A 56,575-nucleotide genomic window follows, 5' to 3' on the forward strand; every position below is an offset into this window, starting at 1 on the left:
GGACGCGGCGCGCCAGGGCCTGCCGCTGCTCGGGGTGGTGAGTTTCCATGGTGCCCTGACCACCAACACCCCGGCCACCCCGGGCAGCGTCAAGACGAAAATCCTCGTCGAGCACGGCGCCCTCGACAGCATGGTCACCGCCGATAACGTCAGCGCCTTCAAGGCCGAAATGGACAAGGCCGGCGCCGACTACCAGTTCGTCAACCTCGAGGGCGCCAAGCACAGCTTCAGTAATCCGGATGCCGACCGCATGAGCCATGGCGAACATGGCGGGCTGGATATCGGCTACAGCAAGGCCGCCGATGAACGCTCATGGGCGGACATGCAGGCGTTCTTCAAAAAGCTGTTCGACTGATTCCGCCACGGCCGCCCCGTGCCTCACTTCCCGGGGCGGCATCAGGTGACGTTAGCCAGGCTACCCTCCGGCGTTGCAACCCGGCAAAATGCCTGGCATGAATCTCATTCACGCCCTCCCCGCCTGCTGCACGCCACTCGATAACTTGTGGCCGCTGCCCGACGCCCTGCCGGACACGGTCCTGCTCGGCACCCATTTCGATGCGTCGCGGCTGGTCAGCAGCGACTTCCAGCTCAGCGCTATCGAGCCGCCCGCCAGCATTCAACGCTCGGTGGCCAAGCGCCAGGCCGAGTTTCTCGCCGGTCGTTTTTGCGCCCGCGCTGCGCTGCAGCGCCTGGACGGCCTGGATTGCATTCCGCCGATCGGCGAGGACCGGGCACCGGTCTGGCCGACGCACATCTGCGGCTCGATCACCCACAGCACCGGGCGAGCCGCGGCGATTGTCGCGCGCAAGGAACATTGGCGCGGGCTGGGCATGGACCTGGAAAACCTGCTCGACATCGAGCGCGCGGAACGCCTGGCGGGAGAAATCCTCATCCCTGCCGAGCTGCAACGCATGGCCAAGGCCCCGCGCGAGCAACTGGCGCTTTGGGTGACGCTGACCTTTTCAGTCAAGGAAAGCCTGTTCAAGGCGCTGTACCCGATCGTCCGCCAGCGCTTCTATTTCGAACACGCCGAAGTGCTGGAATGGACCACCAGCGGCCAGGTCCGCCTGCGCCTGCTGGCCGACCTGTCCAGCGAATGGTGCAGCGGCAGCGAACTGGACGCGCAATTCGTGCTGCAGGACGGGCAACTGCTGAGCGTGGTCAGCATCCGCGCTTGATGTTCGGCCGAGCCGGTTCGCCAACCCTCAACCTTTATCCTGATGCCGTGGCCAGCTCAGGCTGAAACAGGCGCCGCCGAGGGTCTTGCTGCGGCTGATCAAGGCGCGGCCGTCATGCCAGTGGATGATCCGTCGCACGATCGACAAACCCAGGCCGTGGCCGCCCGAGGCGCGGGTGCGGCTGTCATCCAGGCGCAGGAACGGCGTGAAGATCCGTTCCCAGGCGCTTTCCGGAACCCCCGGGCCATCGTCCTCGACATCGATTCGGCAACGCATTTGCCCCACCTGGTAACTGACCAGCACCTGCGATTCGGCATGGCGCATGGCGTTGCTCACCAGGTTCTGCAATGCCCGATGCAGATAACGCGGCTCGGCCTCGACCCAGGCGCCATCGCAATCCGCGGCGGACAGGCACAGGCCACGCTGCACGGTGACCTGCGCGCGCAACGGCGCCAGCTCGCCGATCACCTGGGTAACCAGGGCGTCCAGATCGATGCGCTGGAAGTTCAGCGCCGGCGAACCCTGCTCCAGCCGCGCATAAGTAAGCATTTCATCCACCAGCCGGTCGAGGTCCTGGATGTCGTTGTCCATGCCCTCCATGTATTTGTCCCGGGCCTGGGGCGTCGTCGCCGAGCCAATCATTTCCAGGCCAAAGCGCAGACGCGCCACCGGCGTGCGCAACTCGTGGGACACCGCGCGCACCAGTTCGCGCTGGATCGCCAGCAAGCGTTGCAAGTGCTCGGCCATGCCATTGAAAGCCGCCGCCAAGCGTCCCACGGAATCGGCGCCACCGGCCGGCACACGCGCTTCCAGGCTGCCCTTGGCAATGCGCGTCGCCGCCGATTCCAGGCCACGCAAACGTCGCTCCAGCTGGCGAACCAATAAATAGACGATCAGGCCGATCAGGCTCAGGCCCAGCACCGCAATCAACACCAGCCACTGCGGCGGATAGGGATTCATCTGGTACAACGGGCCGATTTCCAGCACCCAGGGCGTGCCCACCATGCCCGCGAATACGCGGATCGAGTCGCCGCCCTTGCCCAGCGCCATCACCGTGTCGCCCTCGGCAACCCGACGGCGCTGGTCCTCGTCCATGTCCGCCTTGTCCTGGGTGACCAGGTGCATATCGAAGCCAAACCCCTTGTCCCTTTTCAGCGCTGCCAGGCGCTCCGGCTGCTCGGCCACCGGAAAGCGCACCAGCTCATCGGCCAGCAGGTAAATAGTCGCCCGGGCCAATTGCTCGCTGATCTGCTGCACCTCGCCGGTCAGCAACAGCTGTTCCGGCTCGCTGACCAGCCGGTAAACCCGCGCCGCGTAAGGCCCGGTCTGCTCCACCAGGGCCTGGCCGCGCAACACGCGGTTGCGCTGCCCGAGGTCCAGGCCGGTCTGGGTGAACGTCTGCAGGGTCAGGGGAATGCCCAACAGCCGCTCCCACACCGCCAGGGCGCGGCGCCGCTCGATTTCGCTCATGGGCTTGAGGTTGTCGGCCATCAGCGAGAATGTGCCGTGGGCCAGGCGCTCGCGGTATTGCTCGCTGCGCGCCTGGTTGAGCAGGTGCAGCGCCAGCACGCCCAACAGCGCCACCAGGATCAAGGCAGCGCACATGCCGCCGTAGATGCGCAGGAATATGGAGTTCACGGCGACAGGTCGGCAGCGGCTTCGGGAACGAACAGGTAGCCCTTGCTGCGGATGGTCTTGATCAGCCGCGGATGCTCCGGGTCGTCGCCGATTTTCGGACGGATCCGTGAAATGCGCACATCGATGGAGCGGTCCTGGCCGTCGTAGCCGATACCGCGCAGCGCGGTGAAGATTTCCTCGCGGGACAGAATGCGCCCGGCGTTGGCCACCAGCAGCCAGAGCAGGTCGAACTCGGCACTGGTCAACTCGATACCGGCCTCGTGCAGCCAGGCCTCACGCAAGGCGCTGTCCACCACCAGCGGGCCGAATTGCAGGCGCCGGGCTTTTTCCGGCGCGGCGTTTTCAACGGGCTCGCTGCGCCGCAGCAGCGCCTGGATCCTGGCCAGCAACAGGCGCGGACGGACTGGCTTGCACACATAATCGTCGGCGCCGGTGTCCAGCCCCAGCACCTGGTCCATGTCGTCGGTGCGCGCGGTCAGCATCAGGATCGGCCCGTCGTAGCGATCGCGGACCTTGCGGCAAATGCTCAGGCCGTCCTCACCGGGCAACATCAGGTCGAGGATCACCAGGTCGGGTTGTTCGGCAATGATCCGCGCCGCGGCCAGGGCGCCATTGCCCTCGATGGCGACACGCAGTCCGTTGCTCTGCAGGTATTCACAGGTCAACTCGGCCAGTCGCTGATCGTCCTCGACGATCAATATCTGCCACGCTTCTTGCTCCACGGTGACCTCTGCTTGCCAGATACGGGTTCAATGGATCTGCCCGTCTTTTTGTAATGTGAGATGAATAAAATGCCGCAAAGAAGGCCCGATTGTAGCAACGGCGGAGGCCGTGAACACAAGGCGTTGAATCCGCTCGGTAAAGGCGTTTTTTTGTGATAGGGTTCGCGCCCGCAAAAATCCGCTCCGAGCGGTTTTGCGAGGTGAAAAACAGTGACAGACGGTACGATCCAGCCCTGCTGCGGCCTGCGTGAGGTTTACCCGCTTCATACACAATTTACGCACAACCTTATCCACAGGCTGTACGTTGCAATCACCCCTGAAAACGCATTATCTTGTAGCCCGGCCGCAAAAAAACCCTATATCTAGGGTTTCAGGTCAAAAAACCAAACACAAATCAGACAAGAAACTCAAGCGCTTTTCTTGCACTCGTTTGGTGGAACCAATCAGATTTTCAGAAGCCAAACCGCGCGTGCGGATGGCTGCGGTTTTCCCGCCCATGGCAAGGAAAACGGTACGGGTGTTGCAGTACATGACTGTCACCCACAGGAATACGGTAACGAGCCATTGGCCCGCTACCTATGACTTCGGCATGGAAGCGGCGCCAACAGCCCCCCTTCCTGAACTGTCCCGAAGTCGTTATGCCCGGCGTGCGCCGGTTGTAGTGCTTCAGGACGGAACGGTGGGCACCCAAAGGGTGCCCAAACAAACATAGAGAACGTGGAGACACCCATGCAAACCGACACAACTCGCGAGAACCCGCAGGCCAAAGCGCCGCAGGCTGCCGATTCCAATCTGGATCTGTCTGCCACCGCGCCTGGCCAATTGCGAGTGATCAAGCGTAACGGCACTGTCGTTCCTTACACCGATGACAAAATCACCGTCGCCATCACCAAAGCGTTTCTCGCAGTTGAAGGCGGCACCGCTGCCGCTTCGTCGCGGATCCACGACACCGTCGCTCGCCTGACCGAGCAGGTCACCGCCACATTCAAGCGTCGCATGCCTTCGGGCGGCACCATCCACATCGAAGAGATCCAGGACCAGGTCGAGCTGGCCCTGATGCGCGCCGGCGAGCAGAAAGTTGCCCGCGACTACGTGATCTACCGTGACTCGCGCGCCAAGGAGCGCGCCACCCGCACTCCGAGCGAAGAGCCGGTGCAGGCTCACCCGTCGATCCGTATCACTCGCGCCGACGGCAGCTTCGCGCCACTGGACATGGGCCGCCTGAACACCATCGTCACCGAAGCCTGCGAAGGCCTGGAAGAAGTCGACGGCGACCTGATCCAGCGCGAAACCCTGAAGAACCTCTACGACGGCGTAGCGCTCAAAGACGTCAACACCGCCCTGGTGATGACCGCGCGCACCCTGGTAGAGCGCGAGCCGAACTACTCGTTCGTGACCGCCCGCCTGCTGATGGACACCCTGCGCGCCGAAGGCCTGAGCTTCCTGGAAGTGGCCGAGAGCGCCACCCACCACGAGATGGCCGACCTGTACGCCAAGGCTCTGCCGGCCTACGTCGCCAAAGGTATCGAGTTCGAACTGCTGAACCCTGTGCTGGCTGAATTCGACCTGGAAAAACTCGGCAAGGCGATCAACCACGAGCGCGACCAGCAGTTCACCTACCTGGGCCTGCAGACCCTGTACGACCGCTACTTCATCCACAAGGACGGCGTGCGCTTCGAACTGCCACAGGTCTTCTTCATGCGCGTGGCCATGGGCCTGGCGATCGAAGAAAAACAACGCGAAGACCGCGCCATCGAGTTCTACAACCTGTTGTCGTCCTTCGACTACATGGCTTCGACCCCGACCCTGTTCAACGCCGGTACCCTGCGTCCACAGCTGTCGAGCTGCTACCTGACCACCGTGCCGGACGACCTGTCGGGCATCTACGGCGCCATCCACGACAACGCCATGCTGTCGAAATTCGCTGGCGGCCTGGGCAACGACTGGACTCCGGTACGTGCATTGGGTTCGTACATCAAGGGCACCAACGGCAAGTCCCAGGGCGTCGTGCCATTCCTGAAAGTAGTGAACGACACCGCCGTAGCCGTGAACCAGGGTGGCAAGCGCAAAGGCGCTGTGTGTGCCTACCTGGAAACCTGGCACATGGACATCGAAGAGTTCATCGAGCTGCGTAAGAACACCGGTGACGATCGCCGTCGTACCCACGACATGAACACCGCCAACTGGATTCCCGACCTGTTCATGAAGCGCGTCTTCGACGACGGCAAGTGGACCCTGTTCTCGCCATCGGAAGTGCCGGACCTGCACGACCTGACCGGCAAGGCCTTCGAAGAGCGCTACGAGTACTACGAAGCCCTGTGCGAATACGGCAAGATCAAGCTGTTCAAGACCATCCAGGCCAAAGACCTGTGGCGCAAGATGCTGTCCATGCTGTTCGAAACCGGCCACCCTTGGCTGACCTTCAAGGACCCATGCAACCTGCGCAGCCCGCAGCAGCACGTGGGCGTGGTCCACAGCTCGAACCTGTGCACCGAGATCACCTTGAACACCAACAAGGACGAGATCGCCGTTTGCAACCTGGGCTCGATCAACCTGCCGAACCACATCGTCGACGGCAAGCTGGACACCGCCAAGCTGCAACGCACCGTGAACACCGCCGTGCGCATGCTCGATAACGTGATCGACATCAACTACTACTCGGTGCCACAGGCGAAGAACTCCAACTTCAAGCACCGCCCAGTGGGCCTGGGCATCATGGGCTTCCAGGACGCGCTGTACCTGCAGCACATCCCTTACGGTTCCGACGCCGCCGTCGACTTCGCCGACAAGTCCATGGAAGCGGTCAGCTTCTACGCGATCCAGGCTTCCTGCGACCTGGCCGACGAGCGTGGCGCCTACGAGACGTTCCAGGGCTCGCTGTGGTCCAAAGGCATCCTGCCGCTGGATTCGCAACAGATCCTGATCGAAGCCCGTGGCCAGAAGTACATCGATGTCGACCTGAACGAAACCCTGGACTGGGCACCGGTGCGCGCCCGTGTACAGAAAGGTATTCGTAACTCCAACATCATGGCCATCGCACCGACCGCAACCATCGCCAACATCACCGGTGTGTCGCAGTCGATCGAACCGACCTACCAGAACCTGTATGTGAAATCGAACCTGTCGGGCGAATTCACCGTGATCAACCCGTACCTGGTTCGCGACCTCAAGGCTCGCGGCCTGTGGGACTCGGTGATGATCAACGACCTGAAGTACTACGACGGTTCCGTGCAGCAGATCGAGCGCATCCCGCAGGAGCTCAAGGAGCTCTACGCGACTGCCTTCGAAGTGGAAACCAAGTGGATTGTCGACGCTGCCAGCCGTCGCCAGAAGTGGATCGACCAGGCTCAGTCGCTGAACCTCTACATCGCCGGCGCTTCGGGCAAGAAGCTCGACGTGACCTACCGCATGGCTTGGTACCGTGGCCTGAAAACCACTTACTACCTCCGTGCCCTGGCCGCGACCAGCACCGAGAAGTCGACCATCAACACCGGCAAGCTGAACGCTGTTTCCAGCGGCGGCAACCACGGTGACGACTCGGTCCTGGCCGCTCCGGCAGGTCCTGCTCCAGTGCCGAAGGCTTGCGCCATCGACGAGCCGGATTGCGAAGCTTGCCAATAAGCTGAGCCGACAGGCGCCACCCGGCGCCTATCCGACCCCCCCGACAGGCCCCCGGCCTGCCGGGGGTTTTCTTTTGCCCGGAAAAAAGCCGCCGCCTCCCTCCTCCGCGGCTGCTACCGGAGCGTCTTGACTCATCGCGAGCAAGCTTCGCTCCTACAGAAGCAGATTGCGCTGGATGAATCTTGCGGGCACAAAAAAGCCCCTGCGACGAGGGGCTTTTTTTCGAGCGCTGTCAGCCAGCCATTATCAGGTCATCTGAATAATGGTCTGCATGATGGTGCTCTGGGTAGAGATGGTCTTGGCGTTCGCCTGGTAGTTGCTCTGGGCCTTGATCAGGTCCACCAGTTCGCTGGTCAGGTTGACGTTCGACTCTTCCAGGGAGTTGGACACCACCGAACCCAGGGTGCCGGTTTGCGGAGCGTCGTAGCCCGGCACGCCCGAGGCGTAGGTTTCTCTCCAGCTGGTGCCGCCTACCGGCTGCAGGCCTTGTTCGTTGGTGAAGCTGGCCAGGGAGATCTGGCCGATGGCCTTGTTCTGGCTGTTGCTGAAGTTGGCGAACAGGGTACCGGTGCCGTCGATGGTCAGGTTGGTGATCTGGCCAGTGGCGTAGCCGTCCTGCACCGGCAGCGAACGCGCGGTATCGGCGTTGAACTGGGTGGTGCTGGTCATGGAGATGGTCACGCCGCCGGCATTGGCGCTGGCACCGTTGGCCTTCCACACACCATTGGTCACAGTGCCGGGCACCCAGCCCGCGAGGGTCAGGTTGTTGCCCGGATTAGGCGTGGTGGCAGGCGGAGTGATGACCGAAACCAGTTTGCCGGAGGCGTCGAAAGTCATGGTCGAGGCCACTGGAGCCGTAGCGCCGGTGGTGGTCGGAGCGGAGCCATCAAGGTTGCGACCATCGACCAGGGTGTAGGTCTTCCAGGTGTTGGCACCGGTTTTCACCATGTACTGGTCCAGCTTGTGCTCGTTGCCCTGGCTGTCATAGATCGGCGTACTGAACTGCTTGGTGTAGGTTTCCACCTTGGTCGGATCGAAGGCGAAACCTGTCACGCTCTGGTCAATGACCGGCGCGGTGGAATTCAGGTTGATGGTCGAGGAAACCGAGCCGGTGGCCTTGGGCGACAGGTTCGAGGTGTCGATGCGCAGGTCGGTCAACACGCCGTTGATGATCTTGCCGTTGCCATCGACCGCATAACCTTGCAGGCGGGCAGTGCCGTCGGTATTGGTGATGTAGCCGTCCTTGTCGGTCTTGAAGGTACCGGCACGGGTGTAGGTCAGCGAGCCGTTGTCGCTCAGCACGAAGAAACCCGAACCCTGGATACCCATGTCCAACACATTGCCGGTGTTGTTCACGTCACCCTGGCCGAACTGCTGGGAAACGTTGGCCAGGCGCACGCCATTGCCCACGGTCTTGCTGCCGGTGCCCAGCTTGGTGGCCGAATAGACGTCGGCGAATTCGGCACGGGACGATTTGAAGCCGGTGGTCGCCACGTTGGCGATGTTGTTGCCGGTCACGTCCAGTTGCTTGTTGGCAGCATAGAGACCGCTAAGGCCGATATTGAAAGACATATTCCACTCCTTGTGCCGCGTTAGTCGGCTCTAGATACCAATGGTTTGAACTTTGGAGAGCGCCACGGCGCTACTCTGCCCCGCGAGGTTCAACATCAACTCACCGCCGGTCTGGCTGATGGTGACGCTGTTGACCGTCGCCGGCAGGTAGGTGACCAGGGCAGTCGCCTTACCGTCGATCGTTGTGCTGGCCTTGAAGGTGTAGTTACCCGGATCGGCCTTGGTACCGTCAGTCTTGGTACCGTCCCAGACGAAGCTGGTGTTGCCGGCTTTCTGGCTTCCCAGATCGAGGGTCTTGACCGTCTTGCCATCCTTGTCGGTGATGGTCACGGTGAGGCCGCTCACACTGGCGGGAACCGTCACCGAGCCGGTCATGCTCTTGGTGGTGTCGACCTGCGTGGTGCCGGTCTGCACGATCACCGAACGCCCGACCAGCGAGGAAGCCTGCAAGGCTTGCGAAGACTTGTAGTTGCCCGCGATCGCCGTGACCGAATCGTTCAGCGTGGTGATGCCTTCCAGGCTGCTGAACTGCGCCAGCTGGGCAACGAACTCGCTGTTGTCCTGCGGATCCAGCGGGTTCTGGTTTTTCAGCTGGGTCACCAGCAGCTTCAGGAACGCATCCTTGCCCAGGGCGTTCTTACCAGTGGTACTGTTGGTTGCCGCCGCCAGGCCATCGTTGCTGGTGGTCGTGGTTTTCTTCGAGGAGTTCGCAAGGATCTCCTTGAGCGTCAGGCCACTGGTGGTATCGGTAACACTCATCTGAGTCGCCCCTTATCACTGACCGAGGGTCAGGACCTTCTGCATCATGGTTTTGGCGGTGTTCATCATTTCTGCGTTGGTCTGGAACGAACGGCTGGCGGAAATCATGTCGGCCATTTCTTCCACCACGTTGACGTTGGGGTAGTAGACATATCCCTTGCCGTCGGCTGCCGGATGGTTAGGCTCGTAGCGCGCCTCGAGGTTGCTCTGGTCCTCGACCACACCCAGCACCTGGACGCCCTGGCCGGCCGCGTCCTGGTTCTGGAACAGCGACTGGCTGCCGCCGCTTTGCGCGCCCTGGAACATGGTGGCGAACACCGGGTGGCGCGCGCGGTAGGTCTGGTCGATGCTCGAAGAGACCGTCTCGGCGTTGGCGATGTTACTGGCGACGGTGTTCAGGCGAGTGGTCTGGGCACTCATGCCACTACCGGCAATATTGAAAACACTGGCGAGGGACATGGATTACTCTCCGCGCAGGGCTGACACCAGCCCTTTGAATTTGCTGTTGAGCAGCGTGAAGCTGGCCTGGAAGTTCACCGAGTTCTCGGCGTAGTTCGACTGTTCCAGTTGGGCATCCACGGTGTTCTGGTCGATCGATGGTTGCATCGGCGTGCGGTACAGCAACGACTCGTCGCCGTTGCCCAGGCCTTCGGCCTCGATGTGCCGGCTGTTGGTCATGTTCAGGGCAAAGGTGCCGTTCTTGGCTTTCTCGTTCTGCTCGGCGAGCACGGCAGAGAAGTCCAGATCCCGAGCCTTGTAGTTCGGGGTATCGGCGTTGGCGATGTTGTTGGCCAGCACCTCGGCACGCTTGGCGCGAAAGCCAAGAGCCTGTTCATGAATGCCAAGCGCTTTATCGAAGCTGATGCTCATGTCGGAAACCTTCGACCAGATTTTTCGTAAGCAGGACATAGCAAGCTGCGTGCCAAGTGGTCAAAGCCCGTAAATCAAGGCTTTGCGGGGCAGCGGCAAGGCGGCAATGCCAGAAAAGCGGCAAGGCATTTCCGCGAAACGTCAGCAAAGCGGCAATGCGCCGCTTGCCGCCCACTCCCGCTGACGAAATCGCAGGCACAAAAAAAGAGGCCCGCAGGCCTCTTTTTCGACAACACCAACTTTACTTCGCCTGGTAGATGATCCCAGGGCTGCATTGCACCATCTGGTAGTGGTCCGGCAATCCGTTGAGCGCCTCGGAAGCCCCGAGAAACAGGTAACCACCCGGCTTCAAGGTGCTGTGGATACGCATCAGGATGTCCTTCTTCACTTCGGCGGAGAAGTAGATCAGCACGTTGCGGCAGAACACGATGTCGAACTTGCCCAGGCTGGCATAGCTGTCCAGCAGGTTGAACGAGCGAAACTCGACACGGCTCTTGATCGGCGCCTTGACCACCCAGCGCCCCGGCCCCTTGGGGTCGAAATAGCGCTGCAGGCGGTCGGCCGACAATCCGCGGCCGATCGCCAGGCTGTCGTACTCGCCGGTCTTGCAGTTGTTCAGCATGGTGCCGGACAGGTCGGTGGCAACGATCTGCACCCCCATCTTCAACTGCCCCAGGTTGGCCTTCTCGAACTCGTCGATCGACATGGACAGCGAATAAGGTTCCTGCCCCGAGGAACAGGCCGCCGACCAGATACGCAAGCGCTGGTTGGGACTGGCCTTGATCGCCTCCGGCAAGACCTTGTTCTTCAACACCTCAAATGGATAGGTATCGCGAAACCACAGGGTTTCGTTGGTCGTCATGGCATCGACCACCATCTCCCGCAAACCGCTGCGCGGCTGGCCCTGGATGCGCTGAACCAACTCCCCGAGGGACTTGATACCTTGCTGCTCCATCAGTTTGTTGAGACGGCTCGACACCAGATATTGCTTGTTCTCGCCCAGCAAGATCCCACAGGCTTTTTCCAGGAATACCCGGAACTGTTCGAAATCCAAATTACCCGTAGACAATGATGCCGCCTCTTAAATCGTGTGACCGCCAGGGATGGATATCCCTAGCTGTTATCTGCTGCTTTGATCCGGTCGACAACCCGGGATGCCAGGTCATCAGGACGAAACTTGGCAAGGAAGTCATCGGCACCGACCTTCTTCACCATCGCCTGATTGAATACACCTGACAACGAAGTATGCAGGATGATGTGCAGCTTTTGCATGCGTGGATCGTTGCGTATTTCGGCCGTGAGGGTGTAGCCGTCCATCTCCGGCATCTCGATGTCGGAGATCATCATTAGAAACTCTTCTTCAGGTTTCTTGCCCTCGTCGACCAGCTTGCGCAGGTAATCCAGCGCCTGCCGGCCGTCGTTCAAGGCCACCACTTCGACCCCCACGGTCTGCAGGCAACGCGTGACCTGCTTGCGCGCCACCGACGAGTCGTCGACCGTCAGCACCCGCAGGGAAACAGCCTTGTGCTGAGTCTCGACATCCACCACGCCCACCGAAATGGTCTCGGGCGTCGGGGCCACCTCGGCCAGCACCTTCTCCACATCGATGATTTCCACCAACTGATTGTCAACCCGCGTCACCGCCGTCAGGTAGTGATCGCGCCCCGTCCCCTTGGGTGGCGGATGGATCTCCTCCCAGTTCATGTTGACGATGCGCTCGACCGACCGCACCAGGAACCCTTGGGTCTTGGTGTTGTACTCAGTGATGATGACAAAGGGGTTGCTCAGATCCTGCAACCCGCCCGAACCGGTGGCCATTGCCAGGTCCAGGATCGGGATGGTCGCCCCTCGAATATTCGCGACACCGCACACCACAGGATTGGATTTGGGCATCAACGTCAGTTTGGGGCATTGCAGCACCTCCCGAACCTTGAACACGTTGATCCCATAAAGCTGCTGCCCGTCGAGACGGAACAACAACAGCTCAAGGCGATTCTGCCCTACCAATTGCGTGCGCTGGTTCACCGAATCCATTACACCAGCCATGCCCAGACTCCCCAAAGCTCAAGATCCGACGCGCGCTCATTGCTAAACGGCACGGCGCTTGCTTTTTAACTGTTATGAACGCCAAAACGACATTTTCCCGACGCCTGACATCAAATTACCGCAGATTGCTGTACGGGCTGTCGGCGTTGTTTTTTTTAAACCCTGGGCATCCTGCCGTTGCTGACCCGGTAACCCTGCCTGATCTACTTATCGGCGTCACTCAGGGGTTTCTTGAATTCACCGTAGAAGACTATCTGGCAACCAGTCAAACGCCGGGGCGCTACGAGATCCAGGTCAATCAGCTCGACCCGCGCCTGCGCATGCCGCACTGCGACAAGGAATTGACAGCGACCCTGGAAAGCCCGGCACAACCGCTGGGACGCGTGACCGTCCGCGTGCGCTGCGACGGCGCTTCGCCCTGGACCGTGTTCGTGCCTGCCCAGGTCAAGCTGTTCCGCGAAGTGGTGACCACTACCCGGCCACTCAAGCGCGCCGGCATCATCAGCCCCGAGGACGTGATGCTGCGCGAACGTGATATCGGCCAGATCAACCAGGGCTACCTGACCTCGGTGGACCAGGCCATCGGGCAGAAACTTGTCCGACCAATGGTCGCCGACCAACTCATCACCCTGGTTCACCTGGAACAGGCAGAAGTGGTGCGCAAAGGCGATCAGGTGGTGATCTCCGCCCGCAGCGGCACACTGAACGTCAAGATGCCCGGCGAAGCCCTGTCCAATGGCGGCATGAGCGAGCAGATACGGGTCAAGAACCTCAATTCACAACGGGTCATCAAAGCGCGGATCACCGCGCCGGGACAGGTGGAAGTCGCTATGTAGACGACTGGCGCTGTGCCTTGTTGCCCCCTAAACTGTGGCCCATGCAGGGCAACAGCGGCGCGCGTGGGCTTATCGATATTCGAGCCTAAAGTTTTCCGGGGTATTGCCGAAAACAAGTCAAGCGTCCAAATACCCAGAGGTTTTTTTACCATGGTCATCGATTTCAGCCGTTTAAACAGCTCTCCCTCACTCGCCGGCAGCACGCGCACCAGCGCCAGCAAGGAAACCGGCGACGCCGACAAGTCCGCGCCGCTGAACGCTCCGGCCGAACAGGCCAGCACCAGCGGGGAGTCGGTACACCTCAGCAATGAGGCTCAACAGTTGCAGAAGATCACTGACAAGCTGCGCGACCAGCCTGCGGTCGACAACGCCCGCGTGGCCGAGTTGAAGCAAGCGATTGCCGATGGCAGCTATAAAGTCGACAGCAACCGTGTAGCCAGCAAACTGCTCAATTTCGAAGCCCAGCGCTAGCCAAGAGGCCTGCGCCAGTTTTTTGGACGCTTAAAACCCAAGGCCATACATGCACGACACTAATTTGCTGCAACTGATCACTGACGACTTTGCTCCAGCTCAACAACTGCTGGAATTGTTGCGCACCGAATCCCTCGCCCTGCACGGTCGCGACATGCCGCTGCTGGAAGAGATTCTGGCGCAGAAGCAAGCGCTGATCATTTTGCTCGAGCAGCATGGCCGCAAACGCAGCGAAATCCTTGCCAGCCTGAATCTTCCTGCCAGCCGGGCCGGCCTGGAACAACTGGCCAGCCATTCTTCGATTGGCGAGCAGTTGCTGGCCCAGAGTGACGCACTGACCCAGATGCTTGCCGATTGCCAGGCGGCGAACGAACTCAACGGTCGCTCGATCCAGGTTCAACAGGCCACCACCGCCAATCAACTGAAAATCCTCACCGGTGGCGAGCCTCCAGCCCTCTATGATGCCCGTGGCTCTACCGCCAAGCTGGCCAAGCCTCGCCCGCTTAGCCAGGCTTGACCGCAGGGATGAGCGCGCCCTATCAAGTCGCGGAACATGCTGGCAAAATGCCAGACCCTGCGAGTAGTCGTATTTTGTCTGGAGATTGATGAACCGTGTTCAATGCCGTAAACGCAGAAGATGCGCCGCAGCCACCCAAGGTGCTCACCACCCCCTTGGAAATCAGCTCCACGCTGCGCTTGCTGCAAGACAGCCATGACCCGCTGATCATCACTTTCCACGAACGCAGCCAGCGCTTTCAGAGCTATCTGGTCGAGATCGATCGTGACAGCGACATGATCGCCCTGGACGAAATGATCCCCTGCGATGGCGAACGCTTCATGCTCGCCGGCGAACCTTTTCGTGTCGAAGGCTTTCACGATGGCGTGCGCATCGCCTGGGAAAGCAATGGCATCCCGACCATCGACGACGCCAACGGCGGACGCTGCTACCGCGGCACCCTGCCCGACGAAGTGGTCTATCACCAGCGCCGCAACGCCTTTCGCGCAGCCCTGAAGCTGGCCCAACTGGTCGACATCGAGTTGGCAGGCGAAAAACTCAAGGCGCCGAGCGCCGGCAAATTGCTGGACATCTCCGCCACCGGCTGCAAGCTGCGCTTCGATGGCGATATCTCCGGTCGCCTGCAACTGGGCCAGGTCTACGAGCGCTTTGTCGCCGCCCTGCCCTTCGGCAGCATGACCGCGCCAGTGGAACTGCGTTACCTGCATTACGAAGAGAAGATCGACACCACCTTCGCCGGCGTGCGCTTCCATAACATGAGCGGCCTGGTCCAGCGCCAGGTCGAGCGATTCGTCTATCAGTTGCAACGCGAAGCCCGGCGCTTCGACAAAGACGACCTCTGACATTCGAGCGTCGATAAAAAACGGGCAGTCCCTTGCGGCGACTGCCCGTTTTTTTGTTTCTAGGGCCTGGCCCCACTGAATTGATCAAGCCCTGAATCATCCGGCTCCGGCCGCGACTCCTCAGCATCGACCTCATCCTCGCCAGGCGTCTCGAGCGGATGCTCGGGCTCCGGCGTGCTGGTCTGCTGCATCTGGTCCTGCACCACCTGCTCGTCGACCCGAGGGTCGAGCGCAGCCACCAATGGCGAACTGGACATGCTGTCCGGCATCGCCACGTGATGCAGCGGCGCATCATCGACCTGATGCAGGTTGGTCACGGCTTTCGGCCGTATGCGCCAAACCAGTACCACGGCGAAGAAACTGAAAAACGCATACAGCATCTGGCTGCCGAACAACTTCATCAGCACCCCCGCCACCAACGGCCCGACACTCGCCCCCACGCCGTAGGTCACCAGCAGCATCGCGGTCAACGAGACCCGCCGATCGCCTTCGACATGGTCGTTGGAAAACGCCACCGCCAACGGATACAGGCAGAACTGCACCAGCGAACACAGGAACCCCAGGACGAACAACATCTCCAGCGGCACCTGCGGCATGATTGCCAACGGCAAGGCCACGACTGCCAGGAAGCAGGCAAAACAGCGAATCAACAAGGCCCGGTCGTAGCGGTCGGACAGCCACCCCAACGGCCACTGCACCACCAGACCAGCAAAAATGCAGCTCCCCATGAACAAGCCGACCTGCTCGGTAGTCAGGCCCTGCTGGGATGCATACAGCGGCGCCAGGCCATAGAACGAGCCGACGATCAGCCCCGACCCGAGCACCGTGCTCAGCGACTGCGGAACGCGTTTGATAAAGAAGCGCGGCTCCATGGGCGCGGGATGCAAGGGCGCCGGGTGAATTCGCCGGGTCATGGCCACCGGCACCAGGCACAAGGCAAAACACAGGGCCACCAGCATCAGCAGCTCAAGCCCGAGGGCCGGGTGCATGACCAGAATCAACTGCCCCAGGACCAGGCCCAGGTACGAGGCAATCATGTAGCCGCTGAACACCAGCCCGCGCTGCTTGGCGTCGGCCTGCTCGTTGAGCCAGCTTTCGATGACCATGTACTGGCACATCATGCCCAGGCCGACGATCATCCGCAGCACCAGCCAGGCCGGCAACCAGTCCACCAGGCCATGGCCCAGCACCGCCGCGCCGACGATCCCGGCACACGTTGCATAGGCGCGGATATGACCGACCCGGGCGATCAGGCGGTGGCCGATTTTCCCGCCCAGCACCAGGCCGAAATAGTTGGCCGCCATCAAGGCACCCACCCATAACCCGTCGACATTATCGGCGGCCAGGCGCAACGCCAGATAGGTACTGAGCAAGCCCGAGCCGATCAACATCATCAGCGAGGCGAAATAAAGCGCTCGAAAGGATTTCCAGATTTGGCGCATCGGCGTTCCGAGCGGCTCCTTGAATGAGTGCCGGGCCACCTGAACGATAGCCCGACTGCGACGGTTCGGTTAAGCCTGGGCCGCTAAGACACGCCGCTCCCAGGGAGTTATTTCATCAAAGAAACTGGTCAACTCCATGGTCTTCGAAGCGACATAACCTTCGATGAACTCATTGCCGAACAATTCCTTGGCCAACTGGCTACGCTTCAGACGCTCGAGAGCGGCATGCAAGGTACAAGGCAACGATAAACTGTCCGGCACGGCAAATTCACCCTGAATCGCCGGCGCCGGTTCCAACTCGTTCTCGATGCCGTGCAAACCTGCCGCCAGGCTCGCGGCAATCGCCAGATACGGGTTGGCATCGGCGCCTGGCAAGCGGTTCTCGACCCGTCGCGCCACCGGCGAGCTGGCCGGGATACGCAAACCTGCCGCCCGATTGTCATGGGACCAGCAGGCATTGTTCGGCGAAGCGTAAGGATGACACAGGCGCTGGTAGGAATTGACGTTCGGTGCAAACAGCGCGGTGAAGTCAGCCATGCCTGCCTGCAGCCCGCCAATGAAATGGCGGAACATCGCGGTCGGTTCGCCGGCTTCGTCGCTGAACACGTTTCGCCCCGTGGCCGACTCGACCAGGCTTTGGTGAATATGCATCGAACTGCCCGGCGTATGGGCCAGCGGCTTGGCCATGCACACCACGGTCAGGCCATGCTTGAGCGCCACTTCCTTGAGCAGGTGCTTGAACAGGAATGTCTGGTCGGCCAGCAACAGTGGATCGCCATGCAGCAGATTGATCTCGAACTGGCTGACGCCCATTTCATGCATGAAGGTATCGCGCGGCAGGCCCAATGCCGCCATGCAGGCGTAGACCTCACTGAAAAACGGCCGCAAGCCGTTGTTGGAACTGACGCTGAATGCCGAATGCCCGTCTTCGCGACGACCGTCCAGGCCAAGGGGCGGCTGGAAGGGTTGGGTCGGATCGGTATTGGGAGCAAACACGAAGAACTCCAGCTCGGTCGCCACCACGGGCGCCAGGCCGCGAGCGGCGTAGCGCGCAATGACCTGTTTGAGCTGGCCGCGGGTGGACAGGCGCGAGCTTTCGCCGCTCAATTCATCCGCATCGCAAATCGCCAGGGCCCGCGGTTGCGAGCTCCAGGGCAGGCGATGAATTTGCTGTGGGTCGGCATTGAGCGCCAGGTCGCCGTCGTCACTGCCGTAGAAACGCGCGGGCGGATAGCCCCCCATGATGCATTGCAGCAGCACCCCGCGGGCCATCTGCAGACGCCGCCCTTCGAGGAAACCCTCGGCGGTCATCACTTTGCCTCGTGGCACGCCGTTCAGATCCGGAGTGACACATTCAATCTCGTCAATGCCCGTCAATCGCTGTGCGAGTGAACTGCGGCCATCGGTTGTCATGACTCAATCCTTGTTGTTGTACGAGCCGAGAACGGCGACCCGTACAAAATAGGCTCCGGCTGTTCGGAATATCAAGCAGCCTCGAACAAAAAGCCCGCGGATTGGACACACAGTCAGAACTACGGCGAAGCGCCTGCCAGGCCGGCAAGCGCTGCAACACCGACCTCAAGGCAGGTAGAGACTGAACACACCGCCACCCAGGGGGCCGCCATTGCCGATCTCGGTGCGCCCACGCACACCGTTGCGCTGATGCAGCGCGGCAATGCGTCCGGCGAAGTACAGCCCCAGGCCGGTGCTGCCGCTGCTGTGATTGATGCCTTGAACGTAGTCGGCCTGGTTGTCGATCATCTGCTGCGGATAACCCTCGCCATCGTCGTTGATGGTCAGCACCGTTTGCCCGCCTTCATCGTGCACGCTGATGAGCAATGCATGGCGCGCATAACGAATGGCGTTGTTGATGCAGTTGGCCAGGACCGACGCGACCAGTTCCCGATCGAAAAACCCCAGGGGGGTCAAAGGGTCGACTTCATAGGTCGCGGCGATGCCACGGCTGACGAACACATCCTGATGGCTGGCCAATTGTGCTTCGATGAAATCATCCAGTTCGTGGTAGCCCGGCTGCACCGGCAACTGGTTGACCCCCAGTTTGTAGAGCCCCAGCAGCTGTACCAGCATACCGTTGAGGTGGGCGAATTCGAATTCCATCACCCCCTGCTCCGGCGTGCCCTGCTGCGCCTGCGGCAGTCTTGCCAGCCACTGGGCATGGGCCTGCATGAGCAGGGTCAAGGAGTTCTTCATGTCGTGCACGGTAGAGGCGATCACCGTGGAAAAGTCGAGAGCCTGTTCGTGGGTATTCATTCGCCAAACGCCTTGCTTCGCAGCTTCTGATAACGCGGATAACGCGCGTCGGTATCGGGCATCAAGCCGACCATTTTCAGGCAGGTGCGGCACTCTTCCAGCAGTGCCGTGTCCTGGGTGATGTCGGTGCCGTGCAATAGCGACTGCGCCATGTTCAGGGCAATACTGATGTTTTTCGGTTGCATGGCCAGGGCCCGACGGAACAGGTCCCGGGCTTCGCCCAGCGCGCCAGCCTTGTAACTGCGCACACCCTGGCGGTTCATGTCGGCCGCGGCGTTGGCGGAGTTGAGGATCGCCGGGTCATCGGTGAGCTTGGCAATGCCTTCCATCACCTTCGGATCGTCGCCGTAGATTTCCGCACAGTTTTTCAGCATCGACGCGCCGGCATTGGTCTGCCCCAGCATCTGCAACTGCTTGGCTACCAGCAACGCAGCCTCCGGGCTCATGAACTGCTCCATCCCATCCAGGCGCAGCATCGCCTGCTCGGTGAGTTTTTCCGCCGTTTCAGCATCGTTGAGCAACAGGCTGGTGGCCTTCATCAGCCGCGCGCGAATCTGCAGCCCCGGGTCGCTGGGGTTTTCCTTGGCCACCGCACTCAGGGTGCTGTTGATTTCCAGGCGCGCGCGGGTATCCAGGCCCTTTTCGCTGCCTTTGCTGATCAACGCATGCGCCAGGCCAAGGTTGCTTTCCGGGTCCTTGAAACGCGATTGCGCGCCTTGCGATACCGCCTGGCGATAGGCCCTGGAAGCGGTGTCGAAGTCTTCGTTGGTCATCGCCAGCTTGCCCAGCAGCGCCTGTCGGCGCACGGCCAGCGGCGACAGGCGCACCGCCTCCTCCAGCACACTCTGGGCGCGCTTGGAGTCGCCTTCGGCAACCAGCACATCGGCCATGCCATCGTAGAGCGCCGGCATCATCGGGAAGACCTTCAAGGCCTTTTCATAGGTGGCCTTGGCCTGGGTCACCTGACCTCGCTTGAACTGCAGGCGCCCCAGGCCGACATAGGCCCACGGCAACGGGCGATCCGCCAGAATGCTTTCGTACAGCCGCTCCAACGCCTCGTTCTGATTCATGTCACGCAGGGCATCGGCCCGGTAGCGCAGGCACAACGGCGAATAGCGCGGGTCCTGCTTGCACAGGGCGATGCAGGCGTTGAGCACTTCCACCGGCTTGCCGCGATCGAGCGCCTGCAGGATCGGCTTGAGCAGCGATTTGCGCTGCTGCAATCGCTCCAGCCGCTGAGCCAGGCTGGAACGGTTGAAAGGCTTGGTCAGATAGGCGTCCGGCTCATGCTCGAGGGCGCTGAGCACCATCGACTGGCTGGTCTCGGCGGTGACCATGAGAAATACGCTTTCGTGGCTGATCAGCTTGTCGGTCATCAGGTCTTCGAGCACCTGCTGGCCGTTTTTCTTGCCGTCACCCAAGTGGTAGTCCTGCAGGATGAAGTCATAGCGCTTTTGCGCGCACATGCGCAGCGCCTGCTCGCCTGTATCGGCAGTGTCTACGTCCTTGACGCCCAACTCACGCAGCATGGACCGGACGGAACTGCGGAAATCCGAGAAATCATCGACGATCAAAAAGCTTTTTTGGTGGTACGCCAGCATCGAAGATTCCAGACCCATAAAAAAATGAAGCCCGCGGCATCGGCAGGACAAGCCCAAGGTCATGCCTTGCTGCACACGGACAACGATAATGGCCACAGGCCATCAATGCATTCTACATCAACCCGCGATAACGCCCGCCTGCTCGCGCCGGGCACTTGGTCGATGGCCCAGTCATTTGACCTGCAACAACATTCCAGGGGTTATCGGCCGAATCTGACGTTCCCTTATAGATAGTTGCCAAAACCATTCGATATCCTTGCTCGCGCCGCCCGCCAGCCCCGGAGACGGCAAAATCCATCGGAATTCAGCTGTGCGGCATCAACTTTAAGCCAGCCACGCCGATACCTTGCAGACAGACAGCAACAGTCAAAACGAGCGCAACATGCAAACCTGTATCCAAAACCTCATCGACCAGGGCGCCCATATTTTTGGCGAGATACTGGACGTTGACCGCACGCAGGCGCTGTACCGCGAAATGATCGCCGCACGGGCCTTCGGTGCCGGGTTGTTCATGGACGAGGCTGAATACCTGGCCCAGGAAAACCACCTCAACGCCAACCCGAACAAGACCTTCAACTTCCTCAATGCCTTCGAGCCGCAGCTGCAATTCATCGAGCAGGATCCGCACCTCGGCGCGATCCTCGACGAAGTGCTCGGCGCCGATTATGAGGTGGTGATCAAGAAAGCGGTGTGCGGGGTACCGGACTCATGGCTGCCGGACTGGGTGCGGGAAAGAATCCGCGATGTGAACGTGGCGAACCTGGGGCCGTATATCAAAAAGCCCTTTCGCGACATCACCTACTTTCGCGGGATCGATTTTCACCAGGACATCATCGACTGGCCCCAGGGCCGGGTGGAACTCGACCCTTCGACCTTTTTGACCTTGTATGTGTACCTGCACGACGTCACCGAAAACGACTCGCCCCTGCACCTGATGCCTGGCACTCACCGTTTTGGCGCCACGCTGTTCCCTCACCGGCTGGAACACCAGGCGCACGATCTGTGGACTTACGCCGACGATAACGGGCAGCAGATGACCTGCCGGGATTACCGGCTGACAGGCGGGCCGGGTTACGTCGGGCTCTGGCACAACTGCACCTTGCATGGCACGCAACCGGTCGCCAACGAATCGGAACAGTTCCGCCTGTCGCTGCGCTACTTGCTGGGCAAGTCCCGCAGCCACACCGGCAAGACCGCGATCGACACCATCAACGCAGCGATCCAGGGCGAGCTGCAACCGGCAATGACCCGGCGCGACCTGAACGCCAAGGGCATCGCCCAGATCAAGGGCAACATCATCAATAACAACGGCTAGGCGTCACCGCTTGTAGTGAACAGGCGAACCCTCTGAGTGACGATCCAGCGGTAGCACCAGCAAGACGAGGTCTATGTGGCGACAGGTTTTGGACAGAAAGCGCGGGTGCTGATATTCGGTACCGGCGCCGGCGGTATCAATTTCTACAAGTACAACCGCCGCCGCTACCGGGTGATCGGCTTCGTCGATAACAACCAGCAGAAGCACGGCCAGCGCCTGTTCGGAAAGTTGATCCATGCGCCGCAACAATTGAGTGCGCTGGCTTTCGACAAGATCATCATCGCCAGCGACTATTACCGCGAGATCTACCCGCAGCTCACCGACAACCTGGCCATCAACGAGCAACAGATCGAAGTCTTCCACGGCGCGCTGATCAACTCGCAACTCCCATGGCTCCAGCGTATGGGTAAACGCCTGGAGCACCTGGGCTATGAACGCATGTGCAAGCAGCCTGGGCTGATCAGCGATCTGTTGTATCGGCTGTTTTTTCGCCGCCAGGACACTCGGCGCCTGGCCTTGCGCTGGCTGGATGAAAGCGACGAGCACAAGGTCCATGTATTTCGCCCGAGCCAGCAAGGCAGCAGCCAGCCACCCCGGTTCATCCATCAATCGAGCCCGGCGATTTCCCTGGAATTACCTGAGATCGCCCTGTACCACTTCCGTCAGGGGCAAGTCTGTTCGGTCTCCCGCTCGGTGATACTGCCAGGCGAGCAACTGGTGCTGGAGCGAGTGCCCACGGCAAAGTCCCTGGATGCCGACTATAGTGCTGCGCACCTGCTCTACCACGGCCAGCGCCTGGGCCTGGTCAGGACCGGCAAACCTGTGGAGCTGGAAAAGGGCCTGCTGATCAGCGGCTGTAATGAACAGAACTATTACCACTGGACGGTAGAAGTGCTGTCGCAATTGCAATTCGTGGCCGAGCTGCCACCGCGCTATGCGGACTATCCACTGCTGATTTCCAAGAGCAGCCAGAACATCCCTTCGATCAAGGCCTTGATCGAGGCGATCGGCGTCGACCGTCCGCTGGTGCTCCTGGACAACATCACCAGCTATCAGGTGGCCGATCTGCTGTTGATCAGCGCGCCCAACAATATGATTCCGAACTTCAAGGGCGTGGCGCAGAACAGTGCCCACAGCGGCTTCGCCCGCCCGGAGTCGATCCATTTCCTGCGTGAAAAAGCCCTGCGCCTGGCCCGGGACATTCCCACCAGCGAACTGCCAAAAAGAGTATTCCTGGCCCGCAAGGGTTTTCTCAGGCATTACAACCAGGCCGAGATCCTCGAGCTGCTGGAACCTTATGGCTTTACTTGCGTGTACATGGAAGAACAGGACATCAGCCATCAGGTGGCGATCATGGCCAATGCCGAAGTGATAGTCGGCCCGACCGGCGCAGCCTGGACCAATCTGATCTTTGCCTCGCAAAACGCCCGCGCGTTGTGCTGGATGGCCGAGGAATACGCGCAGCTGTCGTGCTTTTCCAACCTGGCGGCGATCGTCGGCGTAGAGATGGATTACATCGCTTACCGGGTCGGCTCGACCGACTCCAGAGAGCTGTACTACCGCAATTATCGGGTCGACGCGAAGAGCGTTGAAAACTGGCTGCAACAGCATCTGTCGAAACGGCTCGAGGGGGAAACCCGATGAAGATTCATATTCTGCCGCTCCAGACTCACGGCGATGATCGCGGCTCGCTGATCGCCCTGGAAGAAGGGAAAAACATCCCCTTTCCGGTCAAGCGGGTGTACTACATGTTCAATACCGGCGAAGGGGTTCGTCGCGGCTACCACGCCCATAAGACGCTCAAGCAGGTGGCGATCGCCGTACGCGGTTCGTGCCGCTTTCTGCTCGATGACGGCCAGGAAAAAATCGACATCACGCTGGACAACCCTTGCCAGGGCCTGCTGATCGAATCGTTTATCTGGCGCGAAATGTATGACTTTTCTCCAGACTGCGTGCTGATGGTCCTGGCCGATCAACTCTACGAAGAAGGCGATTATGTCCGGGACTATGCCCAGTTTCTGGATATGGTCGGGCAATGATTCTGATGATGAATATTCCGTTCCTGGATTTGAAAGGCATCAACCACGAATATGCCGAGCAGCTCAAAGCCGCTTGCAACCGGGTGATCGATTCCGGCTGGTACCTGATAGGGCGCGAACTAGAGCAGTTCGAGGCGGCCTTTGCCGATTACTGTGGCAGCCAGCACGCAATCGGCGTCGCCAATGGCCTGGATGCCCTGACCCTGGTCCTGCGCGCCTGGAAAGAACAAGGCAGGCTGCGGGCCGGCGATGAAGTGATAGTGCAGAGCAACACCTTTATCGCGACCATCTCGGCCATTCTGGAAAACGATCTGGCGCCGATCCTGGTGGATGTGGACCCAAGCACCCACAACCTGGAAATCGAGGCCGTCGAAAAGGCGATTTCGCAAAGAACCCGCGTGATCCTGCCGGTGCATCTTTACGGGCAACTGTCGCCGATGCCGCAAATCATGGCGTTGGCGCGCAAGCATGGCCTGCTGGTGCTGGAAGATGCCGCCCAGGCCCATGGCGCCGAACTGGCCGGACGCAAGGCCGGCAGCTGGGGCGATGCCGCGGCGTTCAGCTTCTATCCTGGCAAGAATCTCGGCGCCCTGGGCGACGGGGGGGCCGTCACCACCAACGACGCCGAACTGGCGGCCCTGGTCCGGGCACTGGGCAACTATGGTTCGCGCATCAAGTACCAGCACGACTATCAGGGGGTGAACAGCCGCCTCGATGAAATCCAGGCCGCCATGCTGGGAGTGAAGCTCGCCCACCTGGACAACGATACGGCTCGTCGACGCAGCATCGCCGACTACTACAACGAACACATCCAACACCCCGGAATCAGCCTGCCTTCGGTCACGACAGCCGGCGCCCATGTATGGCACCTGTATGTCATTACCTGCCCCTGGCGCGATCAACTGAAGGCGTATCTGGCCGAGCGCGGTATTCAGTGCCTGGTCCACTATCCGCTGGCGATCACCGAGCAGCAGGCCTACCGCGACCTGGCCAAGACCTCCCAGGCATCCCGGGCGCCGCTGCATGATTCGGTCCTGTCATTGCCGATCTACCCGACGCTGAGCCTGGAACAACAGCGCTACATTGTCACCGCCATCAACCAGTTCAGCGCGCCGCACTGACCGGCCGGTTGCGAGGTGCCTAGCAAGCGCCTCGCAACCGGGCAAATTGTTCGTCGGTCACATAATCGGCAAGTGCCCGGCCCGTATAGTCCGCAGCATCCGGATTCGCGCCCTTGCGTAGCAACAACTGAAAGGTTTTACGACAACGCCCAGCCAGGTAGGCGTCCTTGGCATACATCAAGGGCGTGGTGCCTTTGTTATTAGTTCGCTCCGGGTCGGCACCTTGTTGCAACAGCCAGTCCACCACCTCATAGGCACCTGCATAACTGGCGACGATCAGCGGCGTCCAGCCCTGCGAGTTGGCATCGTTGTAACCGGCAATGTTGGCCTGCAATGCCTGCACCGCCTGCAAATCGCCCCGCTCGCAAGCCTTGAGCATCTCCGGCAATCGATCAAAGTTCAGCCGGACGTCGTAATCGATGGTGCAGAGCTCGACATAGTCCTCGGTTGCGTTGATCAGGGTCCCGGCCTTGAATTGGGAACGCCCGGGCAGGATCGTCGCCGAAACCACCGGCTTTCCATCCCACTGCAGGAACTGATATTCACGAAAGGCGAACGCCCGGACTTTGTTGCGCAGTGACCACGCCGTCGACAGCAGATCGATTTTCAACGCGCCATAGTCAATGGCATTTTTTGAGAAATAACTCGCGTCCACCGCACTCTGCGGCTCTGCTCTGACCTCACCATCGACCAACCTGGCAAACCACTGATCCAGCAACTGGCCGGCATGCCGATTAAAGGCGAAATAGAGATCGCGACAGGTCCACCAGGAGGCAATCGGGAATACCTGCTGCGCAACGATATCCCCGGTGTCGATACCCGGGTCGATCAAATGCAAAGTCACCCCTGCCTCGGCCCGGGATTCCAGCAACGGCCAGACCGAGGTAAACATGCCCTTGTATTCCGGCAGCCTCGAGAAGTGGATATTGAACACCCGACTGATGGAGAAGCGCTGAGGAACGACGATCCGGTCGAACTCCAGGGAGATGAACGCCACGGACGCGATTTCGTAAGCCGTCTCCAGGCTGATTTCGCGTACCCCATATTTCAGCGCCGCCGCCCGCAACGAGCGTTGCCAACCGTCGACACCCGTATCGTTACGGTTGCAGACCACCGCAATTTCATCAGGCGAAAATTGCTGCAGAGCCCGCTCCAGGCCAAACACCGAAATATTGTTTTTTCCTGCAATGACAATCATGGGTGACTCCACAGCATCGAGAACTGCGTGTACCAAACGTAGCCGTTACAACGAAATAGGGACGAGAACCACGTTTGGCTTGAAAGCCCGGATATAGATGGTGTCCCAGGGCAGGTTCGAACTGCCAACCTTCCCCTTAGGAGGGGGATGCTCTATCCAATTGAGCTACTGGGACAAATTGATCACCGCGCAGACTGCTGCGGCGTAAAGGACGGCGTGCATGTTAACGGCCTACCCTGCTTTTGTCATGTTGTGAGCAGGGCTTTTTAACCGGTGGCCGCCCTTAGTCATCAGGCAACTTGCCAGAACCGTCGTGCAAATTGCATCACTGCAAAAAGCCAGCATTGCAGAATGCAATCCAAAGCCACCTTAAAACCACATTAAATCATTGTTTTTAAAGGGTTTAATGTGGTTTAGACTCTTGGCATGCGGGCTGCTTCCTCTCCATGCAAGAACAATGGAGATCAAGCCCCATGAACAGCATCCTTCTTTTATCGAATGCTATCGCCATTGCCGTACTGCTGCTTTTCCACTTTCAGCCCGATGTCGGCGTTGAGCAGAACAACCAGCACCAGACTATGCAGCATCAAGCCCCGCAACTGGCTGTAATGAGCAGCGCGTCGCAGCGACCCATCGCAGCGCAGGCCAGCAATGGCCAGGAAGCCGTTGTTCTACCTGCTCATCCAAGCCCCGAAAGCTGGGTGTTTTAAATATGACCCTATCAGGAGCCTGTTAATGTCCCGACTTGCCAAAGGCCTTCTCATCCTGGCGGTACTCAGTGCCACACTGGGTTGCTTCAGCACTGAAAATACCTTGGGTGACGCGCCCTTGATTGCTTGTGGCGTTTTTTCCGGTTTGTTCCTGCTAGCACTGGCGGTGGGGCGCAAAATCAAATTCGATCCTGTGCTGCGCTGATCCCCTGTTCTCTCAATAGCTTAAGAAATCGCTCAAGCGTGCCGGAGAGTTCACCCGAGTTGTCCAGTAGAAAGACGGACTCTCCCTGCACAGGTCCGTGGTCAGCAGAAAAAAGAGCACTCCTTTTAAGCCTCGCCTCAATCTGCGCAGCGCTTTCGCGACCACGCCTCGTCAATCTTTGCCGCAGCACCTCGACATCCACCGTCAATAAAACGGCCACCAGCTGCGGATAACGCTGACGAGCCTGATCGAGGTAAGCCCTGGAGCCATTGATCAGGACATTGCGTCCGCTGTCCAACCATTCGTCGATTTGCACCGGAATTCCGTAAGCCAGGCCATTGGCCCGCCAGCACAGGGCAAAGGCACCCTGCTGTTCCATGTGCTCGAATTCGTCAGCGCTGACCCCTTGCGCATCCTCCCCCAGGGATTCCGCGGAACGGGTGATGACCCGCCGCACCACATCGCAGCCGAGCTTCGCCAAAGGCCGGCGCGCAGCCTCGATCAGGCTGTCTTTCCCCGACCCGGAAGGCCCCATCAAATAAATCAGTCTGCCTGGCATTGCAAAGACTCCATGGCTCGCAGCCTAGTAAATCGGCAATTTGCCACTATTCTGTACAAGGAGGGAACAATGATCGAAACCGCATACAAGCCCATCTGGCGGCGCACAAGCGCAATGCTACGGACAACAGGACGCGGGCAGATAAGCGGACCTGGCAATCTTTTCAAACCAGTCCGCATTTCTGATAATTGGTGCTGGCATAACGCCTTTACCCAGTTCAATATTTGTCACAGAATTGACGCCAAGGATCTGGCTAACTTGAGGCATGATGCGGGCCTCTTAACAATTCAGGTTGAACATTTGGCAGCAACGCTTGTCCTAACTGACATCCCGCGGCCAATTCCGAGAACCGCTCCCCTGAACTAACCGGTTAAATATATGCGCCCATTGAAACAGGCAATTTATTCCAGCCGTACGGCTGACAAGTTCGTCGTACGTCTACCAGACGGGATGCGTGAACGCATTGCCGAGGTGGCTCGCAATCATCACCGCAGCATGAACTCCGAAATCATCGCGCGCCTGGAGCAGAGTCTTATTCAGGAAGGCGCCTTGGGTGAAGAGCTGAGCATGCGCCTGGACAGCCCAGAGCTCTCCTTGCATGAACGCGAACTGCTTCAACGTTTCCGTCAACTTTCCCACCGCCAGCAGAACGCCCTCGTTTCGCTGATCGCCCATGACGCCGAAATGGCCGCAGACGCATCCTGATTCAACCTTGAAAGCTGAAGCCAGCCTTGTGCTGGCTTTTTTTTAGCCGAAATTTGTTGCCTCGAGAGCTACAAAAGCACCGAAGCACGAATCGCCAGGCAAGGAAGAAAAACGATACAGCCCCATTAAAGGGGCTGTATGCAGGATCAAAGCAGGAAGATGGTGGCCAACCCGAGGAAGATAAAGAAGCCGCCGCTGTCGGTCATGGCTGTGATCATGACGCTGGCCCCCATGGCCGGGTCGCGCCCCAGGCGCGCCAGTGTCATTGGAATCAGCACCCCCATCAACGCCGCCAGCAATAGATTGAGCGTCATTGCCGCTGTCATCACCACACCCAACGACCAGCTGCCATAAAGCAGATAGGCGACTACACCGATGACGCCGCCCCACACCAGGCCGTTAATCAAGGCCACCGCCAACTCCTTGCGCATCAGGCGCGAGGTATTGCCTGTGCTGACCTGGTCCAGCGCCATGGCGCGAACGATCATGGTGATGGTCTGGTTACCAGAATTGCCGCCAATGCCTGCCACGATCGGCATCAGCGCCGCCAAAGCCACCAGCTTTTCAATGGAGCCTTCAAACAGGCCGATCACTCGCGAAGCGACAAATGCGGTGATCAAGTTGATTGCCAGCCAGGCCCAGCGGTTGCGCAGGGAACGCCAGACCGAAGCAAAAATATCTTCCTCTTCACGCAGACCGGCCATGTTGAGGACTTCGGTCTCGCTCTCTTCACGAATCAGGTCGACCATTTCGTCGATGGTCAGACGGCCGATCAATTTGCCGTTCTTGTCGACCACCGGCGCCGAAATCAAGTCGTAACGCTCGAACGCTTGCGCAGCATCGTAGGCATCTTCGTCCGGATGAAAACTTACCGGGTCGCTGGCCATGACCTCCGAAACCTGTTTCTCCGGATCATTCACCAGCAACCGCTTGATGGGCAGCACACCCTTGAGCACGCCGTCGTAGTCGACGACGAACAGCTTGTCGGTATGGCCTGGCAATTCCTTGAGGCGACGCAGATAACGCAAAACCACTTCCAGACTGACATCCTCGCGGATAGTCACCATCTCGAAGTCCATCAAGGCACCGACCTGCTCCTCGTCATAAGACAAGGCGGAGCGAACGCGCTCACGCTGCTGGCCGTCCAAAGCTTCCATCAGTTCATGGACAACGTCTCGCGGCAGCTCGGGAGCCAGGTCAGCCAGTTCGTCAGCGTCCATCTCCTTGGCAGCGGCCAGGAGCTCATGATCGTCCATGTCGGCGATCAGGGTTTCACGTACGGAATCGGATACTTCGAGCAGGATGTCGCCATCACGCTCAGCCTTGACCAACTGCCAGACAGTCAGACGCTCGTCGAGCGGCAAGGCTTCAAGGATGTAGGCAACGTCGGCAGAGTGCAGATCGTCGAGTTTGCGCTGCAACTCGACGAGGTTCTGGCGATGGACCAGGTTCTCGACCCGGTCTTGATGATGACCTTCCTGACGGTGAGTCAGGTCTTCGACCACCCGCTGGCGCTGCAGTAGCTCAACAACTTGAGCGAGGCGATCCTGCAGGCTGTCTTGTGTTTTCTTTACTTCTACTTCGGTCATAGGCGAACTCCACTCCCAGCAGAGGAGCACGCCGGAAGGATCAATCAGTCAATTCATGATTGTAAAAACGGGATACTGAGTAACTACTGGGTAAGTCCATGGAGGTATTCCACAAGCCCCGGCGGGGCTGACGGGCGCAATCATACACCGCTTGACGGCTTTAAACGTTAAAAAATCATGGCAAGAACAAGCGCTTGCAGCGCAAAGCTGAAGAACCGCTGAATCTATAAAGCTGCGACGCACCATCCGAAAAGGAAAACACACCGCAGACGAAAAAAGTGCGCCCGCAGCCCTGCCCTGTTTCCGACTCCGCAGCAGCCAGAACTTCACAAGACAACATCAAAAACAGGCACACGCCAATTACGACGACAGAATGAACACGACGTTCAAAAGATGGTGGGAATCAAACAAGAAGGGAGGAAAACCGGAACGGTAGAAAGCAAAAAGCCCGCAATGAATGCGGGCTTCTTGGTATATGGTGCACTCGACAGGATTCGAACCTGTGACCGCTCGGTTCGTAGCCGAGTACTCTATCCAGCTGAGCTACGAGTGCATTTTGTGTTTTTAGACCAGACCACAACTGGTTGAAGCCAAGTTATCTGCATGACTGCAAACAACTCTTAAATGGTGCACTCGACAGGATTCGAACCTGTGACCGCTCGGTTCGTAGCCGAGTACTCTATCCAGCTGAGCTACGAGTGCATTTGTTGCCGCGCATTATAGACCGTTAAATCTTTTTGTAAAGCACTTTTTCTAGTAATTTCAACAACTTACAGAAGAAGCCAGATTACAACGAACTAAGCAAATAATGGCGGAGAACGGGGGATTCGAACCCCCGACACCCTTTTGAGGTGTACTCCCTTAGCAGGGGAGCGCCTTCGGCCACTCGGCCAGCTCTCCGCAACACGGGGCGTATATTAACCAGCTTTCTCCCCGTTTGCAAACAAAAAAAACGATAAAAATTAATGGCTTGGTTCTTCGTCCTTCTCTTTCTTTATCCGCAGGTAAATTTCTTCCCGGTGCACCGCAACCTCTTTAGGGGCGTTGACACCGATACGCACTTGATTTCCTTTGACGCCGAGCACGGTCACGGTGATTTCGCCATCACCAATAATCAGGCTTTCTGCGCACCGACGAGTCAGAATCAGCATACCTTTCTCCTCACGCATTTCATTTCAGGGGACAACAGTCTGCAAAAAAAAGGGTATCGACCTACAACCAGGACGGCCGTAGCCCTACACGCCTAAGTATTGACTAGCGCGAGCAAAAGAACAGTTTTCTGTCACGCAGATCAAAAAAACAAAGGGCGCGGTAAACCGCGCCCTTCGGGCAACGCATCACTCGCCCTGTCGGGCCGGAGCGTCCAGTTCGAAAGCTGTGTGCAGAGCGCGCACAGCCAGTTCCAGGTACTTCTCTTCGATTACCACGGAAACCTTGATTTCCGAGGTCGAAATCATCTGGATGTTGATGCTTTCCTTGGCCAGTGCTTCGAACATGCGGCTGGCAACGCCCGCATGGGAGCGCATGCCGACGCCTACGATCGAGACCTTGGCGATCTTGGTATCGCCCACCACTTCCCGTGCACCGATTTCACGGGCAGTGTTTTCCAGCACTTGCTGGGCTGCCAGGTAATCGTTGCGATGCACGGTGAAGGTGAAGTCGGTGGTGTTATCGTGCGAAACGTTCTGCACGATCATGTCGACTTCAATGTTCGCGGCGCTGATCGGACCGAGAATCTTGAAGGCCACGCCGGGAGTGTCTGGCACGCCACGGATGGTCAGCTTGGCTTCATCGCGGTTAAAAGCGATGCCGGAAATGATCGGCTGTTCCATGGATTCCTCTTCATCAATAGTAATGAGGGTACCCGGACCCTCCTTGAAGCTGTGCAGTACGCGCAGCGGGACGTTGTACTTGCCGGCGAACTCGACCGCGCGGATCTGCAGCACCTTGGAACCCAGGCTGGCCATTTCCAGCATTTCTTCGAAGGTGATCTTGTCCAGGCGCTGGGCCACGGGCACCACGCGCGGATCGGTGGTGTAGACGCCGTCGACATCGGTGTAGATCTGGCATTCGTCAGCCTTCAGGGCTGCCGCCAGTGCCACGCCAGTAGTGTCGGAACCGCCACGACCGAGGGTCGTGATGTTGCCGTGCTCGTCGACGCCCTGGAAACCCGCGACCACGACCACGCGACCGGCCTTCAGGTCACCGCGAATTTTCTGATCGTCAATCTGCAATATGCGCGCTTTATTGTGCGCGCTATCGGTCAGAATCCGCACCTGGTTGCCGGTATAGGACACCGCTGGCACGCCGCGCTTGATCAGCGCCATGGCCAGCAGTGCGATCGTCACCTGCTCACCGGTGGAAACAATCACGTCCAGTTCGCGAGGAACCGGTTGACCGTCGCCGCTGATTTGCTTGGCAAGGTCGATCAGACGGTTGGTTTCGCCGCTCATGGCCGACAGTACAACCACCAGGTCGTCACCGGCTTCGCGGAATTTTTTCACCTTGTCGGCGACCTGTTCGATTCTTTCGACAGAACCGACCGAGGTACCTCCAAATTTCTGTACGATCAAAGCCATTTCTAAGCCGCCTCAGCCCGTAAAGGGGCGCCCATTAATCAATCAAACTGCGCAGCTCCAAAGCCCGCCACTAGACGACGGGCTCGGCTTGGAACCTTAAATCCCCTGCTCGACGAACGGAACGGTCAGGGCCAGCGCGGCATCCAGCGCAGCGGCATCGACACCACCGCCCTGCGCCATGTCCGGACGACCACCACCCTTCCCGCCCACTGCCGCAGCGGCTTGTTTCATCAAATCACCGGCTTTGAGTTGGCCAGTCAGGTCTTTGGTTACGCCCGCAACCAGTACGACCTTTTCCTCATGGACACTGCCGAGCAGGATCACTGCGCGACCGAGTTTGTTTTTCAACTGATCGACCAACGCCAGCAGCGCCTTGGCGTCCTGACCGTCCAGGCGCGCCGCCAGCACTTTCGCGCCTTTGACATCCAGCGCCTGCGCCGACAGGTCGTCGCCAGCGGCACTGGCCGCCTTGGCCTGCAATTGCTCGATTTGCTTCTCCAGCAGACGGTTGCGCTCCAGCACGGCCGACAGCTTGTCGATCAGATTGTCACGGCTGCCCCTGACCAGGGTGGCCGCTTCCTTGAGTTGCTCTTCCGCAGCGTTCAGGTACGCCAGTGCCGCGGCACCGGTGACCGCTTCAATACGACGTACACCCGAGGCCACGCCGCCTTCGCTGATGATTTTCAGCAGGCCGATATCGCCGGTGCGGTTGGCGTGGATACCGCCACACAGCTCGACGGAGAAATCGCCGCCCATGCTCAGTACCCGCACGCTGTCGCCATACTTCTCACCGAACAGCGCCATGGCGCCCTTCTGCTTGGCGGTATCGATATCGGTTTCTTCGGTTTCCACCGCAGTGTTCTTGCGGATCTCGGCGTTGACGATGTCTTCCAGGGCCTTGATCTGCTCAGGCTTGATCGCTTCGAAGTGGCTGAAGTCGAAACGCAGGCGCTGACTGTCGACCAGCGAGCCCTTCTGCTGCACATGCTCGCCCAGTACCTGGCGCAGAGCGGCGTGCAGCAAGTGGGTGGCCGAGTGGTTCAGCGAAGTGGCATGACGCACTTCGGCATCCACCTGGGTTTGCACTGGCGCACCAATGGTCAGGCTACCGCTGGCCAATACACCGTGATGCAGGAAGGCACCGCCGGTCTTGGTGGTATCGCGTACATCGAAACGCGCATTGCCGGCCTGCAGGTAACCGCAGTCGCCGATCTGGCCGCCCGACTCAGCGTAGAAAGGCGTCTGGTCGAGCACGACCACACCTTCTTCGCCTTCGCTGAGCACGTCGACCGATTGCCCTTCCTTATAAAGAGCGACCACCTTGGCCGAACCGCTGGTGGCGTGATAACCGGTGAATTCGGTGGCCACATCGACCTTGACCAGGCTGTTGTAATCCATGCCGAAGGAACTCGCGGAACGGGCACGTACGCGCTGGGCTTCCATCTCGCGCTCGAAACCTTCCTCGTCGAGAGTCAGTTCGCGCTCGCGGGCGATGTCGCCAGTCAGGTCCATCGGGAAACCGTAGGTGTCATACAGCTTGAACACGACGTCGCCCGGCACCACGGTGCCCTTGAGTTCAGCCAGGTCCTGCTCGAGGATCTTCAGGCCCTGCTCCAGGGTCTTGGCGAACTGTTCTTCTTCAGCTTTCAGTACGCGCTCGATGTGCGCCTGCTGGGACTTCAGTTCCGGGAAGGCTTCGCCCATCTCGGCGACCAGTGCCGCGACGATCTGATAGAAGAAGCTGCCCTTGGCGCCCAGCTTGTTGCCGTGACGGCAAGCGCGGCGAATGATGCGGCGCAGTACATAACCGCGGCCTTCGTTGGAAGGCAGCACGCCGTCGGCGACCAGGAAACCGCAGGAGCGGATATGGTCGGCCACGACTTTCAGCGACGCCTGTGCATCGTTGGTGCAACCGATGGCCTTGGCCGCTGCGTTCAGCAAGCTCTGGAACAGGTCGATTTCATAGTTCGAATGAACGTGCTGCAGTACCGCACTGATTCGCTCCAGGCCCATGCCGGTGTCCACCGACGGCGCTGGCAGCGGGTGCAACACGCCATCGGCGGTACGGTTGAACTGCATGAACACGTTGTTCCAGATCTCGATGTAACGGTCGCCGTCTTCTTCCGGGGAGCCCGGTGGGCCGCCCCAGATATCGGCGCCGTGATCATAGAAAATCTCGGTGCAAGGACCGCACGGGCCGGTATCGCCCATGGTCCAGAAGTTATCGGAGGCGTATGGCGCGCCCTTGTTGTCGCCGATACGGACCATGCGCTCGGCCGGAACCCCGACTTCCTTGGTCCAGATGTCATAGGCCTCGTCATCGGTGGCGTAGACGGTGACCCAGAGTTTTTCTTTCGGCAGGTTCAGCCACTTGTCGGACGTCAGGAAGGTCCAGGCGAAGGTGATGGCATCACGCTTGAAGTAATCGCCGAAGCTGAAGTTACCCAGCATTTCGAAGAAGGTGTGGTGACGGGCGGTATAACCGACGTTTTCCAGGTCGTTGTGCTTGCCGCCGGCGCGCACGCATTTCTGGCTGCTTACGGCGCGGGTATAGGCGCGCTTTTCCTGGCCCAGGAAGCAGTCCTTGAATTGGTTCATCCCCGCGTTGGTGAACAGCAGGGTTGGGTCGTTGCCCGGAATCAAAGAGCTGGAGGCTACACGGGTGTGGCCTTGCTCTTCGAAGAAGCGAAGGAAGGCTTCACGGATTTCTGCGCTTTTCATTAGGTTCTTCCACGGAGACTGCGGCCAAAGGCCTGTGCGAAACGTCATCAGACGAAACGACGGCAAAGGGCCGCATTATATCGGCCCTGAGCTTGGGGTACAGCGTGTTTATACGATAGAGACGGTCAATTGGACGGCTAACACTCTCAGTTGCGGGAAAAATCGATAAAAGTCTCGACGACCTGCTCGATTCGCGCACGGCTGACATCCATGTGGGTGACCATCCGCAGCCGCGACGCGGCGCTCAGCCTGATCCCGCGCTCAGCGGCGAAGGCCTTGAGGGCCTCTGCCCGGTCGCCCATCGAAACATAGACCATGTTGGTCTGCACCGGCTCGACCTCATAGCCCGCTTTGCGCAGCCCCTCGGCCAGCCACTGGGCATTGGCATGGTCGTCGGCCAGGCGCGCTACGTGATGATCGAGTGCGTACAGGCCCGCCGCGGCCAGAATCCCGGCTTGACGCATGCCGCCACCGACCATCTTGCGCAGGCGACGGGCCTTGCCGATCACCTGCGCCGAACCGCACAGCACCGAACCCACCGGCGCGCCCAGGCCCTTGGACAGGCACACCGAGACCGAGTCGAAGTGCTGGGTGATCTGCCGCGCATCGACACCCAGCTTGACCGCCGCGTTGTACAACCGCGCGCCGTCCAGGTGCAGGGCCAGGCCATGCTCGCGGCTAAAGGCCCGCGCCTGCGCCAGATAGGTCAAGGGCAGCACCTTGCCCTGCATGGTGTTTTCCAGCGCCAGCAGGCGGGTACGGGCAAAGTGAAAATCATCCGGTTTGATCGCCGCTGCCACCTGCCCCAGGTCCAGCGAACCGTCGGCCTGGACCTCCAACGGCTGCGGCTGGATCGAACCCAGCACCGCCGCACCGCCGCCTTCGTACTTATAGGTATGCGCCTGCTGGCCGACGATGTATTCGTCGCCACGCCCACAATGAGCCATCAAGCCCAGGAGATTGCTCATGGTGCCGGTTGGCACGAACAGCGCCTCGGCAAACCCGAGACGTTGCGCCAGTTCGGCTTCCAGACGATTGACCGTCGGATCTTCACCATAGACATCATCGCCCGTGGCCGCCGTGGCCATTGCTTCCAGCATGCCCGTCGTGGGCTGGGTAACGGTGTCACTACGAAGATCGATAACGCTCATGGATCAGGCCTCGGCAATAGGACGCGCACGTCGCTGCGGATAAGGGGAAATTCCTTCGAACCGAATTACTACGGGCGCCGCCGGGATTTATCAAGGCTCGCTCGAGAAAAGCTCGTCGACGCACATTAAAAAACCGATGTTTATCATCCAAAAGCCCCAATGCGCCGCCGAAAAATATGTGTTACAAACTCACCGCCGCCGCAAAATCCGGTGGCAACGTTCTCAGGGCGGGGTGTAATTCCCCACCGGCGGTAATTGCGCGCAATGCGCATAGCCCGCGAGCGCTTGGCGACAGGCGCCGCTTCGGCGGTGAATGGCGGCAAGGTCAGCAGACCCGGTGTGATCCCGGGGCCGACGGTCATAGTCCGGATGAAGAGAGAACGGGATTGGCACCAAAGGGCCGTCCGCAGACCGCCGCACGAATGCCTGTGCGCCTGGCCTGCACGTACCCTTAAATCCCTTTCGATTCATAACGCCCTGTTTTTCACACAAACAGGAGTCAGAACAGATGCAACCCACCGCAATCGATAGCAAAAGCAAACAGCATCACGGCGAACGCGTGGCGTTTATCCAGGCCTGCTGGCACAAGGAAATCGTCGACCAGAGCCGCAAAGGTTTCGTCAGCGAAATGCTCGCCCAGGGTTACCAGGAAAGCGATATCGACTTCTTCGAAGTCGGCGGCGCCTTTGAAATTCCACTGCACGCCAAGCTGCTGGCCAAGTCCGGTCGTTATGCCGGCATCGTTGCCGCAGGCCTGGTAGTGGACGGCGGCATCTACCGCCACGAATTCGTCGCCCAGTCGGTGATCAGCGGGCTGATGCAGGTCCAGCTGGAAACCGAAGTGCCGGTGTTCTCGGTGGTCCTGACTCCGCACCACTTCCATGCCGGCGAAGAACACCAGAAGTTCTTCTTCGAGCATTTCGTGCATAAAGGCCAGGAAGCCGCGAAAACCTGCGCCGACACCCTGCACAAGACTCGCGCCCTGCATCGCCATGAGCAGCGGGTAGCGGTTTAAGCGACAGACGCTGAAAGCAAAATCGCGAGCCCGTTCGTTCCTCTCGGATCGAGCTGGCTCGCGATGTTTTTTGTAGCCGCTGCCGCAGGCTGCGATAAGGCCCGCAGGGCCTTCCAATCAACCTCAAAAGCAGCGCCCGCTAGGCGGTTGATCTCAGCCTTCGGCAGTGGCTACAGATTGCCGTGTCAGGCCAGGCCGTCAGCCGTGGTCGGCACGATCAGGATCCCGGCACGCAGGCCGTTCTTCACCTTGGGGTTGGGGAAGATGATCCGCGCCCCCGGCTCCTCGACTATCCAGCGGGTCTGGGCGATGTCGTCGGCCAGCAGGTAACCCACTTCCAGCTCGGAGAAGTTCTCGATGTCCGCCGGCAGGTGCAGGTGGAAGGTATCGCTGTGCTTGATGATTTCCCGAGCGACGCTGAACAACTGCAAGCCATCCAGCCCCTCGTCCGCCACCGGTGGCTCGCAGCCTTCGATGATCTGCTTGAGGCGGGTTTCCAGACGCTCGACATTCACTCCCTCGTTCTGCCCGAACGGCCTGGCCTTGCCCAGCTCCAGGGTGAAGGACTCGGCGTCCAGCTTGTCGTAGGTGTAGGAGCTGAACACGATGGACGGCTTGTTCTGCAAAAGCACCGCCTCCATGCCCGCAGCGCGCAGGCGCGCCAGTTCGCGACGCGAGTGCTGGCGACCTTCCTTCCACGGATACAGGGCAAACTGCTCGATCTTCGAACCGCGGATCGCGGTGTGCAGGTCGTAGTGCAGGCGGGTGCGCTCCGGCAAGCTGAAAAAGCTTGCGGCCAGGCGCTCCAGCTCACAGGCGCGCAAGGCTTCGTTGCCGCTGCCTTGTTCGTGCCGGCCGTTGAACAGCCGGTTGATGTCCTGCTCGACGAACCGCTCGCCACGGCGCATGGCCTCGGGGTTGCCGAACAGGAAGAGAATGCGTGCACACGGTTTGAGGTCGCCGCGGGCGATGTCATGCAACAGACGGTCGAGCAACTCGATCGGTGCCGTCTCGTTGCCGTGGATGCCGGCCGACAGCAGCAGGTCCATGCCATTGTCGCGCGCCTGGGGTGGCCGGACCTCCAGCGCACCTTCGCTTAGCCAGCGCATCCGCACGCCGTCGACAGTCAGTTGAGTCTTCTCCGCCGGTTCACGACCGGCGAGGGTCAGTTCAAGCAGTTTGCCGAGGGCGAGCATAGAACGTAATTCCTTAATGGTCGTGCTGGCAGTCTGGGCCGTGCACGTGATCGTCGTCACCAGCGTCGGCCGGTTCCATTTCCAGTTGCAGACTTACCAGATTAGTCGCCAATGGACGCAGCAGCAGGTTGGCGTATTCCTCGTCGCCTTCCTCGACGTCCACGCCGATCAGCAGCTGGCCGCGGCCATCCTGCTGGATCCACAGTTCCTTGCCTTGCCACATCACGGCAACGCGGGTGCAGGAAGTTTCCAGTTGAGTGCCGTCGGTATCTTCAAGGATCAGCTTCAGGGTATCGCTCATTTATTACGCTCTCATCTGGAGATAAAGCGGCGCCTGGATCCACAGAAACAGGCGCGGGCTTTTAATTGATCTGGAATGGATAAACCGCGCCCAGTTTAAGGATTTGCGTCAGTTCATCCAGTGCCGTCCGGCACTCAAGCAGCAATTGCGGGTCCGCCAGATCGTTTTCGCTCAGGCGGTCGCGGTAGTGCTTGTCGACCCATTGGGTCAGCGTGTCGTACAACGGCGCGGTCATGATAACCCCTGGGTTGACCGCCGCCAGTTCAGTCTGGTTGAGCGCGACCCGTAGCCGCAGGCACGCCGGGCCACCGCCGTTCTGCATGCTCTGCTTGAGGTCGAAGACTTTCACTTCGCGGATCAGGCCGCCGGAGCTGGTCAGGCTTTGCAGGTACTGCCAGACACGCTCGTTGCCACGGCACTCTTCCGGCACGATCAGCAGCATCGAGCCGTCGGCACGGGACAGCAACTGGCTGTTGAACAGGTAGGAACGCACCGCGTCTTCCACCGTGACCTGCGAGCGCGGCACGCAGATCGACTGGAAGTTGCCGCCACACTTGCCCAGCTTGGCCTGCAGCTCGGCGAGCATCTTGTCGGTCTCGAGGAATGCATCTTCGTGGTAGAACAGCACTTCGCCGTTACCCACCGCGATCACGTCGTTGTGGAACACGCCCTGGTCGATCACCGACGGGTTCTGCTGGGCATACACCACCCCGTCCTCGCTCAGGCCGTGCAGCCGGGCAACCGCTTGCGAGGCTTCCAGGGTCTGGCGCGCCGGGTACTTCTGCGGTGCCGGGTAGCGGGTATCGAAGGCACTGCGACCGAAGACGAAGAACTCGACGCCGGCCTGGCCGTAGTCACGGCAGAAACGGGTGTGGTTGGCCGCGCCTTCATCGCCGAATTGCGCCACCGCCGGCAATGCCGCGTGATGGGCGAAGTGCTTCTGGTCGGCGAACATCGCCCCCAGTACGCGGCTGGTGGTCGGGTGCTCGATGCTGCGGTGATATTTGCAGTTCAGGTTGGCGGCGGTGAAATGCACGCGACCGTCAGCGGTGTCGGCGCTCGGGCTGACCGTGGCGGCGTTGGCCACCCACATGCTCGACGCCGAGCAACTGGCGACCAGCAGCGGCATCGCATCCTTAGCGGCGCGCTCGATGACCTGTGCATCGCTGCCGGCAAACCCCAGCCGACGCAGGGCGGCCACATCCGGGCGCTCCTGTGGCGCCAGCACGCCTTGCTGGAAACCCATTTCCATCAGCGCTTTCATTTTCGCCAGGCCCTGCAGCGCGGCTTCCTTGGGGTTGGAACACTGCTGGCTGTTGCTCTGGGACGCGACGTTGCCGTAGGACAGGCCGCCGTAGTTATGGGTAGGCCCCACTAGACCGTCGAAATTGACTTCATAGGATTTCATCAGCGAGGCTCCACGAAAATCTGTTGTTATAGGCTTCGGTATCAGTACATGTCTTGAGGTCGTCGGCGCCCGCTTTGCGGGACGATCGCGACCTGCGGCAGTGGCTACAGGGTTACCAAAACCACCGACGCCCCGCCGCTCTCTGTAGCCATTGCCACAGGCTGCGAAAAGGTCCGCAGGACCTTCCGCCAATCTGCGGCGCAACCCATCACGCCAGGCGTACGCCCGGCGTCAGCGTGCTCGGCAAGGTCAGGCTCGCGGTTTCCAGCGAGGCCACCGGGTACGCGCAGTAATCCGCCGCGTAATAGGCACTGGCGCGATGGTTGCCCGAGGCGCCCACGCCGCCGAACGGCGCGCTGCTAGCGGCACCGGTCAGTTGCTTGTTCCAGTTGACGATACCGGCCCGGCTTTCCAGCCAGAACTGCTGGTAACGCTCCTCGGAGTCCGACAGCAGGCCTGCCGCCAGGCCGTATTGGGTGTCGTTGGCCTCGGCGATCGCCGCTGCGAAATCAACGTAGCGAATCACTTGCAGCAAGGGGCCGAACAGCTCTTCGTCCGGGCGCTCGGCCACGGCGGTCACGTCGAGAATGCCTGGGGTCAGCAGCGCGGCCTGGGCCTGCGGCTGAGTCATTTCCAGCAGCGCCACGGCGCCATTGGCCAACAGGTTTTCCTGGGCCTGCATCAGCGCACGGGCCGCCCCCAGGGAAATCACCGAGCCCATGAAAGGTGCCGGCTGCTGGTCGAACGCACCGACCTCGAGGGTCGAGCTGACCGCTACCAGGCGCTCGAGCAACTGATCGCCCCAGGTGCCTTGCGGCACCAGCAGGCGACGGGCGCAGGTGCAACGCTGGCCGGCGGAAATAAAGGCCGACTGGATAATGGTGTAGACCGCCGCGTCCAGGTCCGCGACCTGGTCCACCACCAGCGGATTGTTACCGCCCATCTCCAGCGCGAGGATCTTGTCCGGACGGCCGGCGAACTGCTGGTGCAGATGGTTGCCGGTACGGCTGGAGCCGGTGAAGAACAGGCCATCGATACCCGGGTTGGCGGCCAGGGCGATACCGGTTTCCCGCGCGCCTTGCAGCAGGTTCAACACGCCCGCCGGCAGGCCGGCTTCGATCCAGCACTTGACGGTCAGCTCGGCGACTTTCGGGGTCAGCTCGCTAGGCTTGAACAGCACGCTGTTCCCCGCCAACAGGGCAGGAACGATATGCCCGTTAGGCAGATGGCCAGGGAAATTGTACGGGCCGAACACCGCCACTACGCCGTGGGGCTTGTGGCGCAGTACCGCGGTGGCGTCGCCCAGCGGGCCGCTCTTCTCGCCGGTACGCTCACGGTAGCTCTGCACCGAAATCGCGATCTTGTTGACCATGCTGGTCACTTCGGTGGCGGCTTCCCACAGCGGCTTGCCGGTTTCCTCGCCGATGCAGCGGGCCAGTTCGTCGGCATGGTTTTTCAAGCTTGCGGCAAAGGCTTCCAATACCGCAATCCGCTCTTCCAGCGAACGCTTGGCCCAGGCCGGGAATGCCTGGCGTGCGGCCTGCACCGCGCTTTCCACCTGGGCGGCGCTGGCGCCGTTGCCCGACCACAGCACTTGCTGGGTCACCGGATTCAAGGATTCCAAGGCTTCGCCCTGGCCTGGCAGCCATTGGCCTGCGATGTACAGCGTGTTCATTATTTCGACTCCCGGGAAGCAGACAGCGCAACGGCACGGACCTGATCGCCCGCATTGAGTTGCAGGCGTTTGGCGGTCAGCGCATCGACCACCAGGGTGCCCGCCGCGAAACGCGCGGGTGCGGCGGTGATCCGGCAGTCCTCGCGCTTGCGGTTGTGTATCAGGAAAGGCGTGGCGTCGTCGCCTGGCGTGCCGATGGCCAGCACCAGCGCCTGGCTGTCGCGCACCGCGCGGATCTTGGCGGTTTCGCACTCCACCGCCGGGCCGGCGTCGAAGATGTCGACGTAACCCTGGTAGCTGAAGCCCTCGCTCTTGAGCATGGCCAGCGCCGGCTCGGTATCGGTGTGCACCTTGCCGATCACGTTGCGCGCGCCTTCGGAAAGGAAGCAGGTGTACAGCGGGAATTTCGGCATCAGCTCGGCAATAAATGCCTTGTTGCCCACGCCGGTCAGGTAGTCGGCCTGGCTGAATTCCATCTTGAAGAAGTGTCGGCCCAGGCTTTCCCAGAAGGGCGAGCGCCCGGCCTCATCGGACATGCCGCGCATCTCGGCGATGATCTTGTTGCCGAACAGCTGCGGGAACTCGGCGATGAACAGCATGCGCGCCTTGGCCAGCATGCGGCCATTAAGGCCAGTGCGGTAATCGGCGTGCAGGAACAGCGAGCACAGCTCGGAATTGCCGGTCAGGTCGTTGGCCAGGAACAGCGTCGGAATCTCGCGGTAGATGTTCAGCTCCTGGGAGGCGCTGACGGTCAGGCCGACCCGGAAGTTGTACCAGGGCTCGCGCAGGCCGACTGCGCCGGCAATCGCGGAAATCCCCACCACGCGGCCATTGTCGTCCTCGAGCACGAACAGGTAATCCGCGTCGCCCCGCTCGGCTTCGCCACGGAAGGTCTTTTCCGCCCAGCCCACGCGGTGTTTCAGGCGCTCTTCGTTGGCCGGCAAGGTGGTAAGGCCGGTGCCGGTGCTGCGGGCCAGGTCGATCAGAGCGGGTAAATCGCTGCTGCGTACGGGACGAACGATCATGCTATCTCCTCAGACGGGCGCCGCTGACGGCCCCCGCGAAACTCGCTGCTTTCCAGGATTCTTCCGGCATTTGCCGCAGCCGTTAAACCGCCACCAGGCGCACGCTGGCACCTTCGCCGACGCCCAGGGCTTCGGCCGCTTGCAGATCCAGGGTCACTGGCTTGCCGGGCGCGTAGTCCAGCTCCAGCATCACCGCGCGGTAATCCTGCAACTGCGCATTGGCGACCAGGTACTGGCGTCCGCCGCCCTTGGCAACCTCGCCGATTTTCACCGGCACCACGCGGCTCTGGGCGATCGAGCGGATCCCCGAGACCCGGGCATGCAGGGTCGGGCCACCGTCGAAGATGTCGATGTAATGGTCGGTTTCGAAGCCTTCGCGCATCAGGATGTCGAAGGTGATCTGCGCCCGCGGGTGCACCTGGCCCATGGCTTCCTGCGCGGCATCCGGCAGCAGCGGCACATAGATCGGGTAATGCGGCATCAGCTCGGCGAGGAAGGTGCGGCTTTTCAGCCCGCACAGACGCTCGGCGGCGGCGTAGTTGAGGTCGAAGAAGTTGCGACCGATGGCGTCCCAGAACGGCGAGTCGCCATTCTCGTCGCTGTAGCCGACGATCTCGGTCACCACCGAATCGGCGAAGCGCTCCGGATGGCTGGCGACGAACAGCAGGCGGCCGCGAGAGTTGAGCTCCGACCACGGCGAACCCACCAGCTCCGGGACCACATAGAAGCTGGTCAGCAGGCTGTTGCCGGTCAGGTCGTGACACTGGGAAAGCACGTGGATCTTGTTGTGGATCTTCAGCTCGCGGGAGGCGTGCACGAAGGTCTCGTTACGGAAGCTGTAGAACGGCTCGGAATAACCGGCCGAAGCGACGATGGCCGAGCAACCGACCAGCTTGCCGGTCTCGGTGTCCTCAAGGACGAAGAAGTAGCTCTCCTCGCCATTGAAGCTGACCTCGGCGGCGAACGAAGCTTCGCTCGCGGCGATCTTGTCGCTCAGGCGTTCCACGTCATCCGGCAAGGAAGTGACACCAATCGGACTGTCCGCAGCCAGACGCTGTACCTCGCCCAGATCAGCCATTTGCGCGGGGCGCATCACCAGCATGGTGTCACTCCTTACTCGAAACAGGCCGGCCAGGAGGCCGACTCAGGGGAAAAAATGCCGGGACAGCCCGGCACCGAAAATTGGGCTCGACGCCTGCCCTGCAGGCAAGCGCCGAGAAGTACCGCAGCCCGAATCAGGCCTGGGTCAGCTTGGCGACCGCACGCTCGAAGCGCTGCAGGCCTTCTTCGATGTCCGCGTCTTCGACCACCAGGCTCGGGGCGAAACGCACCACGTCCGGGCCGGCCTGCAGGATCATCAGGTTTTCTTTCTCGGCGGCGTTGAACACGTCCTTGGCCTTGCCTTTCCAGGCATCGCTAAGCACGCAACCGAGCAGCAGGCCCAGGCCACGCACTTCGGTGAACAGGCCGTACTTCTCGCCGATCTGCAGCAGGCGGGTCTTGAAGCGATCGTGCTTGGCCTTCACGCCGTTCAGCACTTCGGGCGTGTTGATCACGTCGATCACCGCACCGGCTACCGCGCACGCCAGCGGGTTGCCGCCGTAGGTGGTGCCGTGGGTGCCGACCACCAGGTGCTTGGCCAGCGCTTCGGTGGTCAGCATCGCGGCGATCGGGAAACCGCCGCCCAGGCTCTTGGCGCTGGTCAGGATGTCCGGGGTCACGCCGTAGTGCATATAGGCGAACAGCTCGCCGCTGCGGCCCATGCCGGTCTGCACTTCGTCGAACACCAGCAGCGCGTTGTGCGCGTCGCACAGCTCGCGGGCGCCTTGCAGGTAAGCCTGCTCGGCTGGCAACACGCCGCCTTCGCCCTGGATCGGCTCCAGTACCACCGCGCAGGTCTTGTCCGAAATCGCCGCTTTCAATGCAGCCAGGTCGTTGTAGGGAACGTGGGTGATGCCGGTGATTTTAGGACCGAAGCCGTCGGAATACTTCGACTGGCCGCCCACGTTCACGGTGAACAGGGTGCGACCGTGGAAGCTGTTGAGGGCCGCGATGATTTCGTATTTTTCGCTGCCAAAACGGTCGAAAGCGACGCGACGGGCCAGCTTGAAGGCGGCCTCGTTGGCTTCTGCACCGGAGTTGCAGAAGAACGCGCGCTCGGCAAAGGTGGCGTCGACCAGCTTGTGGGCCAGGCGCAGGGCCGGCTCATTGGTGAAGACGTTGGATACGTGCCACAGCTTGCCGGCTTGCTCGGTCAGCGCGGCGACCAGCGCCGGGTGGGCATGGCCCAGCACGTTGACCGCGATCCCGCCGGCAAAGTCGATCAGCTCTCGGCCCGACTGATCCCAGACTCGGGAACCCGCGCCACGCACAGGAATGAAAGCCGCAGGTGCATAGTTGGGAACCATGACCTGATCGAAATCGGCGCGTTGCACCGGAGCTTGCTCAACGGACATCGGAGTCTCCTGAAGAGGAACGCCTGCCTGAAACTGGCTAGCGATGGGGGGATTGTAAGGACAGTTTTCTGCCCGGCCTTGTCGCCAAGCGACAACTTCTTATAGCGCCAACCCTGGTTTTACGCGGGTTTACGGCAATGCGACAAATTGCGTCGCAAAGGCGCAGTTTAAACTGCTAGAGGCTTTAACGGCAGGATTGTCCAACGATTTGCGCCACACATTACGACGCCATCGCGAGCAAGCTTCGCTCCTACAGAAGAATGCATTCCGTGTAGGAGCGAAGCTTGCTCGCGATAGCAATTTGACAGGTAAAACGAAGAGGTGGATCAACCGCGTTCGGAAGGCACCGAAGACAGTTCGAACGGGCTGCTGCTACGTCGCTGGTTGCGGTCTTCCCGCGGCGTGGCGCCGAAGAAGTTGCGGTAGGCGCTGGAGAAATGCGGCCCCGAGGAGAAACCGCAGGACAGGCCGATCTGGATGATCGACTTGCTGGTCTGCATCAGCATCTGCCGCGCCTTGTTCAGGCGCAGCTCCAGGTAATACTGGCTCGGCACGCGATTGAGGTATTGCTTGAAGATCCGTTCCAGCTGGCGGCGCGAGACGCAGACATGCTGGGCGATTTCATCAGTGGTCAGCGGCTCTTCGATGTTGGCTTCCATCAGCAACACCGCCTGGGTGAGCTTTGGATGGCTGGAACCGAGGCGGTTTTGCAGCGGAATGCGCTGACGCTCCCCGCCTTCGCGAATACGCTCGACCACCAGCTCTTCCGAGACCGCGCCGGCCAGTTCCGCGCCATGGTCGCGCGCCAGCACCGCCAGCAACAGGTCCAGCACCGACATGCCGCCGCAGGCCGTCAGGCGGTCGCGGTCCCAATCGAACAGATGGCTGGTGGCGATGACCTTGGGGAAGCGCTCGGCAAAATCGTCCTGCCAGCGCCAGTGCACCGCCGCCCGATAACCGTCGAGAAACCCCAGCTGCGCCAGGGGATACACGCCGGCGGACAAGCCACCGATCACACATCCGGCGCGCACCAGTTGCTTGAGCGCGCTGCTTAGGGCCGGCGCCAGGGTGGCGGGCGGCTCATCGGCCAGCAGGAACAGTTTCTGGCAGCCTTCGAGCTTGCCCGACCAGGGTTCGCCCGGCAGTTGCCAGGCGCCTTCGGCCGGAGCCTCGGCCTGCAGGAAGGCCAGTTCGTAGACCACTTCCGGATGCACGCGCTGAGCAACACGCAAGGCCTCCTCGGCCAGCGCCAGCGTCAAGGCTTTAGTGCTGGGCCAAATCAGGAAACCAATTCGATGGGCAGTCATGGCGGGCAATCCGAAACGAAAACAGTGTTAGAGGCCAAAGGCGGCTGCAACCAAATTAGACCATCTGGCACGCGGTGCGCAGCATGACCTAATTTGGTGCATTACGGGAGTGATTTACTTCAGGCTGCCCGAGAGGAATTGTTGCAAACGTTCCGATTGCGGATTGACCAGCACTTCACGCGGGTTGCCGCTCTCTTCCACCAGGCCCTTGTGCAGGAAAATCAGCTGGTTCGACACTTCACGGGCAAAGCCCATTTCGTGGGTCACCACCACCATGGTCCGGCCTTCCTGGGCCAAGGCCTGCATCACTTTCAACACGTCGCCCACCAGCTCGGGGTCGAGCGCCGAAGTCGGCTCGTCGAACAGCATGACCTCAGGCTCCATCGCCAGCGCACGGGCGATCGCCACGCGCTGCTGCTCACCACCGGACATGTGGCCCGGGTAGGCATCCTTGCGATGCGCCACGCCGACCTTGGCCAGGTAGTGCTCGGCCTTTTCCCGGGCCTCGGCCTTGGGTACACCGAGCACGTGCACCGGCGCTTCCATGATGTTTTCGATGGCGGTCATGTGCGACCACAGGTTGAAGTGCTGGAACACCATCGACAGGCGCGAACGCATGCGCTGCAGCTGTTTTGGATCGGCCGCCTTCAGGGCGCCGTCCTTGTTCGCCACCAGCTTCAACTCTTCGTTGTTCAGCAGGATCTTGCCGGCGTGCGGCTGCTCCAGCAGATTGATGCAACGCAGGAAGGTGGATTTGCCGGAGCCACTGGAGCCGATGATGCTGATCACATCGCCAGCCGCCGCTTTCAGGGACACGCCCTTGAGCACTTCGTGACTGCCATAGCGTTTATGCAGGTCTTGGACTTCAAGTTTGTACATGCTGTCGGTTCTCACAAAAGCAGTCAGTCGTTGAGCAAGCGCCCGTGCCGCAGCGCTTCGCGCCCCGCCACCTTGGCCAGCCAGAAACCGGGTTGGGCGTAACGCAGCCGCTCAACGGCGAACAACACGCCGCTGGTGCCAGCACACAAGGTGCTGACCCGATCGGATAAGGGATCAATCACTTCGAAAATCGGCTCGCCCTTCTCCACCCAGCTACCGGCCGGACGCAGAAAACTCACCACGCCGGGATGCGGCGCAAACAACAATTCAGTGCCTTCGAAAGGCATGGCCTCGCACGCTTCGTGCTGCGGCGCCGGCCACTGGCCCGCGATCAGCCCCTGCTCGGCGAGGAACGCCAGGATACCTTCGGCGTGGGCCTCGGCTTGCGGGCGACCGGTGTCAGCCTGACCGCCCAGCTCGATGGTCGTCGCCAGACAGGCCAGCGGAATCTGCGCCTGCGGGAACTGGCGCGACAGGCGCAACCAGGGCAGCGAACAGGCTTCATCGAACGAACTGCCGCCGGAGTCTTCCGCCAGCAGGCCGACACGTACATTCAGATGGGCCGCCAGCGAACGCCACTGCGGCCAATGCTGCGGCAAGGCGTACATATGCAGCGCCGCTTCCGCATCGCAGTGCAGGTCCAGCACCACATCCGCAGTGCAGGCATGGCTCAGGAGAATGCGCTGCATGCCTTGCAGCTGGCTCGACGGTGCCGGCAGTTCCGCCAGCACAGCGCTCATGGCCTGGCGAATCACCTGGATATTGGCGTGCGGGTCATCTCCCAGGCAGCCTTCCAGGCGGGCCGCGACCGGCGCGCTCAGCTCGACGAAATCGCGATTGAAGTTCTTGCCGCTGCCCGCCTCGAAGCGCCCCTGGTGATTGCCTTGCAACAGCTGCCCCAAACCCATCGGGTTGGCTACCGGCACCAGTTCGATCACGCCATTCAGCGCGCCCTGGGCCTCCAGCTCGGCCAGGCGCTTTTTCAGCTCCCAGGCGGTGCGCATCCCCGGCAGCTCGTCCGCATGCAGGCTGGCCTGGATATAGGCCTTGCGTTCGCCGCGCCCGAAACGGAACACCGAGATTTGCCGCTCGCTGCCCAGGTGGCTCCATGGCAATACGTGGTCAATGCGTTCCATATCAGTGCTTCCGCGGCGCCAGGTAGCGCAGCCAGCGGCCTTCGGCCAGCTTGAACAAGCGCACCAGGATAAAGGTCAGGCACAGGTAGAACACGCCGGCGGTGATGTAGGCCTCGAACGGCAGGTAGTACTGCGCGTTGACCGTACGGGCCGCACCGGTGATGTCGATCAGGGTCACGATGGAGGCCAGGCTGGTGGTCTGCAGCATCATGATCACTTCATTGCTGTATTGCGGCAGCGCCCGGCGCAGGGCCGACGGCAGCAGGATGCGGGCATACATCTTGTAGCGCGACATGCCCATGGCCTTGGCCGCCTCGATCTCGCCGTTCGGCGTGGCCTTGAGGCTGCCGGCGATGATTTCCGCGGTGTAGGCACTGGTGTTGATGGCAAATGCCAGGCAGGCACAGAAGGTCGCACTGGACAGCCAAGGCCAGAGGAAGCTTTGGCGCACCGCATCGAACTGGGCCAGGCCGTAGTAAATCAGGAACAGCTGCACCAGCATCGGCGTGCCGCGGATCACATAGGTATAGAGCCAGGCACTGAGGTTGACGATCGGCTGCTTGGACACCCGCATCAGCCCCAGGGGCAGCGCCACCAGCAGACCGAAGAACAGCGACAGGGCCAAAAGCTTCAGGGTGGTCAGCAAGCCACTGAAATACAGTGGCAAGGCCTCATAGATGACGTTGTAGTCGAAGATCATAGATCAGCCGCCCTTACGCCTACCGAGTAGCGCTTCTCAAGGTGACGCAATGCCAGCAACGAGACACTGGTGATCACCAGGTACATCGCCGCCACTGCGAGGAAGAAGGTGAAAGGCTCGCGGGTGGCATCCGCCGCCTGCTTGGCCTTGAACATCATGTCTTGCAGGCCCACCACCGAAATCAGCGCGGTAGCCTTGGTCAGTACCAGCCAGTTGTTGGTGAAGCCGGGGATCGCCAGGCGGATCATCTGCGGCACCAGCACCCGGAAGAACACCTGGAAGCTGTTCATGCCGTAGGCCATGCCTGCCTCGGCCTGACCCTTGGGGATCGCCATGAAGGCCCCGCGAAAGGTTTCTGACAGGTAGGCACCAAAGATGAAACCCAGGGTGCCGATACCGGCGGCCAGCGGGTTCAGGTCGATGTAGTCGTCGTAACCCAACATGGGCGCAACCCGGTTGAGCAGGTCCTGACCGCCGTAGAAGATCAGCAGGATCAGCACCAGGTCGGGAATCCCGCGGATCACCGTGGAATACAGATCGCCCAGCCATGCCAGCCAGCGCACCGGCGAGAGGCGCAACGCGACTCCGACCAGACCCAGAACGATGGCCAGGGCCATGGACGACAAGGCAAGCTGAAGCGTCAGCCAAGCGCCATCGAGGATGACAGCCCCGTAGCCTTTCAACATGATTCAGGTCCTCGAAAATTGGGATGAAAAAATGGCGCAAACTTCAGAGATTCTGCTGCTTGCGCCATCTCGGACTTGCTGACTTGACGATTACTGACCGTAAATGTCGAAGTCGAAGTACTTGTCCTGGATTTGCTTGTATTTGCCGTTCTCGCGAATGGCCGCGATCGCACCGGTGATTTTGTCTTTCAGTGCATCGCCCTTGCGCACGGCGATACCCACGCCGTCACCGAAGTACTTGGTATCGGTGAAAGCCGGACCGACGAACGCGAAGCCTTTGCCGGCGTCGGTTTTCAGGAAGCCGTCGTTCAACAGGGTAGCGTCCGCCACGGTACCGTCGAGGCGACCGGCCGCCACGTCCAGATAGATTTCGTTCTGCGAGCCGTATGGCTTGATCTCGGCACCCAGCGGAGCCAGCACTTCACGGGCGAAACGCTCGTGGATCGAACCGCGCTGCACGCCAATGTTCTTGCCCTTGAGCTCGGTCAGGCCATCGCTGACCTGGGTGCCCGCCTTCATGACCAGGCGCGCCGGAGTGTTGTAGTACTTGCCGGTGAAGTCCACGGACTTCTTGCGATCATCGGTGATCGACATCGACGACAGGATCGCATCGATCTTGCGCACCTTGAGTGCCGGGATCAGGCCGTCGAACTCTTGCTCGACCCACACGCACTTGACCTTCATTTCTTCGCACAGGGCGTTGCCGATGTCGTAGTCGAAACCAACGATGCTGCCATCCGGAGCCTTGGAGGCGAATGGGGGGTAAGCCGCTTCGATACCAATTTTCAGAGGCTTTTCATCGGCGAATGTCGGCAGGGAAAGTACGGAGGACAGTGCCAGGGCGCCAAGAAGCACGAGTTTCTTCATCTTAGGACTCCATCGGTAAAGGGCGAAAACGGCAGAGTGAGCGACAGCCCAATATGCGAATGGGTGGAACCTGATAGCGGTGCTGCGTCCTTGAGGACCCGGCCATGAACCCCAGACGGGCTCCCCGGCAGGCAACGACGAGCGAGTGATCGGCATTCTAACGACAGGCCCGAAGCCGATATTTCCTCAATGCGACAACAAATTACAGAAGCACCGAGAAACCAGGTCGAGCACATTGACAGCTCTTCAGATTTATGCAAGAGCAAAAGACGGTGAACCAATCTACGCTGCAAATTGCGGGCCTATTATTCGCAAAGCCTTCTATTCCGGCAAGCGCAGCGTTATGACTTATTTTTTACCGGCCCCGCAAAGGCCCTGAAACAGCGCTTGGCGTTTCTCATTGCCCCGAATCCGGGCAACGGGTTACACATTCCCTTCCGCCGGTAACATTCAGATACGCCCGATGGACATACCGATATTTATTCAATCGAAAAGCCACTGCCTGTAGCCGCTGCCGCAGGCTGCGATAAGGCCCGAAGGGCCTTTCAGGGCCTTCAAGAGCGCGTCTCCTGCGGAGCCGATCGCAGCCTGCGGCAGCGGCTACAGAAGCCCCCCGATAGCGCCCACAAAAAAGCCCCGCCCGGCACAAGGCCGGGCGGGGCTTTCATCGATGCAGGTCGGCCTTAAGCGGCGCTCATGGTCTTGTGGGTATCGACCAGATGCTGCACCACGCTCGGGTCAGCCAGGGTCGAGATATCCCCCAGGCTGTCGTATTCCGCCGTGGCGATCTTGCGCAGGATACGGCGCATGATCTTCCCGGAACGGGTCTTCGGCAGCCCTGGCGCCCACTGGATCACATCCGGCGAGGCGATCGGCCCGATTTCCTTGCGCACCCAGTTCTTCAATTCCAGGCGCAACGCCTCGCTCGGCTCTTCGCCACCGTTGAGGGTGACGTAGACATAGATGCCCTGCCCCTTGATGTCATGAGGCACACCGACCACCGCCGCTTCGGCGACTTTCGGGTGAGCAACCATGGCGCTTTCGATCTCGGCGGTCCCCATGCGGTGGCCGGAGACGTTGAGCACGTCGTCCACACGCCCGGTGATCCACCAGTAGCCATCTTCATCGCGCCGGGCGCCGTCGCCGGTGAAGTACATGCCACGGAAGGTCTTGAAGTAGGTATCGACGAAACGATCGTGATCGCCATACAAGGTGCGGGCCTGGCCTGGCCACGAATCGAGAATCACCAGGTTGCCCTCGGCAGGCCCCTCGATGATATTGCCCAGGTTATCCACCAGCGCCGGCACCACGCCGAAGAACGGACGTGCCGCCGAGCCCGGCTTGAGGGCGTGGGCGCCCGGCAGCGGACTCATCAGGGTCGCGCCGGTTTCGGTCTGCCACCAGGTATCGACGATCGGGCAACGGGAATGACCGACATTCTTGTAGTACCAATCCCAGGCTTCCGGGTTGATCGGCTCACCCACCGAACCGAGCAGGCGCAGGCTGCTGCCATCGGCGCCTTCGCAGGCGGCGGTGCCCGAGGCCATCATGGCGCGGATCGCGGTCGGCGCGGTGTAGAGGATATTGACCTTGTGCTTGTCGACGATCTTCGCCACGCGGGTCACGTCCGGGTAGTTCGGCACGCCTTCGAACAGCACGGTGGTCGCGCCATTGGCCAGCGGGCCATAGACAATATAAGTGTGGCCGGTGACCCAGCCGACGTCGGCGGTGCACCAGTAGATTTCCCCCGGACGGTAATCGAACACGCGCTCGTGAGTCAGGGCCGCATACAGCAGGTAACCGCCGGTGGTGTGCTGCACGCCCTTGGGCTTGCCGGTGGAACCGGAGGTATAAAGGATGAACAGCGCCTCCTCGGCACCCATTTCCTTTGGCGCGCAGACGGTACCGGCGACCTTCATCAGGTCTTCGTACCAGATGTCGCGATGCTGGTTCCATTTGATCTGGCCATTGGTGCGCTTGCACACGATGACCTTCTGGATGCTGCTGGTCTCCGGGTTGGTCAGCGCATCGTCGACATTGGCCTTGAGCGGAATCTTCTTGCCCGCGCGGATGCCTTCGTCGGCGGTGATCACCACCTTGGACCGGCAGTCGATGATCCGGCCGGCCAGCGCTTCTGGCGAGAAGCCGCCGAACACCACCGAGTGAATCGCGCCGATGCGGGTACAAGCCAGCATGGCGACCACGGCTTCGGGAATCATCGGCATATAGATAGTCACCACGTCGCCGCGGTGTACGTCCTGGCCCCGCAGGGCGTTGGCGAACTTGCAGACTTGTTCGTGCAGTTCACGGTAAGTGATGTTGCGGCTTTCGGAAGGATCGTCGCCTTCCCAGATAATCGCGATCTGATCGCCGCGCTCGGCCAGGTGGCGATCCAGGCAGTTATAGGAAACGTTGAGGGTGCCGTCGGCAAACCATTTGATATCGACATGGTGATCGTCGAAGGAGGTCTGCTTCACCGTGGTGAAAGGCTTGATCCAGTCGAGGCGCTTGGCTTGCTCGCGCCAGAAGCCATCCGGGTTGACGACCGACTGCTGGTACATGGCCTTGTAGGTCGCCTCGTCAGTCAGCGTGTTGGCCGCAACCTCGGGACGAACGGGATACAGAGAAGCCGCACTCATCTTTCTTACCTCGGTGACATAGTTGTTGTTGTATGACCCCGTTGTAGCCGGGGCGGGCCTATAGAACCATTCGACGATGGTAGTAACAACCCCCTGCCAATTGCCCAGGAAAAGGCTCCAGCACGTCTATTGCGGTACTTGCAGCAAAGTCTGCGGCCAGTAAAAGCCGGCCGCTGCATGGTGCAGGGTCGTTTTCAGCGCGATTGTTACAAAAACCGTCAATAGTGTTTATCAAAAGCACGCCTGTATAGCGCCTACCCAGGCGCCTAGAATCGACTTCGCCAACAAGGCAACGCGATTAACCAAGTTACAGCCCCCACGAAGGCAGTTAATCCAAACTTCCACTCAAGTTCCACACGCAGCCCCATAAAGGCTGCGTGACCCCACACGACCTTAGAAAGGTGAAGTCAACATGAAAGCTTTATTAGTTCTGGCCCTCAGCAGTCTTTGCGCTACAGCAATGGCCGACGAGATCCCGACTGATGTCGCAAGCCAGCAGCCGCCGGTAGAGGAATACACTTACTCGTCCGATCTGGACATCGCCAAAGTTATATCCATGAGCGAAGTTCCGAATGTATGCGAAGTTGTACCGGCGCGCATGGAATATGAAGATTCAAAAGGCTTGCGGCATATTCTTCAATATAGCGTCATGGGTAACGGCTGTTCTAACGGCTGATACACAGGTTATTTCTTGAAGTTAAAACCAATGCCGGCCGCAAGAAATCTTTCTTGCGGCAAAGATGGCCGGAACACATGGCTGAATTCAGGTTTGTTACAAGCCCCCCATGCAGGGCGACCAGACCTTTTCTATTTTTGCCTTTGCGGCCCTGCAGGAAGCGTTTTGCAATCGCCCCAAAGGGGTTGACGAAGGGTAGAAACGTCTTCTTCCACGTCAAAAACCGAACTCGCACCGCAACCCCGAAGAGTAGTGTTTCAAAGATCAAAAATTGACCATTCGACACAAGATATAGTGGCAAAAGCATTTTTCTGCTGATTTTTTGAGCAGAAAACCCAACCGACAATTTGCGGCATCGATTGAACACAATCCTGTCTACGAAAACTCGCCACCTCCCCTGCAGGCCATGGTTCACGGGGCTTGCAGCGTATCGCGCAACAATCTCGGCGCCACCGGCCACCTCGAACCGCTAAAAACACGCCAAACCGGGTGAAAAAAAATCTTCTCAGGCCAAAGCCTTGTAAACCCTCGCTCCGCCGCGATCACGCCCCTCGCCGACCCAATCGTGAGCCACTTCGTCGCACCCAAGCGACAAAAAAGTCCCTATAATGCGGCCTTAAAACGGGCCTGCAATATTCCCTTACAGGGATAAACAGCCAGTCCGAAGCCAGCGCAGAACACGACTTGCTCCTCTGCGCCATCGTCGCCTCGGAACTCCCGTACATATTTTTGTTTATTGCCTGCGTTAGCTGCTGCAACAAACGATTCCTTAAGATCCAACGCGGCCAGTTCGGCCGTGTGAAAAACCAACCACCAGGTTTCACACGGGCATCTGGCCCTCACGCAGGAGACGACACGTCATGCTGAGCTGGGACGAATTCGACAAAGAAGAAGGCGAAGTCGCCGTTAAAGGCGCCAACGCCGGCCACGCGGCCGAAGCCACCATGGACCGCCTCGACAGCGCCGGCGGTGCCGCTGCGCTCGAAGCCCGCGCCGTAACCGCCAACGACTCGGCAGCCGTCGCCCGCGCCAAGGCCTCTTTGGACCAGCTCGATATCGCTGAAGGCCTGGCCGAGCTGGAAGGTGCTTCCGCCCGTGTCGCCGTCGACGAAAAGCGCATGATCAACTGCCGCGCCGACCTCAACCAGCTCGTGCCATTCAAGTACGACTGGGCCTGGCAGAAATACCTGGACGGTTGCGCAAACCACTGGATGCCGCAAGAAGTCAACATGACCGCCGACATCGCCCTCTGGAAGAACCCGGAAGGCCTGACCGACGACGAGCGTCGCATCGTGATGCGCAACCTGGGCTTCTTCTCCACCGCCGACTCCCTGGTTGCCAACAACCTGGTGCTGGCTGTGTACCGCCTGATCACCAACCCGGAATGCCGCCAGTACATCCTGCGCCAGGCGTTCGAAGAGGCGATCCATACCCACGCCTATCAGTACTGCATCGAATCGCTGGCCATGGATGAAGGCGAGATCTTCAACATGTACCACGAGATTCCTTCGGTCGCGAAGAAAGCCGCCTGGGGCCTGAAGTACACCCGCTCGATCTCCGATCCGAAGTTCGAAACCGGCACCGTCGACACCGACAAAGAGCTGCTGCGCAACCTGATCGCCTACTACTGCGTCCTGGAAGGCATCTTCTTCTATTGCGGCTTTACCCAGATCCTGTCCATGGGCCGCCGCAACAAAATGACCGGCGTCGCCGAGCAGTTCCAGTACATCCTGCGCGACGAATCCATGCACCTGAACTTCGGTATCGACGTGATCAACCAGATCAAGATCGAAAACCCGCACCTGTGGGATGCCGAGATGAAGGAAGAAGCTACCCAGATGATCCTCCAGGGCACCCAACTGGAAATCGAATACGCTCGCGACACCATGCCGCGCGGCGTACTGGGCATGAACGCGGCAATGATGGAGGACTACCTCAAGTTCATCGCCAACCGTCGCCTGTCGCAGATCGGCCTGAAGGAAGAATACCCGGGCACCACCAACCCGTTCCCATGGATGAGCGAAATCATGGACTTGAAGAAAGAGAAGAACTTCTTCGAGACTCGCGTGATCGAGTATCAGACTGGCGGCGCGCTGAGCTGGGACTGATTCCGGCTCCCGCCTGTGCCGATCGCGATCCGGATCGGCACAAGAAAGCCTCAAAAAAGCCCTGACTAGTTCAGGGCTTTTTTATGGCCGCTTAATTCTCCGTTCCACTCTCTTTTCCCCGCCCCTCCTCAGCAGATATCGGCAGGATGTATACCGGAGGGGATTGTCGATGAACCCGCAACAACAGGAAGAACACCAGCGGCAGGCCTATGGCTTGTTCTGC

General features: G+C 60.2%; 53 protein-coding genes, 4 tRNA genes and 1 riboswitch (2 of these 58 only partly in view). Of the genes, 17 read left to right on the forward strand and 40 right to left on the reverse strand.

Going from position 1 to position 56,575, the window contains the following annotated elements:
• Together BLV20_RS10365 and BLV20_RS10370 are read left to right on the forward strand one after the other, a co-directional pair.
• Positions 1 to 355 carry the 3' portion of a dienelactone hydrolase family protein gene (locus BLV20_RS10365; RefSeq protein ID WP_092300624.1) on the forward strand. Its footprint begins 437 nt before the window's first position, so 355 of the gene's 792 nt are visible here — the last part of the coding sequence; its start codon lies off the left edge, out of view; it ends in the stop codon at positions 353 to 355.
• 97 nt (positions 356 to 452) lie between these two features.
• Positions 453 to 1,178: a 4'-phosphopantetheinyl transferase family protein gene (locus BLV20_RS10370; RefSeq protein ID WP_092300627.1), complete on the forward strand. Its 726-nt coding sequence runs from the start codon at positions 453 to 455 to the stop codon at positions 1,176 to 1,178.
• A gap of 27 nt (positions 1,179 to 1,205) precedes the next feature.
• On the opposite strand, the gene BLV20_RS10375 is transcribed toward BLV20_RS10370, so the two are convergent.
• The 3 genes from BLV20_RS10375 to BLV20_RS31355 all read right to left on the reverse strand — a co-directional run bounded on the left by BLV20_RS10375 (position 1,206) and on the right by BLV20_RS31355 (position 4,069).
• A complete protein-coding gene (locus BLV20_RS10375) occupies positions 1,206 to 2,816 on the reverse strand; it encodes an ATP-binding protein (RefSeq protein ID WP_092300630.1) in 1,611 nt (536 codons plus the stop codon).
• A complete protein-coding gene (locus tag BLV20_RS10380) occupies positions 2,813 to 3,538 on the reverse strand; it encodes a winged helix-turn-helix domain-containing protein (RefSeq protein ID WP_092300633.1) in 726 nt (241 codons plus the stop codon). The genes BLV20_RS10375 and BLV20_RS10380 overlap by 4 nt, the downstream gene beginning before the upstream one ends.
• A gap of 375 nt (positions 3,539 to 3,913) precedes the next feature.
• Positions 3,914 to 4,069: a hypothetical protein gene (locus tag BLV20_RS31355; protein WP_175540170.1), complete on the reverse strand. Its 156-nt coding sequence runs from the start codon at positions 4,067 to 4,069 to the stop codon at positions 3,914 to 3,916.
• Positions 4,070 to 4,267: 198 nt separating this feature from the next.
• Between BLV20_RS31355 and BLV20_RS10385 the strand changes: the two genes are divergently transcribed.
• The gene (locus BLV20_RS10385; protein ID WP_092300636.1) at positions 4,268 to 7,159 is read left to right on the forward strand and encodes a ribonucleoside-diphosphate reductase subunit alpha; all 2,892 of its coding nucleotides are present in this window, start codon (positions 4,268 to 4,270) and stop codon (positions 7,157 to 7,159) included.
• A 246-nt stretch (positions 7,160 to 7,405) separates the two neighbouring features.
• Here BLV20_RS10385 and flgE read toward each other — a convergent pair whose 3' ends face one another.
• From flgE to BLV20_RS10415, 6 genes are all read right to left on the reverse strand, one after another.
• A complete protein-coding gene (gene flgE / locus BLV20_RS10390; RefSeq protein ID WP_092300639.1) occupies positions 7,406 to 8,731 on the reverse strand; it encodes a flagellar hook protein FlgE in 1,326 nt (441 codons plus the stop codon).
• Between the two features lie 30 nt (positions 8,732 to 8,761).
• On the reverse strand, positions 8,762 to 9,490 hold the full coding sequence (flgD, locus tag BLV20_RS10395; RefSeq protein ID WP_092300642.1) for a flagellar hook assembly protein FlgD: 729 nt from the start codon (positions 9,488 to 9,490) through the stop codon (positions 8,762 to 8,764).
• A gap of 15 nt (positions 9,491 to 9,505) precedes the next feature.
• On the reverse strand, positions 9,506 to 9,949 hold the full coding sequence (gene flgC / locus BLV20_RS10400; RefSeq protein ID WP_092300645.1) for a flagellar basal body rod protein FlgC: 444 nt from the start codon (positions 9,947 to 9,949) through the stop codon (positions 9,506 to 9,508).
• Between the two features lie 3 nt (positions 9,950 to 9,952).
• The gene (gene flgB, locus BLV20_RS10405; RefSeq protein ID WP_092300648.1) at positions 9,953 to 10,360 is read right to left on the reverse strand and encodes a flagellar basal body rod protein FlgB; all 408 of its coding nucleotides are present in this window, start codon (positions 10,358 to 10,360) and stop codon (positions 9,953 to 9,955) included.
• Between the two features lie 241 nt (positions 10,361 to 10,601).
• Positions 10,602 to 11,429 carry a protein-glutamate O-methyltransferase CheR gene (gene cheR / locus BLV20_RS10410; protein WP_092300651.1) on the reverse strand — a complete coding sequence of 276 codons (828 nt, stop codon included), beginning with the start codon at positions 11,427 to 11,429 and terminating at the stop codon, positions 10,602 to 10,604.
• A 44-nt stretch (positions 11,430 to 11,473) separates the two neighbouring features.
• The gene (locus BLV20_RS10415; protein ID WP_092300654.1) at positions 11,474 to 12,406 is read right to left on the reverse strand and encodes a chemotaxis protein CheV; all 933 of its coding nucleotides are present in this window, start codon (positions 12,404 to 12,406) and stop codon (positions 11,474 to 11,476) included.
• Between the two features lie 74 nt (positions 12,407 to 12,480).
• Here BLV20_RS10415 and flgA point away from each other — a divergent pair, with 74 nt between their 5' ends.
• From flgA to BLV20_RS10435, 4 genes are all read left to right on the forward strand, one after another.
• On the forward strand, positions 12,481 to 13,242 hold the full coding sequence (flgA, locus tag BLV20_RS10420) for a flagellar basal body P-ring formation chaperone FlgA (protein ID WP_092300657.1): 762 nt from the start codon (positions 12,481 to 12,483) through the stop codon (positions 13,240 to 13,242).
• Between the two features lie 150 nt (positions 13,243 to 13,392).
• On the forward strand, positions 13,393 to 13,713 hold the full coding sequence (gene flgM, locus BLV20_RS10425) for a flagellar biosynthesis anti-sigma factor FlgM (RefSeq protein WP_092300660.1): 321 nt from the start codon (positions 13,393 to 13,395) through the stop codon (positions 13,711 to 13,713).
• A gap of 49 nt (positions 13,714 to 13,762) precedes the next feature.
• Positions 13,763 to 14,230 carry a flagella synthesis protein FlgN gene (locus tag BLV20_RS10430; RefSeq protein WP_092300663.1) on the forward strand — a complete coding sequence of 156 codons (468 nt, stop codon included), beginning with the start codon at positions 13,763 to 13,765 and terminating at the stop codon, positions 14,228 to 14,230.
• Positions 14,231 to 14,325: 95 nt separating this feature from the next.
• Positions 14,326 to 15,072 (forward strand): flagellar brake protein, encoded by a 747-nt coding sequence (locus tag BLV20_RS10435; protein ID WP_092300666.1) that lies wholly within the window; start codon positions 14,326 to 14,328, stop codon positions 15,070 to 15,072.
• A 59-nt stretch (positions 15,073 to 15,131) separates the two neighbouring features.
• Here BLV20_RS10435 and BLV20_RS10440 read toward each other — a convergent pair whose 3' ends face one another.
• The 4 genes from BLV20_RS10440 to BLV20_RS10455 form a co-directional block, all read right to left on the reverse strand.
• Entirely contained in the window at positions 15,132 to 16,514 is a 1,383-nt protein-coding gene (locus BLV20_RS10440) for an MFS transporter (RefSeq protein WP_092300670.1), read from the reverse strand.
• A gap of 69 nt (positions 16,515 to 16,583) precedes the next feature.
• Positions 16,584 to 17,825, reverse strand: a complete 1,242-nt coding sequence (locus BLV20_RS10445) for a glutamine synthetase family protein (protein WP_175540171.1) — start codon at positions 17,823 to 17,825, stop codon at positions 16,584 to 16,586.
• Positions 17,826 to 18,092: 267 nt separating this feature from the next.
• A complete protein-coding gene (locus BLV20_RS10450) occupies positions 18,093 to 18,785 on the reverse strand; it encodes a sensor histidine kinase (RefSeq protein ID WP_092300676.1) in 693 nt (230 codons plus the stop codon).
• Positions 18,782 to 20,386: a tetratricopeptide repeat-containing response regulator gene (locus BLV20_RS10455; RefSeq protein WP_092300679.1), complete on the reverse strand. Its 1,605-nt coding sequence runs from the start codon at positions 20,384 to 20,386 to the stop codon at positions 18,782 to 18,784. The genes BLV20_RS10450 and BLV20_RS10455 overlap by 4 nt, the downstream gene beginning before the upstream one ends.
• Positions 20,387 to 20,768: 382 nt before the next feature.
• On the opposite strand from BLV20_RS10455, the gene BLV20_RS10460 reads away from it, so the two are divergent.
• The 4 genes from BLV20_RS10460 to BLV20_RS10475 all read left to right on the forward strand — a co-directional run bounded on the left by BLV20_RS10460 (position 20,769) and on the right by BLV20_RS10475 (position 24,861).
• Complete coding sequence (locus BLV20_RS10460) at positions 20,769 to 21,701, forward strand: phytanoyl-CoA dioxygenase family protein (RefSeq protein WP_092300682.1); 933 nt, start codon at positions 20,769 to 20,771, stop codon at positions 21,699 to 21,701.
• A gap of 75 nt (positions 21,702 to 21,776) precedes the next feature.
• Entirely contained in the window at positions 21,777 to 23,345 is a 1,569-nt protein-coding gene (locus BLV20_RS10465) for a glycosyltransferase family 61 protein (RefSeq protein WP_092300685.1), read from the forward strand.
• Positions 23,342 to 23,740 (forward strand): sugar 3,4-ketoisomerase, encoded by a 399-nt coding sequence (locus tag BLV20_RS10470; RefSeq protein WP_092300688.1) that lies wholly within the window; start codon positions 23,342 to 23,344, stop codon positions 23,738 to 23,740. The genes BLV20_RS10465 and BLV20_RS10470 overlap by 4 nt, the downstream gene beginning before the upstream one ends.
• Entirely contained in the window at positions 23,737 to 24,861 is a 1,125-nt protein-coding gene (locus BLV20_RS10475) for a DegT/DnrJ/EryC1/StrS family aminotransferase (protein WP_092300691.1), read from the forward strand. Before BLV20_RS10470 ends, BLV20_RS10475 begins: the two co-directional genes overlap by 4 nt.
• Positions 24,862 to 24,880: 19 nt before the next feature.
• Here the strand turns inward: BLV20_RS10475 and BLV20_RS10480 are convergent, their stop codons facing one another.
• Positions 24,881 to 26,059 carry an ankyrin repeat domain-containing protein gene (locus tag BLV20_RS10480; RefSeq protein ID WP_092300694.1) on the reverse strand — a complete coding sequence of 393 codons (1,179 nt, stop codon included), beginning with the start codon at positions 26,057 to 26,059 and terminating at the stop codon, positions 24,881 to 24,883.
• Between the two features lie 98 nt (positions 26,060 to 26,157).
• Positions 26,158 to 26,234 (reverse strand) — tRNA-Arg (locus BLV20_RS10485).
• Between the two features lie 298 nt (positions 26,235 to 26,532).
• Here BLV20_RS10485 and BLV20_RS10490 point away from each other — a divergent pair.
• Together BLV20_RS10490 and BLV20_RS10495 are read left to right on the forward strand one after the other, a co-directional pair.
• Complete coding sequence (locus BLV20_RS10490; protein ID WP_092300697.1) at positions 26,533 to 26,769, forward strand: hypothetical protein; 237 nt, start codon at positions 26,533 to 26,535, stop codon at positions 26,767 to 26,769.
• Positions 26,770 to 26,794: 25 nt separating this feature from the next.
• Positions 26,795 to 26,974, forward strand: coding sequence for a PA3371 family protein (locus BLV20_RS10495; protein ID WP_092300700.1), 180 nt, complete (start codon positions 26,795 to 26,797; stop codon positions 26,972 to 26,974).
• Here BLV20_RS10495 and phnN read toward each other — a convergent pair.
• The gene (phnN, locus tag BLV20_RS10500; protein WP_092300703.1) at positions 26,949 to 27,533 is read right to left on the reverse strand and encodes a phosphonate metabolism protein/1,5-bisphosphokinase (PRPP-forming) PhnN; all 585 of its coding nucleotides are present in this window, start codon (positions 27,531 to 27,533) and stop codon (positions 26,949 to 26,951) included. The two genes, BLV20_RS10495 and phnN, sit on opposite strands and share 26 nt — an antisense overlap.
• A 378-nt stretch (positions 27,534 to 27,911) precedes the next feature.
• On the opposite strand from phnN, the gene BLV20_RS10505 reads away from it, so the two are divergent.
• Positions 27,912 to 28,238 (forward strand): Arc family DNA-binding protein, encoded by a 327-nt coding sequence (locus tag BLV20_RS10505; protein ID WP_003178899.1) that lies wholly within the window; start codon positions 27,912 to 27,914, stop codon positions 28,236 to 28,238.
• 146 nt (positions 28,239 to 28,384) lie between these two features.
• Here BLV20_RS10505 and mgtE read toward each other — a convergent pair whose 3' ends face one another.
• The 8 genes from mgtE to ltaE all read right to left on the reverse strand — a co-directional run bounded on the left by mgtE (position 28,385) and on the right by ltaE (position 36,278).
• Complete coding sequence (mgtE, locus tag BLV20_RS10510; RefSeq protein WP_007921578.1) at positions 28,385 to 29,827, reverse strand: magnesium transporter; 1,443 nt, start codon at positions 29,825 to 29,827, stop codon at positions 28,385 to 28,387.
• A gap of 476 nt (positions 29,828 to 30,303) precedes the next feature.
• A tRNA-Arg gene (locus BLV20_RS10515) sits at positions 30,304 to 30,380 on the reverse strand.
• A gap of 72 nt (positions 30,381 to 30,452) precedes the next feature.
• Positions 30,453 to 30,529, reverse strand: a tRNA-Arg gene (locus BLV20_RS10520).
• Positions 30,530 to 30,636: 107 nt separating this feature from the next.
• Positions 30,637 to 30,727, reverse strand: a tRNA-Ser gene (locus BLV20_RS10525).
• Between the two features lie 62 nt (positions 30,728 to 30,789).
• Entirely contained in the window at positions 30,790 to 30,978 is a 189-nt protein-coding gene (gene csrA, locus BLV20_RS10530; protein WP_002554426.1) for a carbon storage regulator CsrA, read from the reverse strand.
• Between the two features lie 186 nt (positions 30,979 to 31,164).
• Entirely contained in the window at positions 31,165 to 32,406 is a 1,242-nt protein-coding gene (locus BLV20_RS10535; protein WP_045881818.1) for an aspartate kinase, read from the reverse strand.
• Between the two features lie 96 nt (positions 32,407 to 32,502).
• Positions 32,503 to 35,127, reverse strand: coding sequence for an alanine--tRNA ligase (gene alaS / locus BLV20_RS10540; protein ID WP_092300706.1), 2,625 nt, complete (start codon positions 35,125 to 35,127; stop codon positions 32,503 to 32,505).
• A 146-nt stretch (positions 35,128 to 35,273) separates the two neighbouring features.
• Positions 35,274 to 36,278 carry a low-specificity L-threonine aldolase gene (ltaE, locus tag BLV20_RS10545; protein ID WP_092300709.1) on the reverse strand — a complete coding sequence of 335 codons (1,005 nt, stop codon included), beginning with the start codon at positions 36,276 to 36,278 and terminating at the stop codon, positions 35,274 to 35,276.
• Positions 36,279 to 36,492: 214 nt separating this feature from the next.
• Positions 36,493 to 36,664, forward strand: a riboswitch (FMN riboswitch).
• 122 nt (positions 36,665 to 36,786) lie between these two features.
• On the opposite strand from ltaE, the gene BLV20_RS10550 reads away from it, so the two are divergent.
• Positions 36,787 to 37,293 (forward strand): 6,7-dimethyl-8-ribityllumazine synthase, encoded by a 507-nt coding sequence (locus BLV20_RS10550; protein ID WP_092300713.1) that lies wholly within the window; start codon positions 36,787 to 36,789, stop codon positions 37,291 to 37,293.
• Between the two features lie 185 nt (positions 37,294 to 37,478).
• On the opposite strand, the gene astE is transcribed toward BLV20_RS10550, so the two are convergent.
• The 14 genes from astE to acs all read right to left on the reverse strand — a co-directional run bounded on the left by astE (position 37,479) and on the right by acs (position 53,568).
• A complete protein-coding gene (gene astE, locus BLV20_RS10555) occupies positions 37,479 to 38,489 on the reverse strand; it encodes a succinylglutamate desuccinylase (RefSeq protein WP_092300716.1) in 1,011 nt (336 codons plus the stop codon).
• Between the two features lie 13 nt (positions 38,490 to 38,502).
• Positions 38,503 to 38,790, reverse strand: coding sequence for a topoisomerase II (locus tag BLV20_RS10560; protein WP_092300719.1), 288 nt, complete (start codon positions 38,788 to 38,790; stop codon positions 38,503 to 38,505).
• Positions 38,791 to 38,851: 61 nt separating this feature from the next.
• Positions 38,852 to 40,198, reverse strand: a complete 1,347-nt coding sequence (gene astB / locus BLV20_RS10565; RefSeq protein WP_092300722.1) for an N-succinylarginine dihydrolase — start codon at positions 40,196 to 40,198, stop codon at positions 38,852 to 38,854.
• A 208-nt stretch (positions 40,199 to 40,406) separates the two neighbouring features.
• A complete protein-coding gene (gene astD, locus BLV20_RS10570) occupies positions 40,407 to 41,876 on the reverse strand; it encodes a succinylglutamate-semialdehyde dehydrogenase (RefSeq protein WP_175540182.1) in 1,470 nt (489 codons plus the stop codon).
• Entirely contained in the window at positions 41,873 to 42,898 is a 1,026-nt protein-coding gene (gene astA, locus BLV20_RS10575) for an arginine N-succinyltransferase (RefSeq protein WP_092300728.1), read from the reverse strand. Before astA ends, astD begins: the two co-directional genes overlap by 4 nt.
• Before the next feature lie 82 nt (positions 42,899 to 42,980).
• Positions 42,981 to 44,000, reverse strand: coding sequence for an arginine/ornithine succinyltransferase subunit alpha (gene aruF, locus BLV20_RS10580; protein WP_007921551.1), 1,020 nt, complete (start codon positions 43,998 to 44,000; stop codon positions 42,981 to 42,983).
• A gap of 133 nt (positions 44,001 to 44,133) precedes the next feature.
• Positions 44,134 to 45,354, reverse strand: coding sequence for an aspartate aminotransferase family protein (locus tag BLV20_RS10585; protein WP_092300731.1), 1,221 nt, complete (start codon positions 45,352 to 45,354; stop codon positions 44,134 to 44,136).
• A 326-nt stretch (positions 45,355 to 45,680) separates the two neighbouring features.
• Positions 45,681 to 46,661, reverse strand: coding sequence for a transcriptional regulator ArgR (gene argR, locus BLV20_RS10590; protein WP_053280484.1), 981 nt, complete (start codon positions 46,659 to 46,661; stop codon positions 45,681 to 45,683).
• 114 nt (positions 46,662 to 46,775) lie between these two features.
• Complete coding sequence (locus tag BLV20_RS10595; RefSeq protein ID WP_007921545.1) at positions 46,776 to 47,540, reverse strand: ABC transporter ATP-binding protein; 765 nt, start codon at positions 47,538 to 47,540, stop codon at positions 46,776 to 46,778.
• A 23-nt stretch (positions 47,541 to 47,563) separates the two neighbouring features.
• Positions 47,564 to 48,676, reverse strand: coding sequence for a succinylglutamate desuccinylase/aspartoacylase family protein (locus BLV20_RS10600; RefSeq protein ID WP_092300734.1), 1,113 nt, complete (start codon positions 48,674 to 48,676; stop codon positions 47,564 to 47,566).
• Position 48,677: 1 nt separating this feature from the next.
• Positions 48,678 to 49,376 (reverse strand): ABC transporter permease, encoded by a 699-nt coding sequence (locus BLV20_RS10605; RefSeq protein ID WP_092300737.1) that lies wholly within the window; start codon positions 49,374 to 49,376, stop codon positions 48,678 to 48,680.
• Complete coding sequence (locus BLV20_RS10610; protein WP_092300740.1) at positions 49,373 to 50,062, reverse strand: ABC transporter permease; 690 nt, start codon at positions 50,060 to 50,062, stop codon at positions 49,373 to 49,375. Before BLV20_RS10610 ends, BLV20_RS10605 begins: the two co-directional genes overlap by 4 nt.
• Before the next feature lie 90 nt (positions 50,063 to 50,152).
• Positions 50,153 to 50,929 carry an ABC transporter substrate-binding protein gene (locus BLV20_RS10615; protein ID WP_092300743.1) on the reverse strand — a complete coding sequence of 259 codons (777 nt, stop codon included), beginning with the start codon at positions 50,927 to 50,929 and terminating at the stop codon, positions 50,153 to 50,155.
• Between the two features lie 683 nt (positions 50,930 to 51,612).
• Positions 51,613 to 53,568 (reverse strand): acetate--CoA ligase, encoded by a 1,956-nt coding sequence (gene acs, locus BLV20_RS10620; protein ID WP_092300746.1) that lies wholly within the window; start codon positions 53,566 to 53,568, stop codon positions 51,613 to 51,615.
• Between the two features lie 412 nt (positions 53,569 to 53,980).
• Between acs and BLV20_RS10625 the strand changes: the two genes are divergently transcribed.
• A complete protein-coding gene (locus BLV20_RS10625) occupies positions 53,981 to 54,244 on the forward strand; it encodes a DUF2790 domain-containing protein (protein WP_092300749.1) in 264 nt (87 codons plus the stop codon).
• On the opposite strand, the gene BLV20_RS30910 is transcribed toward BLV20_RS10625, so the two are convergent.
• Positions 54,234 to 54,659 (reverse strand): hypothetical protein, encoded by a 426-nt coding sequence (locus BLV20_RS30910; protein ID WP_139192692.1) that lies wholly within the window; start codon positions 54,657 to 54,659, stop codon positions 54,234 to 54,236. The genes BLV20_RS10625 and BLV20_RS30910 overlap by 11 nt on opposite strands.
• Before the next feature lie 445 nt (positions 54,660 to 55,104).
• Between BLV20_RS30910 and BLV20_RS10630 the strand changes: the two genes are divergently transcribed.
• The gene (locus BLV20_RS10630; RefSeq protein WP_025805755.1) at positions 55,105 to 56,352 is read left to right on the forward strand and encodes a ribonucleotide-diphosphate reductase subunit beta; all 1,248 of its coding nucleotides are present in this window, start codon (positions 55,105 to 55,107) and stop codon (positions 56,350 to 56,352) included.
• A gap of 207 nt (positions 56,353 to 56,559) precedes the next feature.
• On the opposite strand, the gene BLV20_RS10635 is transcribed toward BLV20_RS10630, so the two are convergent.
• Positions 56,560 to 56,575 carry the 3' portion of a phage holin family protein gene (locus tag BLV20_RS10635; protein WP_092300752.1) on the reverse strand. It continues 596 nt past the right edge of the window, so the window shows 16 of its 612 coding nt (coding positions 597-612); the start codon falls outside the window, past its right edge; the stop codon is at positions 56,560 to 56,562.

Source organism: Pseudomonas sp. NFIX28 (assembly GCF_900107395.1).
Lineage (GTDB): Bacteria > Pseudomonadota > Gammaproteobacteria > Pseudomonadales > Pseudomonadaceae > Aquipseudomonas.

What these genes read in the sequence shown, in the direction of transcription:
- BLV20_RS10615 (WP_092300743.1), bottom strand. Translation starts at nt 50,929, where the DNA reads ATGAAGAAACTCGTGCTTCTTGGCGCCCTGGCACTGTCCTCCGTACTT.
- BLV20_RS10415 (WP_092300654.1), bottom strand. Translation starts at nt 12,406, where the DNA reads ATGGCTGGTGTAATGGATTCGGTGAACCAGCGCACGCAATTGGTAGGG.
- flgE (WP_092300639.1), bottom strand. Translation starts at nt 8,731, where the DNA reads ATGTCTTTCAATATCGGCCTTAGCGGTCTCTATGCTGCCAACAAGCAA.
- astA (WP_092300728.1), bottom strand. Translation starts at nt 42,898, where the DNA reads ATGATCGTTCGTCCCGTACGCAGCAGCGATTTACCCGCTCTGATCGAC.
- BLV20_RS10595 (WP_007921545.1), bottom strand. Translation starts at nt 47,540, where the DNA reads ATGTACAAACTTGAAGTCCAAGACCTGCATAAACGCTATGGCAGTCAC.
- mgtE (WP_007921578.1), bottom strand. Translation starts at nt 29,827, where the DNA reads ATGACCGAAGTAGAAGTAAAGAAAACACAAGACAGCCTGCAGGATCGC.
- BLV20_RS10440 (WP_092300670.1), bottom strand. Translation starts at nt 16,514, where the DNA reads ATGCGCCAAATCTGGAAATCCTTTCGAGCGCTTTATTTCGCCTCGCTG.
- BLV20_RS10625 (WP_092300749.1), top strand. Translation starts at nt 53,981, where the DNA reads ATGAAAGCTTTATTAGTTCTGGCCCTCAGCAGTCTTTGCGCTACAGCA.
- BLV20_RS10560 (WP_092300719.1), bottom strand. Translation starts at nt 38,790, where the DNA reads ATGAGCGATACCCTGAAGCTGATCCTTGAAGATACCGACGGCACTCAA.
- astB (WP_092300722.1), bottom strand. Translation starts at nt 40,198, where the DNA reads ATGAAATCCTATGAAGTCAATTTCGACGGTCTAGTGGGGCCTACCCAT.
- BLV20_RS10460 (WP_092300682.1), top strand. Translation starts at nt 20,769, where the DNA reads ATGCAAACCTGTATCCAAAACCTCATCGACCAGGGCGCCCATATTTTT.
- csrA (WP_002554426.1), bottom strand. Translation starts at nt 30,978, where the DNA reads ATGCTGATTCTGACTCGTCGGTGCGCAGAAAGCCTGATTATTGGTGAT.
- BLV20_RS10445 (WP_175540171.1), bottom strand. Translation starts at nt 17,825, where the DNA reads ATGACCGCCGAGGGTTTCCTCGAAGGGCGGCGTCTGCAGATGGCCCGC.
- BLV20_RS10385 (WP_092300636.1), top strand. Translation starts at nt 4,268, where the DNA reads ATGCAAACCGACACAACTCGCGAGAACCCGCAGGCCAAAGCGCCGCAG.
- flgC (WP_092300645.1), bottom strand. Translation starts at nt 9,949, where the DNA reads ATGTCCCTCGCCAGTGTTTTCAATATTGCCGGTAGTGGCATGAGTGCC.
- BLV20_RS10475 (WP_092300691.1), top strand. Translation starts at nt 23,737, where the DNA reads ATGATTCTGATGATGAATATTCCGTTCCTGGATTTGAAAGGCATCAAC.
- BLV20_RS10585 (WP_092300731.1), bottom strand. Translation starts at nt 45,354, where the DNA reads ATGTCCGTTGAGCAAGCTCCGGTGCAACGCGCCGATTTCGATCAGGTC.
- alaS (WP_092300706.1), bottom strand. Translation starts at nt 35,127, where the DNA reads ATGAAAAGCGCAGAAATCCGTGAAGCCTTCCTTCGCTTCTTCGAAGAG.
- astE (WP_092300716.1), bottom strand. Translation starts at nt 38,489, where the DNA reads ATGCTCGCCCTCGGCAAACTGCTTGAACTGACCCTCGCCGGTCGTGAA.
- BLV20_RS10610 (WP_092300740.1), bottom strand. Translation starts at nt 50,062, where the DNA reads ATGTTGAAAGGCTACGGGGCTGTCATCCTCGATGGCGCTTGGCTGACG.
- argR (WP_053280484.1), bottom strand. Translation starts at nt 46,661, where the DNA reads ATGACTGCCCATCGAATTGGTTTCCTGATTTGGCCCAGCACTAAAGCC.
- BLV20_RS31355 (WP_175540170.1), bottom strand. Translation starts at nt 4,069, where the DNA reads ATGTACTGCAACACCCGTACCGTTTTCCTTGCCATGGGCGGGAAAACC.
- acs (WP_092300746.1), bottom strand. Translation starts at nt 53,568, where the DNA reads ATGAGTGCGGCTTCTCTGTATCCCGTTCGTCCCGAGGTTGCGGCCAAC.
- BLV20_RS10600 (WP_092300734.1), bottom strand. Translation starts at nt 48,676, where the DNA reads ATGGAACGCATTGACCACGTATTGCCATGGAGCCACCTGGGCAGCGAG.
- BLV20_RS10550 (WP_092300713.1), top strand. Translation starts at nt 36,787, where the DNA reads ATGCAACCCACCGCAATCGATAGCAAAAGCAAACAGCATCACGGCGAA.
- BLV20_RS10370 (WP_092300627.1), top strand. Translation starts at nt 453, where the DNA reads ATGAATCTCATTCACGCCCTCCCCGCCTGCTGCACGCCACTCGATAAC.
- BLV20_RS10630 (WP_025805755.1), top strand. Translation starts at nt 55,105, where the DNA reads ATGCTGAGCTGGGACGAATTCGACAAAGAAGAAGGCGAAGTCGCCGTT.
- BLV20_RS10490 (WP_092300697.1), top strand. Translation starts at nt 26,533, where the DNA reads ATGAACAGCATCCTTCTTTTATCGAATGCTATCGCCATTGCCGTACTG.
- flgD (WP_092300642.1), bottom strand. Translation starts at nt 9,490, where the DNA reads ATGAGTGTTACCGATACCACCAGTGGCCTGACGCTCAAGGAGATCCTT.
- ltaE (WP_092300709.1), bottom strand. Translation starts at nt 36,278, where the DNA reads ATGAGCGTTATCGATCTTCGTAGTGACACCGTTACCCAGCCCACGACG.
- BLV20_RS10430 (WP_092300663.1), top strand. Translation starts at nt 13,763, where the DNA reads ATGCACGACACTAATTTGCTGCAACTGATCACTGACGACTTTGCTCCA.
- BLV20_RS10470 (WP_092300688.1), top strand. Translation starts at nt 23,342, where the DNA reads ATGAAGATTCATATTCTGCCGCTCCAGACTCACGGCGATGATCGCGGC.
- flgA (WP_092300657.1), top strand. Translation starts at nt 12,481, where the DNA reads ATGAACGCCAAAACGACATTTTCCCGACGCCTGACATCAAATTACCGC.
- BLV20_RS10495 (WP_092300700.1), top strand. Translation starts at nt 26,795, where the DNA reads ATGTCCCGACTTGCCAAAGGCCTTCTCATCCTGGCGGTACTCAGTGCC.
- flgB (WP_092300648.1), bottom strand. Translation starts at nt 10,360, where the DNA reads ATGAGCATCAGCTTCGATAAAGCGCTTGGCATTCATGAACAGGCTCTT.
- BLV20_RS10535 (WP_045881818.1), bottom strand. Translation starts at nt 32,406, where the DNA reads ATGGCTTTGATCGTACAGAAATTTGGAGGTACCTCGGTCGGTTCTGTC.
- BLV20_RS10455 (WP_092300679.1), bottom strand. Translation starts at nt 20,386, where the DNA reads ATGCTGGCGTACCACCAAAAAAGCTTTTTGATCGTCGATGATTTCTCG.
- flgM (WP_092300660.1), top strand. Translation starts at nt 13,393, where the DNA reads ATGGTCATCGATTTCAGCCGTTTAAACAGCTCTCCCTCACTCGCCGGC.
- BLV20_RS10605 (WP_092300737.1), bottom strand. Translation starts at nt 49,376, where the DNA reads ATGATCTTCGACTACAACGTCATCTATGAGGCCTTGCCACTGTATTTC.
- BLV20_RS10480 (WP_092300694.1), bottom strand. Translation starts at nt 26,059, where the DNA reads ATGATTGTCATTGCAGGAAAAAACAATATTTCGGTGTTTGGCCTGGAG.
- aruF (WP_007921551.1), bottom strand. Translation starts at nt 44,000, where the DNA reads ATGCTGGTGATGCGCCCCGCGCAAATGGCTGATCTGGGCGAGGTACAG.
- phnN (WP_092300703.1), bottom strand. Translation starts at nt 27,533, where the DNA reads ATGCCAGGCAGACTGATTTATTTGATGGGGCCTTCCGGGTCGGGGAAA.
- BLV20_RS10505 (WP_003178899.1), top strand. Translation starts at nt 27,912, where the DNA reads ATGCGCCCATTGAAACAGGCAATTTATTCCAGCCGTACGGCTGACAAG.
- BLV20_RS10450 (WP_092300676.1), bottom strand. Translation starts at nt 18,785, where the DNA reads ATGAATACCCACGAACAGGCTCTCGACTTTTCCACGGTGATCGCCTCT.